This is a genomic window from Nocardioides sp. NPDC057577 (assembly GCF_042801335.1).
Taxonomy (GTDB): domain Bacteria; phylum Actinomycetota; class Actinomycetes; order Propionibacteriales; family Nocardioidaceae; genus Nocardioides.
In genome coordinates, this window is sequence record NZ_JBHVGB010000021.1 from 1 (window position 1) to 51,248 (window position 51,248).

At 70.7% G+C, this 51,248-nt stretch carries 46 protein-coding genes and 3 tRNA genes; 21 read left to right on the forward strand and 28 right to left on the reverse strand.

The window, feature by feature from the left end; translation table 11 throughout:
* Positions 1-17: 17 nt before the first annotated feature.
* The 3 genes from nusG to ACFU7D_RS06800 all read right to left on the reverse strand — a co-directional run bounded on the left by nusG (position 18) and on the right by ACFU7D_RS06800 (position 1,247).
* Positions 18-824: a transcription termination/antitermination protein NusG gene (gene nusG / locus ACFU7D_RS06790; protein WP_378728793.1), complete on the reverse strand. Its 807-nt coding sequence runs from the start codon at positions 822-824 to the stop codon at positions 18-20.
* A 62-nt stretch (positions 825-886) separates the two neighbouring features.
* Positions 887-1,129: a preprotein translocase subunit SecE gene (gene secE / locus ACFU7D_RS06795; protein ID WP_378728795.1), complete on the reverse strand. Its 243-nt coding sequence runs from the start codon at positions 1,127-1,129 to the stop codon at positions 887-889.
* 45 nt (positions 1,130-1,174) lie between these two features.
* Positions 1,175-1,247 (reverse strand) — tRNA-Trp (locus tag ACFU7D_RS06800).
* A gap of 128 nt (positions 1,248-1,375) precedes the next feature.
* On the opposite strand from ACFU7D_RS06800, the gene ACFU7D_RS06805 reads away from it, so the two are divergent.
* Genes ACFU7D_RS06805 through rlmC form a run of 5 tightly spaced genes read left to right on the forward strand, consistent with a single transcriptional unit; the run spans position 1,376 to position 5,898 of the window.
* Positions 1,376-2,659: an aminotransferase class I/II-fold pyridoxal phosphate-dependent enzyme gene (locus ACFU7D_RS06805; RefSeq protein ID WP_378864868.1), complete on the forward strand. Its 1,284-nt coding sequence runs from the start codon at positions 1,376-1,378 to the stop codon at positions 2,657-2,659.
* Positions 2,656-3,720, forward strand: a complete 1,065-nt coding sequence (locus ACFU7D_RS06810; RefSeq protein WP_378864871.1) for an adenosine deaminase — start codon at positions 2,656-2,658, stop codon at positions 3,718-3,720. The genes ACFU7D_RS06805 and ACFU7D_RS06810 overlap by 4 nt, the downstream gene beginning before the upstream one ends.
* A gap of 15 nt (positions 3,721-3,735) precedes the next feature.
* Positions 3,736-4,386, forward strand: coding sequence for a DUF4190 domain-containing protein (locus ACFU7D_RS06815; protein ID WP_378864874.1), 651 nt, complete (start codon positions 3,736-3,738; stop codon positions 4,384-4,386).
* 3 nt (positions 4,387-4,389) lie between these two features.
* On the forward strand, positions 4,390-4,782 hold the full coding sequence (locus tag ACFU7D_RS06820) for a DUF4190 domain-containing protein (RefSeq protein ID WP_378864877.1): 393 nt from the start codon (positions 4,390-4,392) through the stop codon (positions 4,780-4,782).
* A 3-nt stretch (positions 4,783-4,785) separates the two neighbouring features.
* Positions 4,786-5,898 carry a 23S rRNA (uracil(747)-C(5))-methyltransferase RlmC gene (rlmC, locus tag ACFU7D_RS06825; RefSeq protein ID WP_378864880.1) on the forward strand — a complete coding sequence of 371 codons (1,113 nt, stop codon included), beginning with the start codon at positions 4,786-4,788 and terminating at the stop codon, positions 5,896-5,898.
* A gap of 35 nt (positions 5,899-5,933) precedes the next feature.
* On the opposite strand, the gene ACFU7D_RS06830 is transcribed toward rlmC, so the two are convergent.
* From ACFU7D_RS06830 to ACFU7D_RS06880, 11 genes are all read right to left on the reverse strand, one after another.
* A complete protein-coding gene (locus ACFU7D_RS06830; protein ID WP_378864883.1) occupies positions 5,934-6,950 on the reverse strand; it encodes a UDP-N-acetylmuramate dehydrogenase in 1,017 nt (338 codons plus the stop codon).
* Positions 6,943-7,341 carry a MaoC/PaaZ C-terminal domain-containing protein gene (locus ACFU7D_RS06835; protein ID WP_378864886.1) on the reverse strand — a complete coding sequence of 133 codons (399 nt, stop codon included), beginning with the start codon at positions 7,339-7,341 and terminating at the stop codon, positions 6,943-6,945. Before ACFU7D_RS06835 ends, ACFU7D_RS06830 begins: the two co-directional genes overlap by 8 nt.
* Positions 7,341-7,748, reverse strand: a complete 408-nt coding sequence (locus tag ACFU7D_RS06840) for a MaoC family dehydratase N-terminal domain-containing protein (protein WP_378864889.1) — start codon at positions 7,746-7,748, stop codon at positions 7,341-7,343. Before ACFU7D_RS06840 ends, ACFU7D_RS06835 begins: the two co-directional genes overlap by 1 nt.
* Before the next feature lie 213 nt (positions 7,749-7,961).
* Complete coding sequence (gene rpmG, locus ACFU7D_RS06845) at positions 7,962-8,132, reverse strand: 50S ribosomal protein L33 (protein WP_045551858.1); 171 nt, start codon at positions 8,130-8,132, stop codon at positions 7,962-7,964.
* Positions 8,133-8,178: 46 nt separating this feature from the next.
* A tRNA-Met gene (locus ACFU7D_RS06850) sits at positions 8,179-8,252 on the reverse strand.
* A 50-nt stretch (positions 8,253-8,302) separates the two neighbouring features.
* Positions 8,303-8,375 (reverse strand) — tRNA-Thr (locus tag ACFU7D_RS06855).
* A gap of 16 nt (positions 8,376-8,391) precedes the next feature.
* Positions 8,392-9,801, reverse strand: coding sequence for an amidase (locus ACFU7D_RS06860; RefSeq protein ID WP_378864892.1), 1,410 nt, complete (start codon positions 9,799-9,801; stop codon positions 8,392-8,394).
* A 27-nt stretch (positions 9,802-9,828) separates the two neighbouring features.
* Positions 9,829-10,506, reverse strand: a complete 678-nt coding sequence (locus ACFU7D_RS06865) for an LrgB family protein (protein ID WP_378864895.1) — start codon at positions 10,504-10,506, stop codon at positions 9,829-9,831.
* Positions 10,503-10,892, reverse strand: a complete 390-nt coding sequence (locus tag ACFU7D_RS06870; RefSeq protein ID WP_378864898.1) for a CidA/LrgA family protein — start codon at positions 10,890-10,892, stop codon at positions 10,503-10,505. Before ACFU7D_RS06870 ends, ACFU7D_RS06865 begins: the two co-directional genes overlap by 4 nt.
* Positions 10,889-11,821 carry an ROK family protein gene (locus tag ACFU7D_RS06875; protein ID WP_378864901.1) on the reverse strand — a complete coding sequence of 311 codons (933 nt, stop codon included), beginning with the start codon at positions 11,819-11,821 and terminating at the stop codon, positions 10,889-10,891. Before ACFU7D_RS06875 ends, ACFU7D_RS06870 begins: the two co-directional genes overlap by 4 nt.
* A gap of 32 nt (positions 11,822-11,853) precedes the next feature.
* Positions 11,854-12,885 (reverse strand): pirin family protein, encoded by a 1,032-nt coding sequence (locus ACFU7D_RS06880; RefSeq protein WP_378864904.1) that lies wholly within the window; start codon positions 12,883-12,885, stop codon positions 11,854-11,856.
* A 68-nt stretch (positions 12,886-12,953) separates the two neighbouring features.
* Here ACFU7D_RS06880 and ACFU7D_RS06885 point away from each other — a divergent pair, with 68 nt between their 5' ends.
* Together ACFU7D_RS06885 and ACFU7D_RS06890 are read left to right on the forward strand one after the other, a co-directional pair.
* A complete protein-coding gene (locus ACFU7D_RS06885; RefSeq protein ID WP_378864907.1) occupies positions 12,954-14,129 on the forward strand; it encodes a glycosyltransferase in 1,176 nt (391 codons plus the stop codon).
* 96 nt (positions 14,130-14,225) lie between these two features.
* The gene (locus ACFU7D_RS06890; RefSeq protein WP_378728813.1) at positions 14,226-14,447 is read left to right on the forward strand and encodes a hypothetical protein; all 222 of its coding nucleotides are present in this window, start codon (positions 14,226-14,228) and stop codon (positions 14,445-14,447) included.
* Positions 14,448-14,465: 18 nt separating this feature from the next.
* Here the strand turns inward: ACFU7D_RS06890 and ACFU7D_RS06895 are convergent, their stop codons facing one another.
* Complete coding sequence (locus ACFU7D_RS06895) at positions 14,466-15,371, reverse strand: DMT family transporter (protein ID WP_378864911.1); 906 nt, start codon at positions 15,369-15,371, stop codon at positions 14,466-14,468.
* 330 nt (positions 15,372-15,701) lie between these two features.
* Here ACFU7D_RS06895 and ACFU7D_RS06900 point away from each other — a divergent pair, with 330 nt between their 5' ends.
* Both ACFU7D_RS06900 and ACFU7D_RS06905 read left to right on the forward strand, forming a co-directional pair.
* On the forward strand, positions 15,702-16,250 hold the full coding sequence (locus ACFU7D_RS06900) for a type III effector (protein ID WP_378728818.1): 549 nt from the start codon (positions 15,702-15,704) through the stop codon (positions 16,248-16,250).
* Between the two features lie 329 nt (positions 16,251-16,579).
* On the forward strand, positions 16,580-17,146 hold the full coding sequence (locus tag ACFU7D_RS06905) for a type III effector (RefSeq protein ID WP_378728819.1): 567 nt from the start codon (positions 16,580-16,582) through the stop codon (positions 17,144-17,146).
* Between the two features lie 129 nt (positions 17,147-17,275).
* Here ACFU7D_RS06905 and ACFU7D_RS06910 read toward each other — a convergent pair whose 3' ends face one another.
* Positions 17,276-18,442 carry a Fic family protein gene (locus ACFU7D_RS06910; protein ID WP_378864914.1) on the reverse strand — a complete coding sequence of 389 codons (1,167 nt, stop codon included), beginning with the start codon at positions 18,440-18,442 and terminating at the stop codon, positions 17,276-17,278.
* Positions 18,443-18,552: 110 nt separating this feature from the next.
* Here ACFU7D_RS06910 and ACFU7D_RS06915 point away from each other — a divergent pair, with 110 nt between their 5' ends.
* The 3 genes from ACFU7D_RS06915 to ACFU7D_RS06925 all read left to right on the forward strand — a co-directional run bounded on the left by ACFU7D_RS06915 (position 18,553) and on the right by ACFU7D_RS06925 (position 23,864).
* Positions 18,553-21,540 (forward strand): hypothetical protein, encoded by a 2,988-nt coding sequence (locus ACFU7D_RS06915; RefSeq protein ID WP_378864917.1) that lies wholly within the window; start codon positions 18,553-18,555, stop codon positions 21,538-21,540.
* Positions 21,541-21,549: 9 nt separating this feature from the next.
* Complete coding sequence (locus ACFU7D_RS06920; RefSeq protein ID WP_378864920.1) at positions 21,550-22,503, forward strand: metallophosphoesterase; 954 nt, start codon at positions 21,550-21,552, stop codon at positions 22,501-22,503.
* Positions 22,504-22,598: 95 nt separating this feature from the next.
* A complete protein-coding gene (locus tag ACFU7D_RS06925; protein WP_378864923.1) occupies positions 22,599-23,864 on the forward strand; it encodes a serine hydrolase domain-containing protein in 1,266 nt (421 codons plus the stop codon).
* 22 nt (positions 23,865-23,886) lie between these two features.
* On the opposite strand, the gene ACFU7D_RS06930 is transcribed toward ACFU7D_RS06925, so the two are convergent.
* Both ACFU7D_RS06930 and ACFU7D_RS06935 read right to left on the reverse strand, forming a co-directional pair.
* Positions 23,887-24,522 (reverse strand): response regulator, encoded by a 636-nt coding sequence (locus ACFU7D_RS06930; RefSeq protein ID WP_378864926.1) that lies wholly within the window; start codon positions 24,520-24,522, stop codon positions 23,887-23,889.
* Positions 24,515-25,744: a sensor histidine kinase gene (locus ACFU7D_RS06935; RefSeq protein WP_378864929.1), complete on the reverse strand. Its 1,230-nt coding sequence runs from the start codon at positions 25,742-25,744 to the stop codon at positions 24,515-24,517. The genes ACFU7D_RS06930 and ACFU7D_RS06935 overlap by 8 nt, the downstream gene beginning before the upstream one ends.
* Before the next feature lie 165 nt (positions 25,745-25,909).
* Here ACFU7D_RS06935 and ACFU7D_RS06940 point away from each other — a divergent pair, with 165 nt between their 5' ends.
* The 3 genes from ACFU7D_RS06940 (at position 25,910) to ACFU7D_RS06950 (ending at position 28,759) form a co-directional block, all read left to right on the forward strand.
* Complete coding sequence (locus ACFU7D_RS06940; protein WP_378864932.1) at positions 25,910-26,905, forward strand: SMP-30/gluconolactonase/LRE family protein; 996 nt, start codon at positions 25,910-25,912, stop codon at positions 26,903-26,905.
* Positions 26,902-28,170: an ankyrin repeat domain-containing protein gene (locus tag ACFU7D_RS06945; RefSeq protein WP_378864935.1), complete on the forward strand. Its 1,269-nt coding sequence runs from the start codon at positions 26,902-26,904 to the stop codon at positions 28,168-28,170. Before ACFU7D_RS06940 ends, ACFU7D_RS06945 begins: the two co-directional genes overlap by 4 nt.
* Before the next feature lie 70 nt (positions 28,171-28,240).
* Positions 28,241-28,759, forward strand: coding sequence for a hypothetical protein (locus ACFU7D_RS06950; RefSeq protein ID WP_378864938.1), 519 nt, complete (start codon positions 28,241-28,243; stop codon positions 28,757-28,759).
* Here the strand turns inward: ACFU7D_RS06950 and ACFU7D_RS06955 are convergent, their stop codons facing one another.
* The 10 genes from ACFU7D_RS06955 to ACFU7D_RS07000 all read right to left on the reverse strand — a co-directional run bounded on the left by ACFU7D_RS06955 (position 28,760) and on the right by ACFU7D_RS07000 (position 40,956).
* Positions 28,760-30,040: a class I SAM-dependent methyltransferase gene (locus ACFU7D_RS06955; RefSeq protein ID WP_378864941.1), complete on the reverse strand. Its 1,281-nt coding sequence runs from the start codon at positions 30,038-30,040 to the stop codon at positions 28,760-28,762.
* A complete protein-coding gene (locus tag ACFU7D_RS06960; protein ID WP_378864944.1) occupies positions 30,040-32,040 on the reverse strand; it encodes an FAD-dependent oxidoreductase in 2,001 nt (666 codons plus the stop codon). Before ACFU7D_RS06960 ends, ACFU7D_RS06955 begins: the two co-directional genes overlap by 1 nt.
* 117 nt (positions 32,041-32,157) lie before the next feature.
* Positions 32,158-32,892 carry an SDR family oxidoreductase gene (locus ACFU7D_RS06965; RefSeq protein WP_378864947.1) on the reverse strand — a complete coding sequence of 245 codons (735 nt, stop codon included), beginning with the start codon at positions 32,890-32,892 and terminating at the stop codon, positions 32,158-32,160.
* Entirely contained in the window at positions 32,892-33,740 is an 849-nt protein-coding gene (locus tag ACFU7D_RS06970; RefSeq protein ID WP_378864950.1) for a bifunctional allantoicase/(S)-ureidoglycine aminohydrolase, read from the reverse strand. The genes ACFU7D_RS06965 and ACFU7D_RS06970 overlap by 1 nt, the downstream gene beginning before the upstream one ends.
* On the reverse strand, positions 33,737-35,086 hold the full coding sequence (gene allB, locus ACFU7D_RS06975) for an allantoinase AllB (RefSeq protein ID WP_378864953.1): 1,350 nt from the start codon (positions 35,084-35,086) through the stop codon (positions 33,737-33,739). Before allB ends, ACFU7D_RS06970 begins: the two co-directional genes overlap by 4 nt.
* Positions 35,083-35,955 (reverse strand): fumarylacetoacetate hydrolase family protein, encoded by an 873-nt coding sequence (locus ACFU7D_RS06980; RefSeq protein WP_378864956.1) that lies wholly within the window; start codon positions 35,953-35,955, stop codon positions 35,083-35,085. Before ACFU7D_RS06980 ends, allB begins: the two co-directional genes overlap by 4 nt.
* 353 nt (positions 35,956-36,308) lie before the next feature.
* Positions 36,309-37,439, reverse strand: coding sequence for a glycerate kinase (locus ACFU7D_RS06985; protein WP_378864958.1), 1,131 nt, complete (start codon positions 37,437-37,439; stop codon positions 36,309-36,311).
* A gap of 3 nt (positions 37,440-37,442) precedes the next feature.
* Entirely contained in the window at positions 37,443-39,218 is a 1,776-nt protein-coding gene (gene gcl, locus ACFU7D_RS06990) for a glyoxylate carboligase (protein WP_378864961.1), read from the reverse strand.
* 1 nt (position 39,219) lies between these two features.
* On the reverse strand, positions 39,220-40,113 hold the full coding sequence (locus ACFU7D_RS06995; RefSeq protein WP_378864964.1) for a 2-hydroxy-3-oxopropionate reductase: 894 nt from the start codon (positions 40,111-40,113) through the stop codon (positions 39,220-39,222).
* A gap of 21 nt (positions 40,114-40,134) precedes the next feature.
* Positions 40,135-40,956, reverse strand: a complete 822-nt coding sequence (locus ACFU7D_RS07000; protein ID WP_378864967.1) for a hydroxypyruvate isomerase family protein — start codon at positions 40,954-40,956, stop codon at positions 40,135-40,137.
* 196 nt (positions 40,957-41,152) lie between these two features.
* On the opposite strand from ACFU7D_RS07000, the gene ACFU7D_RS07005 reads away from it, so the two are divergent.
* From ACFU7D_RS07005 to ACFU7D_RS07030, 6 genes are all read left to right on the forward strand, one after another.
* Complete coding sequence (locus tag ACFU7D_RS07005) at positions 41,153-42,685, forward strand: PucR family transcriptional regulator (protein ID WP_378864970.1); 1,533 nt, start codon at positions 41,153-41,155, stop codon at positions 42,683-42,685.
* Positions 42,686-42,970: 285 nt separating this feature from the next.
* Entirely contained in the window at positions 42,971-44,926 is a 1,956-nt protein-coding gene (gene uraD, locus ACFU7D_RS07010; protein ID WP_378728840.1) for a 2-oxo-4-hydroxy-4-carboxy-5-ureidoimidazoline decarboxylase, read from the forward strand.
* Positions 44,923-46,404: a xanthine dehydrogenase small subunit gene (locus tag ACFU7D_RS07015; RefSeq protein WP_378864973.1), complete on the forward strand. Its 1,482-nt coding sequence runs from the start codon at positions 44,923-44,925 to the stop codon at positions 46,402-46,404. Before uraD ends, ACFU7D_RS07015 begins: the two co-directional genes overlap by 4 nt.
* Positions 46,401-48,779, forward strand: coding sequence for a xanthine dehydrogenase molybdopterin binding subunit (xdhB, locus tag ACFU7D_RS07020; protein WP_378864976.1), 2,379 nt, complete (start codon positions 46,401-46,403; stop codon positions 48,777-48,779). Before ACFU7D_RS07015 ends, xdhB begins: the two co-directional genes overlap by 4 nt.
* Positions 48,767-49,594: a xanthine dehydrogenase accessory protein XdhC gene (gene xdhC / locus ACFU7D_RS07025; protein WP_378864979.1), complete on the forward strand. Its 828-nt coding sequence runs from the start codon at positions 48,767-48,769 to the stop codon at positions 49,592-49,594. Before xdhB ends, xdhC begins: the two co-directional genes overlap by 13 nt.
* Before the next feature lie 8 nt (positions 49,595-49,602).
* Positions 49,603-50,904 (forward strand): guanine deaminase, encoded by a 1,302-nt coding sequence (locus ACFU7D_RS07030; RefSeq protein WP_378864983.1) that lies wholly within the window; start codon positions 49,603-49,605, stop codon positions 50,902-50,904.
* Positions 50,905-51,248: the final 344 nt, after the last annotated feature.

Here is a 51,248-nt window from a genome sequence, read left to right on the forward strand (position 1 = left end):
CGTCGCAGGTCATAGGCTCAGACCTTCTCGATCTGGTTGAACGAGAGCTCGACGGGGGTCTCGCGGCCGAAGATCTCGACGAGCGCCTTGACGCGCTGGGACTCGGCGTTGAGCTCGGTGATGGTCGCGTGGAGGGTGGCGAAGGGGCCGTCGACGACGGTGACCGAGTCGCCCTCGGCGAAGTCGACGACCTCGACGGGCTTCTTGGCGGTGCCGGTGGCGCCGGAGGCGGCGGACGCGGCCTCACCGGCGGCGGCAGCCTCGGCCTCGGCCTGGGCGACGACGGCGGGGGCGAGCATGTTCTCGACCTCGGTCATCGACAGCGGCACCGGCTGGTGGCTGTGGCCGACGAAACCGGTGACCGACGGGGTGTGGCGTACGGCCGCCCAGGACTCGTCGGTGAGGTCCATCCGGACCAGCACGTAACCCGGGAGAACGGTGCGCTTGACCATCTTGCGCTGGCCGTTCTTGATCTCCGGGACCTCCTCGGTGGGGACCACGATCTCGTGGATGTAGTCCTCCATGTTGAGGGAGACGATGCGGTTCTCCAGGTTGGACTTCACCCGGTTCTCCATGCCGGAGTAGGTGTGGATCACGAACCAGTCGCCCGGCTTCGCCCACAGCTCGCGGCGGAAGGCCTCGAGCGGGTCGTCGTCCGCGGCCTCGGGCGCCTCGCCCTCGACGATCTCGTCGAAGGAGTCCTCAGCCTCGACAGCGTCGTCGGACTCGTCGGCCGCGTCGAGCTCGGCCTCTGCAGGCACGTCGGAGGCGGCCTCGGCCGTCTCGAGGACCTCGGTCTCCTCGGTGTAGTCCTGCTCAGACACGTCCTGCTCCAAACCGTTGAATGTGTATTTCGGGTGTGCTCTGCGGGCCGGGGCCCACGCGATCACGCGTCGCGGCCGCCGAACACCCAGAACATCAACTTGCCGAACCCGAGGTCAAGGCCCGCGGTGATCGCCATCATGACCAGGACGAAGACCAGAACCACGACGAAGTACGTCGAGAGCTGCTGCTGCGTCGGCCAGACGACCTTGCGGAGCTCGGCCACGACCTGACGGTAGAACGTCGGGAGACTGGTGCGCTTCTCCTTCTTGTCGTTCGGAGTCGGGACTGCCTTGCTGTCCGTCACGCCGCCACCTTCTCTCGAAACGTTTCCATCGCTGGTCCGGCTTTGCAGGGCACGAGGGACTTGAACCCCCAACCTTCGGTTTTGGAGACCGATGCTCTGCCAGTTGAGCTAGTGCCCTACGGAGGTCTGCATCAGACGCGCGGTTGAGGGCGCGGCTAACCATGTGGGAAGACCACCAACGGTGAGTCTACGCACTGGTGTTCACGCGTTCCAAACTGGGCCCCTATGACCCATAGGATTGACGGCATGACCTCAGATCCCCGTCCCCTCGCCGAGCTCTCGCGCGAGGAACTCGAAGCGTTCGCAACGGAGCAGCGCACGGCGTACGACAATTTGGTGGCCAAGGGCCTGAAGCTGGACCTGACCCGGGGCAAGCCCTCCGCGGACCAGCTCGACCTCTCCGACGGCCTGCTCCATCTCCCCAAGTCGACGACGGCCCCGGACGGCACCGACACCCGCAACTACGGCGGCCTGGCGGGCGGCATCGAGATCCGTGAGATCTACGCCGAGCTCCTCGGCCTGGAGACCGCCCAGCTCATCGCCGGCGGCAACTCGAGCCTCACGATGATGCGCGACACGCTGATGTACCTGTGGCTTCACGGTGGCGTCGACAGCGAGCGGCCGTGGGGCCGGGAGGAGACGGTCAGGTTCGTCTGCCCGGTGCCGGGCTACGACCGCCACTTCACGCTCCTGGAGTGGTTCGGCATCGAGATGCTGACCGTGCCGATGCACGCCGACGGGCCCGATGCCGACGCCGTCGCCGCCCTGGTCAAGGACGACCCGACGATCAAGGGCATGTGGCTGGTCCCGACCTACGCCAACCCGACCGGTGACACCACCTCGCAGGAGATCGCCGAGCGGCTCACCTCGATGCCGACCGCGGCCCCCGACTTCAAGATCTTCTGGGACAACGCCTACGCGCTGCACCACCTGACCCCGGCCGAGACCAAGACCGCCGACATCGTCTCGCTGGCCAACGCGGCCGGCAACCCGCACCGTCCGCTGGTCTTCGCCTCGACCTCCAAGGTCACCTATGCGGGCGCGGGGGTCGGCTTCTTCGGCGGTTCGAAGGAGAACGTCGCCTGGTGGCTCGACCACCTGAGCAACGGCGCCATCGGCCCGGACAAGGTCAACCACCTCCGGCACGCAGAGTTCTTCGGCTCGGCCGCCGGCGTACGTGAGCACATGGCCAAGCACCGCGAGCTCCTCGCGCCGCGGTTCGCGGCCGTCGAGGACGCGCTCACCGACGAGCTCGGCTCGCTCGGCGTGGCGACCTGGACCAAGCCCGCCGGTGGCTACTTCGTCAGCCTCGACGTGCTCCCCGGCACCGCGACCAAGGTGATCGAGCTGGCCAAGGGTGCCGGCGTCGCCCTGACCCCGGCCGGTTCGGCCTTCCCCGGGAAGCACGACCCGGAGGACACCAACATCCGGCTGGCGCCGTCCTTCCCACCGTTGGAGCAGGTCAGCGGGGCCATGGAGGTCGTCACGGTGTGCGTGAAGCTGGCTGCTGCGGAGAAGCTGCTCGCGTGACTTCTGTGCCAATCGCTGCCGACCGACGCGACCTACGTACGCTGCCGAAGGCGCATCTGCACCTGCACTTCACGGGTGCGATGCGCCACCAGACGCTGCTCGAGCTGGCTGCCCGCGACGGGATCCGGCTGCCCGAGCAGCTGGTCGCGGACTGGCCGCCGACCCTGAGCGCGGCCGACGAGAAGGGCTGGTTCAGGTTCCAGCGCCTCTATGACGTGGCGCGCTCGGTGCTGCGCACCGAGGCGGACATCCGACGGCTGGTCATGGAGGTCGCCGAGGACGACGTACGCGACGGGGGCAGGTGGCTCGAGATCCAGGTCGACCCGTCTGGCTATGGGGCGAAGTTCGGCGGGATCACCGCCTTCACGGACCTGGTCCTGGACGCCGTCGGCGACGCCGAGCGGGCGACCGGGCTCGGGATCGCGGTGATCATCGCCTCCAACCGCACCCGGCATCCGATGGACGCGCGCACGCTGGCGCGCCTGGCCGGGCAGTACGTCGACCAGGGTGTGGTCGGCTTCGGGCTCTCCAACGACGAACGGCGCGGGCGGACCGAGGAGTTCGACCACGCCTTCCAGATCGCCGAGCGCGCCGGTCTGCGGCTGATGCCGCACGGCGGTGAGCTGCGCGGTCCCGAGCACATCCGCACCGTGCTGCGGTCGTTGCACGCGACCCGGCTGGGTCACGGCGTACGCGCTGCCGAGGATCCGGCGCTGCTCGACGAGATCGTGCGGGCGGGCGTCGCGTTGGAGGTCTGCCCGACCTCGAACGTGTCGCTCGGCGTCTACTCCGACCTGACCTCGGTGCCGCTGCCGCAGCTGCTCGACGCGGGTGCGACCGTGGCGCTGGGGGCCGATGACCCGCTGCTGTTCGGCTCCCGGCTGGCGGCGCAGTACGCCACCATGCGGGCTGCTCACGAGCTGTCCGACGAGACCCTCGCCGACCTGGCGCGGATGTCGATCACCGCCTCGACCGCGCCCGAATCGACCAAGAAAGGTCTGCTCGCCGAGATCGACGACTGGCTGAGCACGCCCTCGCACCCCACGGATCCGGCAAGTTAAGACAGAATGTCGGCCATGACGAACCCGTCCGACGATCAGCCCGATCCCAACAAGCCGGCCGACGCCGCCACGCCGCCTGCGCCGACCCCGTCCGAGCCGGCCGATTCCGACGCGACCCAGGTGGCGACTCCGCCTGCGTCGACGCCGCCTGCGCCGACCCAGCCGATGTACGGCCAGACGTACGGTGAGCAGCCGCCGAACCCCTACGGTGGCGCGAGCTTCGACCAGAAGCCGCCGGTTCCGCCGGCTCCGTCCTACGGGACGCCTCCGCCGCCCGCATACGGCGGTCAGCCGGGCTATGGCCAGGCTCCCTACGGCGCCCCGGCCGCGTACGCAGGTCCGGGCGCCCGGCCGGACTCGAGCGCGACGACGGCGATGGTCTTGGGCATCATCGGCATCGCCGGCATCGTGACCTGCTACCTCCCGCTGATCCTCTCCCCGTTCGCCCTCTTCATGGGTCTGGCCTCGAAGAAGCGGATCGACGCGTCCAACGGAGCCCTCACCGGCCGGGGCTCGGCGCAGGCGGGCTTCATCCTGGGCATCATCGGCACCATCTTCCTGATCCTAGGCATCCTTGCGATCGCCATTTTCGTGATCATCGGCATCGCAGGCGGGTTCGACTCGGGCTATGACAGCGGGTACGAGCCGTACGACAGCGAGTTCTGAGCGATGACGAACACGCCCCCACCGGGCTACCAGCCGGCGCCGTACGGCTTCCCGCAGCCTCCGCACCCCGAGGCCAACTCGGCGATGATCTTCGGGATCGTCGGACTGTGCCTGTCGGTCATGTGCGGCGGGATCGGCGTCTTCATCGCGCCGTTCGGATGGATCAAGGGCAAGCGGGTGATGGCCGAGATCGACGCCAACCCGGCGGCCTACGGCGGACGCGGCAACGCTCAGGCCGGCTTCATCACCGGCATCATCGGGACGATCTTCGGGGCGCTCTACCTGCTCTTCTGGGTCGCCTACGTCATCTTCATCATCGTGATGCTCGTCGTCGTCTCCGAGGACACCAGCACCACGACGTTCGACAGCGTCAACGCGATGCTCGGCCGCATCTGACGGATGGACTGCGGCTACTTCACCTCCGGCGCCTGCCGCTCCTGCCGCTGGCTGGAGATGGCGTACGCCGACCAGCTCGCCCAGAAGCAGCGACGGGTCGCCGAAGCTCTCGGGGACGTACGTTGGGAGGAACCGGTCTCCAGCCCGGAGGCCGGTTTCCGCAACAAGGCGAAGATGGTCGTCGCCGGCTCGGTGGAGGCGCCGACGCTGGGGATCCTGTCGCACGACGGGCTCGGGGTGGACCTGCTCGCGTGCGGGCTGCACACCCCGGGGCTGCAGGCCGCGCTGCCGGTCCTGTCCCGGTTCGTCACGACCGCGCGGCTGACCCCCTACTCGGTGCCGGAGCGGCGCGGTGAGCTCAAGCACGTGATCGTCACCGAGGCGCCTGGCGGGGAGCTGATGGTGCGCTGGGTGCTGCGGTCGACCGAGGCGCTGTCGCGGCTGCGCAAGCACCTTCCTGCCCTGCTGGACGCGCTTCCGATCGGTGTCGCCTCGGTGAACGTCCAGCCGGAGCACAAGGCCGTCATCGAAGGCCCGGAGGAGATCTTCCTGACCGCCCGTGAGGCGCTCACGATGGAGGTCAACGGGATCGGCCTGCGGCTGCGCCCGCACTCGTTCTTCCAGACCAACACCTCCGTGGCAGCGGCTCTCTACCGCCATGCCCGCGACCTGGTCTCCTCGGTGTCACCGAGCTCGGTATGGGATCTCTACTGCGGCGTCGGCGGCTTCGGGCTGCACGTCGCCGCGCCCGGGCGCGAGGTGCTCGGAGTCGAGTCCAGCGAGCAGGCCATCGAGGCCGCCGCCTCGACCGCCGCCGAGCTCGGGCTGCCGGGCACCAGCTGGGTGGCCGGGGATGCGACCGCGTACGCCCTCTCGGCCGCTGCCGCGCCCGAGCTGGTCATCGTCAACCCACCGCGGCGCGGCATCGGCTCCTCGCTCGCCGGGTGGCTGGAGCAGTCGGGGGTCGAGCACGTCGTCTACTCCTCGTGCAACGTCGACACCCTCGCCCGCGACCTGGGCGACATGCCCTCGTTGAAGCCGGTGTCAGCAAGGCTGCTCGACATGTTCCCCAACACCGACCACCACGAGGTGCTCGTCTCCCTGACACGCCGATGAGCCGCCGAGTCGGCTCGAGTCCGGGCTGGTCGCTCCTAGAGCTCCACGCCGAGCATGACGGGCTCGTTGACGAGCACGATCCCGTACGCCGCCTCGACCCCGTCGCGTACCTCTCTCGCCAGGGCGAGCAGGTCCTCGGTCGTGCCCTCGCCGCGGTTGGTGAGGGCGAGGGTGTGCTTCGTCGAGAGTGACACGCGTCGGTTGCCGTGGCCCTTCTTGAACCCGGCGTGGTCGATGAGCCAGGCCGCGGAGGTCTTCACGGTGCCGTCGGGCTGCGGATAGGCCGGAGCACCGTCGGGCACGTCCTCGGGTGCGACCACAGGGTTGGTGAAGAACGAGCCCGCCGACCAGGTGTCGTGGTCGGCCTCGTCGATGACCATGCCCTTGCTGCGGCGCAGGGCGAGTACGGCCTCGCGGATCTGCTTGGACGGCACTCGTGTGCCCTGCTCGACGCCGAGGGCGCCGGCGAGCTGGGCGTACGCGATCGGGGAGCCGGTCTCGCCGTCGGTGCCGAGCCGGAAGGTGACCTCGAGGACCACGTGCCGCCCGGGCAGAGCCTTGAAACGCGACCAGCGGTAGCCGAACCCGCACTCCTCGGCGGTGAAGCTCCGCACCTCGCGAAGCTCGCGGTCGAACACCTTGACCGAGGTGATGGTCTGGGAGACGTCCTGGCCGTACGCCCCGACGTTCTGGATCGGAGTCGCGCCCACGCTGCCGGGGATGCCGGAGAGCGCCTCGACACCGCTCCAGCCCTTGTCGACGGCGGTCGTCACGAAGTCGTCCCAGGTCTCGCCGGCAGCCACCGTGACGCGTACGCCACCATCGACCGGCTCCGCCGACACCCCCGTGGTCGCCAGCTTGATGACGGTGCCCGGGAAGCCGGCGTCGGCGACGACCAGGTTGCTGCCGCCGCCGAGGACGAGCAGATCCTTCCCAGCAGCGTCGGCCGCGGTCACGGCCTCGATGATCTCCGCCTCGGTGGTCGCGGTGACGAACTCCGCCGCCGGTCCGCCGAGATGGAAGGTGGTGTGGTTCGACAAGGACTCAGACACGTACGGAGACCTTCGGCATGCCGAGGACCTTCTGGTCGCCGGAGACGACCGTCAGGGCGATCGTCGCCAGCCCGTCCTCGACCGACTTCACGGTGCCGCTGACCGTCACCGAGGTGCCCTCGTCGTCATCGGGCACGACGACCGGGTTGGTGAACTTGGCGCCGAGGTCGACGACCTCGGCTCCGTCGGTCCACTCCGAGACCGCGCGGGCGACCAGCGCCATGGTGAACATGCCGTGGGCGATCACGCCGGGGAGGCCGACAGCGGTGGCGATCCGGTCGGACCAGTGGATCGGGTTGAAGTCGCCGCTCGCGCCGGCGTAGCGCACCAGCGACGCCCGGGTGACGGGATAGGTCTTCGGGGCCAGCTCGGCGCCTGCTTCGAGCGTCATCACGCGACCTCCGCCGCTCGGTGGACCAGGGTGGCGGACGTGGTGCACACGACCGCCCCGGAGTCGTCGGTGATCTCCGAGACCGTGCCGATGATGTCGTTGCCGCCGATCTGTCGCAGCGAGGCGACGCTCAGGGTCGCGACCAGCACGTCCCCCGGCGCGATCGGGCGGGCGTAGGAGAACTTCTGCTCGCCGTGCACGATCCGCGACAGCTCGACCTGGACGTCGTCCAAGAAGGCGTTCATCGCGTCGAAGGCGAGCACGATCGGGAACGTCGCCGGAACCGGCTCCCCGCTCTCCCAGCTCACGCCGGCGGCGGCGGCGAACTCCCGCACCTTCTCGTCGGTGACCCGATAGGGCCTGGTCGGAGGAAACGCGCGCCCTACGAGCGACCCATCAACTGCCATGCGGCCAACTCTAGTGGCCCGCCGAGAAGTCACCCACGTCGGCCGAAGCGTCACGTACGTCGGCCGAGATGGCACGCAGGTGCCAACTCGGCCGACCGGAGCGCCAACTCGGCAAATGACGAACGCCCCGCCTCCCGGCCATCTGGAATTCAGTGGCGGGGGCGGGGCGTTCGGAGCGCAGATCAGCGTCGCGCTCTACCTAGAAGACAGGCTTCAGCGGGTCTCGCGGTGCACGGTGTGCTTGCGGTCACGCGGGCAGTACTTCTTGAGCTCGATGCGGTCGGGGTCGTTCCGACGGTTCTTCTTCGAGATGTAGTTCCGCTCCTTGCACTCGGTGCAAGCGAGGGTGATCTTCGGGCGAACGTCGCTGCTCTTGCTGGCCACAGGAGTTTCCTTACAGTGCTGATCGAGGTGATGCGGTCTTTGGCGGTAGCGGGGGCGGGGATCGAACCCGCGACCTCACGATTATGAGTCGTGCGCTCTAACCGCCTGAGCTACCCCGCCTCAACAGGAATCAGGCCCGCAGTATTTCTACCGCGGGTCCCGAACTCCAGAGCCCCTTTACGGAATCGAACCGTAGACCTTCTCCTTACCATGGAGACGCTCTGCCGACTGAGCTAAAGGGGCGTTGCGAAAGAGAACGTTACGGCAGGGCCGGCGCACTCAACAAATCGGCGAAGCCCATCGCTTCCTCGAGCTCGAAAGCGACCTCCAGGAGCGTACGTTCGGCCCCCGGAGCGGCGCCCAACATCATCCCCTGAGGCAGCCCGGAAGCGGTCCGCTGGACCGGCAGCGACACCGCCGGACCGCCGGTGACGTTCTGCCACGGGGTGAAGGCGACCCAGTCCATCAGCCGCTTCAGGACGAGCTCGTACGGCTGCGTCGGCGCGAGGTAGCCGATCTCCGGAGTGGCGTGGGAGACCGTGGGCGTCAGGACCACGTCGTACGCCGCATGGAACCCCTCCGCGAGCACCGTGGAGCGGCGCAGCCGGTTGATCGCGGCGGGCAACGTGCGCGCGTTCTTGAGGGTCGCCGCGGAGAGGCCGAGGGTGAGGTTGTCCAGGCGGGTGCGGTCCCAGGTACGGCCGCGCAGCGGCCCGGCGTTGGCCAGCGCGACTGCGAGCGAGCCCCAGTAGAGGACGAAGTCCGCGTCGAACCCGGCGGGCACCGGCGGGGCGACCTCCTCGACGGTGTGGCCCAGCTCTTCCAGCACCGCGGCGGTCTTCCGCACGAGGTCGGCGACCTCCGGGGCGGCCGAGCGGCCGAGCGCCTCGGTGTACATCGCGATCCGCAGCCGTTTCGCCGACGGGCCGGTGACGTCGCCGATCGGCGGCAGATGGGTGTGGTGGACCCGCTCGGCCTCCCGCAGGAAAGCGGCGGCGTCACGCACGGACCGGGTCAGGACTCCGTCGACGACGAGGTTGACCGGCAGCAGGCCGTACAGCGGGTTCTTCGGGAGCCGGTCGCGGGTCGGCTTGAAGCCGACCACGCCGCAGGCCGAGGCCGGGATCCGCAGCGACCCGCCACCGTCGTTGCCGTGGGCGAGCGGGACGGCGCCGGCGGCGACCAGCGCACCGGCTCCGGCCGAGGACGCCCCCGAGGCCAAGGCGGTGTCCCACGGGTTGCGTACCGGCCCGAACCGCGGATGCTCGGCGGTCGCGGAGAAGCCGAACTCGGAGAGCTGACTCTTCCCGAGCGAGATCAGACCGAGCTTCCCGAGCAGCTTGACGACCTCCTCGTTGCGGGTCGCCGGGCCAGCGACGTACGAGTCGGTGCCGTTGCGCGTCGGCACCCCGAGCACGTCGGTGTTGTCCTTGACCAGCGTCGGCACTCCGGCGAAGAAGCCAGCCCGCGGCGAGCGGGCCTGGACCCGGGCGCGGTCGAAGGTGCGGTAGGCCATCGCCCCCAGCTCCGGGTCGACCGACTCGATCCGGGCGATGGACGCCTCGACCGCCTCGAGGGTGCTGAAGTCACCGCGCCGCAGGGCACCGGCGACCCCGACCGCGTCGAGAGTGCCGAGTACGTCGTCGGTGAAGGCGTGCACTCGAGCCATGCCGTCAACGTTAAGCCCGCGGCAGCCTCAGAGGAGGAGGTACGCCACCAGCGGAATCAGGAGACATGTCACAACCGCGGTGAGCCCCATCGCCAGTCCGGAGAAGGCGCCCTCGACGCGGCTCTCCTCCAGCATCCGGGAGGTGCCGATGCCGTGGGAGACCGCTCCGACGGCGACACCGCGGGCCCGCGGGTCACGGATGCCGATCAGGGTCAGCACTCGCGGCGCGACCATCGCCGCGACGATTCCGATCACGATCGCGAAGGCCGCCGCGAGCTCCGGATAGCCGCCCAGGCGGTCGGCCAGCTCGATCGCCACCGGCGTCGTCACGGCCTTCGGAGCCATCGTCCGCTCCAGCACGTCGCCGCCACCGAGCCAGCGCACCAGCAGGATGCCGCTGACCATCGACACGAGGGCACCGGCGGTCAGCGCGACCAGGACGGGCACCACCATCCCCTTCAGCCGCGCGACCTGGTGGTAGAGCGGGATCGCCAGCGCGACCGTCGCCGGGCCGAGCAGAAAGCTGATCAAGGTGGTGGCGTCGGCGTAGTCGTCGTAGGTCGTGCCGCTGACCGCCAGGAGGGTGCCGACGATCACGATCGCCACCGCCACCGGCTGGGCCAGTGGCGAACGGGTCCGCGCCCGCAGCCACCGCCCGAGCTCGTACGCCGCCACCGTCACGAACAGCCACAGGATGACGCTCACTCGATCTCCTCCCCCGGCGCGCCTTCGGTGCCTGCGACCTCGGGCACGCGGCGCAGGAACAGGCTGAGCACCCAGCCGACGGTGGCCAGGCCGAGGACCCAGGAGCCGATCAGTGCGACGACGATCGGCACCGCCGCGTCGCGGATGACCGCAAGGTAGGCGATCACACCGACACCGGCCGGGATGAAGAAGAGCTGCAGGTGGGAGAGGAAGTAGTCGCCGACCTGGATGACCGGGTCGTCCTCGCCGTCACGGCGCCGCAGGACCAGGGCGACGAAGAGCAGCAGCATCCCGACGACGGGTCCGGGCAGCGGGATCCCGGTCAGCTCGACGATCGCGGTTCCGGCCAGCTGGCACCCGAGCAGCCAGAGCAGGCCGACGATCACGGGGTCAGAGACTCGATCGCCATCGCCGCGCAGCCCACCAGGCCCGAGGAGTCGCCGTGGAGCTGGGCCATGAAGGTGAGCTCGCGGGTGGCGATCGGGTTGGAGCGGGCGTAGACGCTCTCGCGCACCCCGGCGGTGTAGAGGTCGAACGCACCGGCCATGTCACCGCCGATGACGACGACCTCCGGGTTGAGCAGGTTGACGGCCGCGGCCACGACCTCGCCGAGCTGTCGTCCACCCTCGCGCAACAGCCCGCGCGCGACGGCGTCACCGTCGTTCGCGGCGGCCACCAGGTCGCGTACGTGACCGGCGGGGACGCCGGAGTCGGTCAGCCGCTGGGCCAGCGCCCAGCCGGCCGCGACCGTCTCCAGGCAGCCGGTCGAGCCACAGCGGCAGGGCCGGTCACCGGCCGCGTCGATGCGGGTGTGGCCGATCTCGCCGGCCGCTCCCAGGGCGCCGGTGACGACCTTGCCGTCGACGATGATGCCCATGCCGAGACCGGTCGAGGCCTTGACGACCAGGGCGTTGCGTACGGGATGGTCGGAGTTGAAGAGCTCCGAGCGTGCCAGCGCGTGGGCGTCATGGGCGAGGATCAGCGGCCCGTCGGTCAGCGCGGTGAAGTAGGGGGCCAGCTGGACGCCGTCCCAGCCGCCCATCGCCGGGGTGTCGATGCTCATCCCGAGATCGGGGTTGACCACGCCGGGCAGGCTCATCCCGATCGCCAGCACCGGCAGGTCGATCGAGGTCACCATCTTGGTCATCCGCTCGACGACCTCGGGCATCAGCACCTCGGCGGAGATGCCGACCTCGTGGTCACGGGTGTCTCCGGCCAGCTCGCGCCCGGCGAGGTCGAAGACCGCCGCCTGGCTCCGGCTGCGGCCCACCGCCACGGCCAGCACGACCCCTGGGTCTGAGGATTCGTCACTCACGACTGCAGTCTAAGCACGACGCTCGACGCCGCCTAAGACCGCGAGCGCAGGCGTGCGTTGGGAAGCGGGGGTGCCGGGATCGGCCGCTGGTGGTTGCCCTCGACGACGCCGAAACGGCCCTCGGCCAGGTCCTGGGAGTCCTCGACCAGCTCGCCGCCACCGCGGGTGACCTGGCCCTGCCACTCCTCGCGGTAGCCGACGACCTCCTCGTGGGTGCGCCCGACGAAGTTCCACCACATGATGATCGACTCGCCGAACGGCGTACCGCCGAGGAGGAGCAGCCGGGTCCACGCCTCACCGGCCTGCAGGATCAGCGTGGTCGCGCCGGGAGGGGCGTAGGCGAGCGAGTCCTTCTCCACCTCGGCCGAGGCCGGACCGGACGCGCCCAGACCGGTCATCGACACCTCACCCGTGTCCACGAGTACGCCGTGCTCGAACCGGTCGTCGACCTCGATCTCGAGCCGGGTGCCGGGCTCGAGCAGGATCTCGGCGCCGAGGATCTCGGAGTGGGTCCGTACCGGCGAGGTGACGCCGAGGAGCGACCCCATGAAGACCCGCACGGTCGCGCCGTCGCGCTCGATCGGCGTGGGAGCGTGGTTCTGGAACGCCGGCTCGACGTCACGGAACTCGTCGGGCAGCGCGACCCACAGCTGCGCCCCGTGCAGAACGGTGGTCTCGGGGGTGGAGTTCTCCGAGTGGGAGATCCCGCGTCCGGCGGTCATCAGGTTGACCTCGCCCGGTCGCACCATCGCCACGGTGCCGACCGAGTCGCGGTGCTCGATCTCGCCGGTGAACAGCCAGGAGACCGTCGCCAGCCCGGTGTGCGGGTGGGGCGGCACCTCCATCCCGCCGGAGACGACGACGTCATCGGGACCGTAGTGGTCCAGGAAGCACCACGCGCCGATCAGCGAGCGAGCGCGGGCGGGCAGGGTGCGGCGTACGTTCATCGCTCGCGGACCGCCCAGGGGCACGTCGCGCGGAGTGATGATCTGGATCTCGACGCCTTCGTCGCCGGTCCCACCGACACACTCGATGGGCGTGGGGTGTGCGTCCAGGTTGGTCATGCTCTGAACGCTACTCGCCATGCCTGCGTCACATCGAGGTCGCCGGAGGGCTACCTCGATGCCACACGATGTGGCCCGTGCTCATCGCTCAGCTCGCGAACTTCGTCGGCCCCACCTCCGGCGGCATGAAGACGGCTCTGGAGGCCCTCGCCCGTGGCTATCTCGAGGCGGGCCACGACCGGCTTCTCGTCGTCCCCGGCCCGTACGACTCGGTCACCACGACCGACCTCGGCGAGGTGGTGCAGCTGAGAGCGCCGCGCGTGGGCGGCGGCTACCGGCTGATCATCGAGCCGTGGCGGGTGACCGACGTGCTGACCCGCTTCAACCCGACGAGCCTCGAGGTCAGCGACAAGTTCACGATGCTGCCCGTCTCCCGCTGGGCTCGGCGTCAGGGCATCGGGACGGTCCTCTTCTCCCACGAGCGCCTCGACGAGTACATGCCCACCTACACCGGCATGGACGCCACCTCGAAGGTCTCCACCGCGCTGCTCAACCGGATGCTGGTGCGTTCCTTCGACCAGGTGCTGGTGACCTCCGACTACGCCCGGCACGAGTTCGAGCCGCTGGCCGCGACCGTCGGGTGCCCGATCGCCCAGGTGCCGCTGGGCGTCGACCTCGACAACTTCTCCCCCTCGCTCGGGCACCGCGACGACACCCTGAGACTCATCCACGTCGGACGCCTCTCCCGCGAGAAGTCCCCCGACCTCGCCGTCGCCACCGCCGTCGAGCTGCATCGGCGCGGGTTCGACGTACGCATGGACGTCTACGGCGACGGGCCGCACCGTGCCGAGATCGAGGCCCTCGCCGCCGGCGCGCCGGTCGTCTTCCACGGGCACGTCTCCGACCGCCACCGGATCGCCCGAGCGCTGGCCGAGGCCGATGTGGCCCTCTCGGTCTGCCCCCGCGAGACCTTCGGACTGGCAGTCCTGGAGGCCCTGGCCAGCGGTACGCCGGTCGTGACCGCCGACCGCGGCGGCGCCCGCGAGCTCATCGATCCCCGGTGCGGGGCCTGGGCCGCCGCCCACCCGGCGGCGCTGGCCGACGCGGTCATCGACGTCGCCGAGCGACCGGTGATGGCGACCCGTCACGCGGCTCGCGAGCGGGCCGAGCAGTTCCCGTGGTCGCGCACGATCGAGGAGATGCTGGAGCTTCACTCCCGCCTCGCTCGGGAGACCGGGCCGACCTATCTCCTCGCGCGCTCGCGACAGCGGCAGGCGGCTCGGCGCTCCCGGCGCTATGCGTGAACGGGGCCGGATCGTCAGAGTGTCGGAGCGCACCTCCTGTTGGGAAGCCGTTACCCTGCTGTGACCCTTCCAGGCCAACGACCACGTGAGGCGCACATGAGCGAGCTGACGACGCAACAGCGCACGCACTTCGCCGACTCCTTCGGGCCGGTGTGTCGGGCGTACGGAGAAGATCCGCCGACCTCCTACGACTATCGAGACGTCACCTGTGGTGAATGCCGGCACGCCGCGCCCTACATCAGCGCACTGCCCGAGCACCTCAAGCCCAGGTCGACCAGGCGGCGCTCGTGGCCGCGATCGATGCAGGAGCGAGCCTGAGGCACGCCTTCGAGCGGCTCACCTCTGAGCGGTGAATCGCTCCGGGGAGGCCCCGGGTGGCTCCGGCTGCACCGGGGTCCACCTGTCCGCAGATCGCGACCGGGCGAGGCCGACGATCCCGGTGACCAGCAGCGCCCCGGCGCTCACCGCGACCCACAGCGTGGGGGCGGAGGCACCGAAGGCGACCACCGCGGCGACGTACGAGACGGTGGGGTTGGTGATGGTCATGGCCGCCATCGCCCACGGCAGCGGGCCGGCGGCGAGCGCCGCCTGGGTGAGCACGATCCCGAGGCCGCAGGTGCACAGCAGGCCGTAGAACGCCGGTAGCGTCAGCAACCCGGGGAACCCGTCGGCGGCGGCCCGGTCGGCGGTGATCTTCAGCAGCACCGAGGTCGTCGCGAACGAGCAGCCGGCCGCGACCGCCGTGGTCGCGGCCGCGATCGGCGGCGGGAACCGATGGGCCACCAGCAGGAGTACGCAGATCACGACCGCCACGCACCCGGCGAAGAGCGCGACGCGACCGACGTCGGCATAGGTGCCACCGCGGTGGTCGTCGGTGACCAGCAGGATCACGCCGCCACAGATCGCGGCCCCGCTGACCCAGTCGGAGACCGTCGGCCAGTGGCGGGCGGCGATCGAGGCGAAGACCAGCGCGAAGAGCAGCTGCGTGGGCATCACCGACTGCACCACCGAGACCGACCCCAGATGGAGCGCGACCGCCTGCACCCCGAAGCCGATCGCGTTGATCACCGCGCCGACGACCCACAGCGGGCTGCGCACCAGCGCCAGCATCAGCTGCTCGACACCTGAGATCCCGCCGCTGCGTCCGGGCGCGAGCGCGCTGGCGCGCTGCTGAACCGCGGCGGAGAGCGAGAACAGGACGCATGCGCCGATGGCCAGGCTCACGGCCGCAGCATGATCCATGCTTCGACGCTAGGCCTCGCGAGGAAAGCCCGGCCGCCGCCGACGCGAGCAACACGCGATCAGCGGATGAACCCTGAGGGTCACCCTTCCTTCGCGCCCATGATCCCGCCGCAATCGCCCCCGAGAAGCGACTAAACCCAACCGGGCACCGTATTACCAGGCAGTATGGAACGTTTACCTCTACTTGGTAATCGCGATGCCGTGTCGCACGGACATCCGTTCGCTGGGTGTCCCTAGCGTCATGAAGCGCACGCGGAGGTGTCGTAAGCGAGTGTTTTCGACTCATAGACCGCGTTGCGATCAATTCGAATTGACGACGAAAGGTATGAAATGAGCAAGAAGACAGGGCTGCTCCGCCGCACCGCGGCCGTCGCCGCCTTCTCGGGTGTCGCCTTCGCGCTGACCATGGGAGCAGCCGAGGCCGCTCCGGTCACCGCTGACACCACCACTGCCGTCAGCACCGCGACCGCGGACCTCTCTCCCTCGTCCGAGAAGGCCTGGGCCGACTTCATCCTCGGCGGCTCGTACATCACCGGCGGCGCGGCCCAGATGGTCAGCGGTGCCTGGGTCGGCGCTCCCGGCCTGATCCTCGCCGGCGCCACCGGCTCCCCGATCACCCCGGAGCAGGCTGCGGCCTGGGCGAACTGGGACGAGGGCGGGCAGAAGATCGGCGAGGGTGCCGCGATGATGGTCGCCGGCGCCTATGTCGGCGCGCCCGGCATCATCCTCGACCAGATCGCCGGCGGGGCGACCCCGGGCGACCTGTCGCCGGCCGAGCTCGAGCAGGTCTCGTTCCTCATCCCTGAGGGCAGCCCGGCGCTCGACGGTGTTCCGACCGAGCAGATCCCGAACCCGATGGCTCCTCTCGGCTCCTTCTGAGAGCCGGCATGACCGAAGCCGACCGATCGTAGCTCCCACCACGATTCGATCGGCTCCGTCCACAGATGGCCCAGGCGTGCACTCCTGCACGGCCGGGCCATCTGCGCATTTACGCACCTTCAAACAAGAACGTTGCAGTTTGTCGAAAATTACGTCATTACATTTCATTCGTCACTATTTGACATGAAATCAGCCGTGTCGAGTTGCCGTGACAACCGTTGATCCTCCTAGCATCACTTCCCGGATGCGAACGTATCGATACTGCATCGATCCGGGGGTCGCGTCCGTGCGTGATGTTTCAATTCGAATTGATCGATGAAAGGTACGAAATGAACAAGATGACAGGGCTGCTCCGCCGCACCGCGGCCGTCGCCGCCTTCTCGGGTGTCGCCATCGCACTGACCGCCGGTACCGCCACGGCGGACGAGGGCACCCACCACAACCGCACCGAGGCCGAGTGCATCGCGGAGAACTCCTCCGGCGCCTCGGACCTCTCGCCCTCGAGCCAGAAGGCCTGGGCCAGCTTCATCTGTGGCGCCGGCCAGGCCACCGGCGGCGCCGCCCGCATGGTCTCCGGCGCCTGGGTCGGCGCCCCGGGCCTCATCCTGATGGGTGCCACCGGCGACGAGCTGAGCCCGGCGCAGAAGAAGGCCTGGGTGAACTGGGACGGCGGCGCGCACCAGGTCGGCAACGGTGCCGCCCTGGTCGTCTCCGGCGCCTACGTCGGTGCCCCGGGCATCGTCATGGACAAGATCACGGGCGGGGCGCTCCCGAGCGAGCTGTCCGACAGCGAGCTGGACCAGGTCTCCTTCCTGCTCCCCATGGAGAACCCGGCCCTCGACGGCCTCCCCGTCGGCGCGGTCCCGAACCCGATGGCTCCTCTCGGCTCCTTCTGAGGCAGCTGACCGTGGCCGAGTGATCACCCCCTACCGACCGCTCGGCAACGGCACACAGGTGGCCCTGGGCGTGCATTCGTGCACAGCCAGGGCCACCTGCACGTTTTCCGTCAGGTTCAGTCTTCAGGTTCAGTCGTACGCCAACGGCTCCTCGATCACGTCCATCACCGCTCTGGCGATCCAGTAGTGGCGGCCGCCTCGACCCGACCGGCCGGCCGCCTCGATCCACCCGCGCCGCTCGGCGTCCTGGATCAGGTTGCGGGCACCCTGGTTGGTGAGGCCGGTCGCGTCCTGGACGCGCTTGACGGTCAGGTAGGGGTTGGCGAACAGCAGCGTGACCAGCCCGGACAGGTTGGCGCGTGAGGTGGCGGCCTCGTCGAGATAGCTCTCCCGGAGCGCGACCAGGCGCTCGGATCTGGTCGTGGCGTCCTCGGCCGAGCGTCGCACCGCGGTGAGGAAGAACTGCAGCCACTCCTGCATCTCGCCACGCTCCCGGACGCTCTGCAGCCGCTGGTAGTAGGTCTGGCGGTGGGCCTCGATGTAGCCCGAGAGATAGAGCAGCGGCGTGGTCATCCGCCCCTCCTCCATCAGCATCAGGTTGATCAGCAGCCGCCCGATGCGCCCGTTGCCGTCGAGGAACGGGTGGATCGTCTCGAACTGGTAGTGCATCAGCGCGCACCGCACCAGCGTCGGGCTGAGGTCGGGGACGTTGACGTACGCCTCCCAGTCGGCGATCAGCTCCGGCAGGTCGGGAGGGAGGGGCGGGACGTACGCGGCGGTCGTGGGGTTGTCGGTCGGCGACCCGACCCAGACCGGGGTCCGCCGGAACTCACCAGGGTGGCGCTCGTGCCCCCGGACGCCGGTCAGGAGCGTCTTGTGGAGCTCGAGAACGAGCCGTTGGCTGAGCGGCCAGCTCTCGATGAGCTCGAAGCCCTGGCGGGTCGCGGCGAGGTAGGCCTTCACCTCGGCGACGTCCTCGCTCCTGGTCGCCTGACCGCTGACCTCGTCCTGGAGGACCTCCTCCAGCGAGGTCTGGGTGCCCTCGATCCGGGAGGAGGCGACCGCCTCCTGGGTCAGGTAGGGCCCGATCAGCAGCTCGGGATCCTGGATCAGCGCGCTCACTCCCTGGAGGCGCCCCAGCGCGGCGTCGGCGTCCGAGAGCGCCTTCACCGTGAGTGGCTGTAACGCCAGGTCACGCGGGATGTGGGCGGGCCGGTAGTACCAGTAGGCCCACTTGTTCCCCGGTTCGCGGGTCGCCCGGCCGAACTGCGGAGCGTCGTACCTCTCCGGATCCATGGCCGGTCAACTTACCACTCAGAGATCGTTCGAGTTGGAAGTTGACGGGAACTTCCAAGTGGCTCTTGGAAGCTGCCCGCCAACATCCAACCGTCCCCTACGATCCACGCGTGAGAACGCGTGCTCGACGGGCACCGGCGATCCTGATCGTTTCGCTCGTCCTCCTGCTGGCGGTCGGATTCGTGCTCGCCACCCAGGTCTCCGGCTTCCTCGGGATCAGCGCCGAGCCGGTCGCGGCAGCGCCCGAGACGGCGAGCGTCGCGTCGGCACGGACGGCGACCGCACCCACCGTCGGCCGGGTACGGCTGGCCGAGGACGAGGCGGGTCCCCGGGTCCGGCACGCGGCCGCGGCGTTCCGGAAGGCCGTCGACGACTCCGGAGCCGAGGCCGACGGCACGCTGACCGTGGCGACGGGGACCGACCTCGGCGAGGGCGCCGGGCCCGAGGCCTACCGGGCCACGAGCGACGGCCCCGACATCCACCTCGAGGCCGCCGACGCGGCGGGCGCCGCAGCCGGGCTCTTCCAGCTGGCCGACCGCGTACGCACGGCCCGCCCGCTCCTCACCCCCGACGAGGACGGCGAGGTGCAGCAGCCGGACCTCCCGCTGCGCCTGGTCGACAAGGGTGCGGCCGGTGTTCCCGGGACGGCCGCCGACTGGCGTACGGGCGAGGAGTACTCGCACAACAGCGGCCAGTTCTCCGACGCGATCCTCTCGGACGCCCCGTTCGTCGACACCGAGGCGCTCGCGGAGGACGCCGAGCAGTTCCGGACGTACGTCGATCATCAGCTCGCCCGGGGCTACAACGGCATCGTCATGCCCGGATTCCTCGAGTACGTCACGTTCGACCGCTTCGGGGACGGTGACGAGTTTTATGGCGACGAGATCTATCCGACCGCCGAGGATCCGCACGTCGCCAGAGCGCTCGCGATGCGCGAGCACTTCGGCTCGATGTGGCGATACGCCCACGACGCCGGGATGAGGGTCTACCTCGGTACCGACATGCTCGCCCTGTCCACGCCGCTCCAGCGCTATCTCGACGAGCACGATCTCGATGCCGAGGACCCCGACCTCTGGAACATCTACGCTGCCGGGCTCGAGGAGCTCCTCGCCGAGATGCCCTACGTCGACGGGTTGATGATCCGCATCGGCGAGGGCGGCCGGATCTACCAGCTGCCCGGCTGGGACTACTGGTCGCAGATCGAGGTCACGACGCCCACGGCGGTCAAGGCGATGCTCGACGCGTTCACGACCGTCGCCGAGCGCCAGGATCGAGAGATCATCTTTCGGACCTGGAGCGTCGGCGTCGGCGCTGTCGGCGACCTGCACACCAACCCCGCCTCGTACGAGGAGGTTCTCGGTGACGTGCACAGCGATGCGCTGATCGTCTCGACGAAGCACGTCGCCGGCGACTTCTACTCCTTCCTCCCCTTGAACCCGACCCTCGAGGTCGGTGGCCACCGGCGCATCGTCGAGCTGCAGAGCCGGCGCGAGTTCGAGGGTTTCGGGGCGCTCCCGAACGACCTCGCTGCCGCCTACTCGGCGGCCCTGACCCACCTGGTCACGACCAACCCCGACATCGAGGGGGTGTGGACCTGGAACCAGGACGGCGGCCCGATCCACGCCGGGCCGCGGACGCTCTACCTCCGCGAGGGCTTCTGGCAGCTGTGGGACCTCAACTCGTACGCAGCCTCGCGGCTCGCCTGGGACACCTCGGCCGATCCGGGCGAGATCACCGCCGACTGGGCGCGCGAGACGTTCAGCTCGGACCCGGACACGGTGCGGGCGATCGGGGAGGCGATGGCGCTCTCGCGCGAGGCCGTGCTCGACGGGCTCTACATCGAGCCGTTCGCCGAGAACCAGGTGCGCGCGCTCGGGCTCGAGATCCCGCCCCAGACCTGGCTGTTCGAGTGGGACATCGTCACCGGCGACACGGCCGTCCTCAGCAGCGTCTACGCGATCAGCAAGGACCGCCTGGAGGAGGCCGCCGAGGGCGGCCGGGACGCGATCGAGACGGCCGAGTCGATGCGGCGGATCATCGCCGGGACCGATCCGTCGACCTGGCGAGATCCGTTGCTGCGCGAGGAGCTCCTCGCCGCGATCGACTACGAGATCAACCTGTTCCGGGTCCTCGACGACTACCGCGCGATGACGATGTATCACGCCGAATGGCTCGACACCGGAACATCCCGGGCACGCGAGCGATGGCAGTCGGCGCGGGCGGCGTTCGAGAAGTCCCGCGCCTCTCACGTGTCGACCTACGGCGACGACCAGGCCCACCCCGCCTTCCAGTTCACCGCCGCCGACATCGGGGCGAGGCGGGCCGACCGGGATCCGGCGATGGCCTGGCTCGCCCGTGGGCTGCTCGTGCTCTCCCTGGCCGGGCTGATCCTGGTCAGGCCGTTGCGGATCGCGGTGACTCGGCCGTGGCGGTTGGGCCGGGCGTTGCGGGAGGTGCCGCCGAAACGCTGGGAGCGGGCGGCGGTCCTGGTCCTGCCCCTGGTGGTGCTGGTTCTCGGCCGGGCGACGCTGACCTGGTTCGCGGCGCCTGCGCATCTCGTCGTGACGCTGGGCGCCTGGTTGCTGTTCGCGCTGACGCTACGGCTCCTGATCGGGCGTCGCGACCCCTTCGCGCTCTGGGCGGTCGTCGGCGGGATCGCCCTGGTCCGGTCGGTGATCCTGATGGCCGCGCTCGCCAACCGCGGACCGGGGCGCTACTGGTATCTCTTCTGGACCGAGCCGGGCCCCCGGACCTTCTACATCACCGTCGCGTTCGCCGGCTTCGGCCTGCTGTTCGTCGCCACGGCGCTGGCTCTGCGAAGTGCCTACGGATTCATTCGTCGGGCCGCCGTGGGGCGCGTCCTGATCGCGGCCGGGGTCCCGGTCGTCCTCGGCGGCGCGGGTGTCGCGATGATGGGCACCGAACGTGCCCTGACCGTCTGGAACGACCAGATGGCGCTCATCCCCTGGGGGCTCTCGCGCATCCTCGGCATCACCGTGCACCTCGGCATCCCGACGAGCCTGCCCTGGTTCGCCGTCGGTTGCGGAGCGGCCGCCGCGCTGGTCGGGGTCGCCTTGAGCGTGCGGCTTCGGCGCTAGTCTGGCTCCGTGCAGTTCGGCCAGTATCCCGCTCCACGCCACACGATCGCCCACCTCTCCGACACCCATCTCTACGCCGGTGACGAGCGGCGCATCTACGGCAAGGTGGACCCCGCGCCCGGGTTCGAACGGGCCCTGGCGCGGCTGCGCGGGATGCCCACCCCGCCGCAGGCGATCGTCTTCACCGGAGACCTCGCCGACCTGGGCGAGCGCGGTGCCTACGTGCGTCTTCGCGAGCAGGTGGAGCCGGTCGCGGCCGAGTTCGGTGCGGAGATCGTCTGGGTGATGGGCAACCACGACGAACGCGAGGTCTACTCCGAGGTGCTCTTCGGGGAGGCCTCGGACGCCCCGCAGGACCGCGTCCACGAGGTCGCGGGCCTGCGGATCATCGCCCTGGACACCACCGTGCCCGGCTGGCACCACGGCGACATCGACGACTCGCAGCTCGAGTGGCTGGCCGACGTGCTGAAGGAGCCGGCGCCACACGGCACCCTGCTGACGATGCACCATCCACCGGCGCCGCTCCCCCTCAACGACGCCAGCGTGATCATCGAGCTCGACGGCCAGGACCGGCTCGCCCCGGTGCTGGCGGGCAGCGACGTACGCTCCATCCTGGCCGGTCACCTGCACTACTCGACCAACACCACCTTCGCCGGCATCCCGGTCTCGGTCGCCTCCGCGAGCTGCTTCGCCGCCGCCCCCGCGACCGCCGACCGGTTCTCCTCGGCCGTCTCCGGCCACCAGGCGATCTCGCTGGTTCACCTCTACGACGAAGGCGCCGGTGGCGTCCCCGGTGCCCCGGTCGTGCACACCACGGTGCCCACCAGCGAGTCCCCCGAGGTCGCCGGCTTCCCGTCCTCGGTCGTCGAGAAGCTGGCCGCGATGACCGCCGCCGAGCGCCGCGACCTCTTCTCCCGCAAGGGCAAGGCCGCGCGCGCCCTGCGGCGTCAGCTTCGAGACTGACCCGCGCCGCCTCGATCTCCGCCTCGAGGCTGATGTGGGCGTACGTCCGGGCCCGGAACGATGGTTGCGAAACGTCAACGACGACAGGAGCAGCCATGTCTCGGACCATCGTCCGCACGGGCGCCGCAGCGATCGCCGCGGTGCTTCTTCCTCTGACGGCCGTGCCGGCCGCGTACGCCCAGCCTGATCCCGATCCTGATCGCGGGCCCGCGGCCGTTGCGCCGGACCCGACGGCGCTGACCCGGGAAGCGACCGCGATCGCCGAGCGGGCGGCGGCCAAGCAGCAGGGGTTCAAGGCCCTGTCGTCGACTCCGGCTGCCGCCGAGCTCGACCGAGCCGTCGACGCGGTCATCGCCGACGGCGCCCTCGGCGTCACCGCCCGGGTCGAGGCTCCGGGTCTGACGTGGACGGGGGCAGGCGGCGTACGCGAGGCGGGCACCGAGCGCGACGTCCGGGCCTTCGACAGGTTCCACGTCGCCAGCAACACCAAGACGATGATCGCGACCCTGGTCATGCAGGAGGTCGAGCGCGGCACCTGGAGTCTGGACACCCCGGCCGAGGACGTACTGCCCGGGATCTTTCCTGCCGGCGTCACGATCGAGCACCTGCTCAGCCACCGCTCCGGGGCCCCGCGCGGCCCCGAGGAGCTGCTGCTGACCCGCGTCGAGGACCCCGACTCGTTGGAGCAGCTCATCGACGCCGTCGGTCAGCACTACACCGAGGCCGAGCACCTGGCCGCGATGCGCTCGGTCCCCTGGCTCTTCGAGCCGGGCACCGACTTCTCCTACTCCAACTACGGCTACGTCGCCCTCGGCGTCATGCTCGAGAAGGAGACCGGCCGAGATCTCGATGACCTGCTCCACCGGCGCATCTTCTGGCCGGCCGGCATGCTCCGCACCGACTACCCGAAGACCTCGCACAACCGCGGACCGTTCCTCGAGGGTGCGGCCAAGATCGACCAGACCGGATGGCGGGCCCTGACCGACCTGGACCCGAGCGTCTTCCACGCCTCCGGGGCCGCGACCAGCACCACCCGTGACCTGGCCTCGCTCAACGAGGCGCTGCTGACCGGTGAGCTGGTCTCACCGGCATCGGTCGACGCCATGCTCCCGCCTCGCTCTGGCAGCGCCGACCCCGACTACGGACTGGGCATCTATCGCGTCGCCGATCCCTGCACGGAGGGTGAATACCTCTACGGCCACGACGGCGCCCACTTCGGCACCCAGTCGATCAACTGGAGCTCGCGCGACGGCGAGCGTCAGGTCACCCTCGCCTGGACCGGCCGCGACTACACCGGCGCCACCGAGCCGCCCTACGACCTCGGCCTCCTGCTGGAGCCGATGCTGCTCGCGACCTGCTGAAGCCCGGTTCGCCGTCGCCCGGTCAGGGTCGCAGGATACGGCGCTCGATGGCCGTGGCGACGGCGCCGGCTCGGGTGTCGACGCCGAGCTTGGTGTAGATGTGGGAGAGGTGCGACTTGACCGTCGCCTCGCTGACCAGCAGCTCGCGGGCCATCTCCTTGTTGCCCAGGCCCTTGGCGAGCAGCCGCAGGATCTCGACCTCGCGCGGGCTCACCTTCGGTGTCGGCGAGGCGGCCCGCTGCAGCAGCCGGGTGGCGACCGACGGGGCCAGCACCGTCTCTCCTCGTGCGGTGCCCCGGATCGCGCGGAACAGCTCGTCGGGCGGCGCGTCCTTGAGCAGGTAGCCCGCCGCACCGGCGTCGACGGCGTCGAGCACGTCGGCCTCGGTGTCATAGGTCGTCAGCACCAGCACCTGCGGCGGCGAGGGCAGCTCGCGGACCAGCCGGGTGGTCTCCGCACCGCCCGGTCCGTCGCCGAGGCTGAGGTCCATCAGCACCACGTCCGGCTGCGTCTCGCCGACGACCGCGACGGCCTGGGCCGAGTCGGCCGCCTCGCCGACCACGTCCAGGTCGTCCTGGGCATCGACCAAGGCGCGTACGCCTGCCCGGACGACCGGGTGGTCGTCCACCAGCACCACCCGGATGCGTTGCTCAGCCACGACGTTCCTCCCCCTGAGTGGATGCTGCCTGAGTGGATGCTGCCTGTCCGGCCGCGAACGAGGCCGCGAGCACCGTGCCCTCGCCCGGGGCGCTCTCGATGACCAAGTCTCCACCCAGCAGGCGGGCGCGAGCGCGCATGCCGGCCAGGCCGTGTCCGCGCAGCCCGTCGGACTCCTTCAGTCGGGCCGGCTCGAACCCGGTCCCGTCGTCGCGTACGTCCAGGGCGACCCCGCCCTCGTGGAACGTGAGAGAGACGACCGCCGTGGTCGCGCCGGCGTGCTCGGCGACGTTGGCGAGGGCGCCGCGCAGGGTGCGGACGACGGCCGTCGCCACGCGGCCGCCGACCTCGTGCGGGTCACCGTGGACGTGGACCGGGACGCTGAGCCCGGTGGTGGCGGCGACGTCGTCGGCGACCTGGCGTACGGCGGTGACCAGCGCCGATCCGCCGGTCAGCTCGGTGGGGGCGAGGTCGCGGACGACCCGTCGCGCCTCGTCCAGCGAGGAGCGGGCCATCGCGGCCGCCTGGTCGACGTGGTCACGGGCATCGGCCGGGCGCGGCTTCCACTCCTGGTCGGCCGCCTGGAGCAGCAGGTTGATGCTGGTCAGGCCCTGGGCGACGCTGTCGTGGATCTCCCGGCTCAGTCGCGCACGTTCGGCCACGACGCCGGCTCGGCGCTCAGCGTCGGCGACCTCGTCCTGGGCCGCCTCGAGGTCTGCCAGGAGCGCGCGCCGGGTGACCGCGTCGCGCTCGAGAGCGCGGTAGGCGGTCACCGCGAGCACGGCCACGCAGACCGGCCCGAGGAGGACGGTCGGGTCGGCCAGGCCGGTCATCCGGCTCCAGGCGACCGCGACGACCGCGACCAGGAACACCGTGGCGGCCACCGCCCACCGGAACGGCAGGATCCGCAGCGCGAGGAAGACCAGCGGCACCGCGGCCCACGAGAACGACGGCGCGATCAGCGCCAGCACCGTCCAGCAGGCGACCACAGCGGCCAGCCACACGATCGCGGCCGTGCCTGCGAGGCGGCGGCCCGCGGCGTACGCGATCAGGAGGAGGGCGGCGCCGGGCAGGACCACCTCGGCCTGGTCACCGAGGCCGTGGCCCTGGAGATAGCGAGCGACCGAGGCAACGACGAGCACCACCAGTGAGATGTGGAGCCAGCGGTCCAGCAGCGACTGGCCGGCCAGGATCCCACCGGCGCGAGGAGTATCGGTCGACATGATCGTTCCAGGCTAGGCCGGTCGCGGCGTCCCCGGCATCATCCGATCGGCTATCCGGAGTGTCGCCGGACGGCTATCCAGACGTCGCCGGTCACCCGATGCCCGGGCCCCTCCCCGACGGCGATGGTTGATACATCAGCCCGAACAACCGGAGGAGAACCACCCATGCGTACGTCCCGAATCGCCGCCCTCGCCGGCCTGGCCGGCATCGCCGCCACGGCCACCCTGTCCGTCGCCGGCCTCGGCATGGGCACCGCCGCCAACGCCGCGCAGGGCCACGGCCGGCCGGCGAGCTACCTGCTCGAGGGCGACCCGTCGGCCCAGGGCGGCTCGAAGTTCGAGGGCATCGGCGTCGACCAGAGGTCCGGCAGGTTCTACGTCAGCGAGGTCACCGGCGGCGAGATCCAGCGCGGCTCCGCCGACCGTGCCCAGGCCGAGGAGTGGCTGGCCGGTGACGGCACCGACGGCCGCTACACCGCCCGCGGGATCACCGTCGACGACGAGGGCCGCATCTACATCGCCGGCGGCCCGAACGGCACCGGCAACGACCGTCCCGACCTGTGGGTCTACAGCCCGTCGGGCGAGCTGTTGGCCGCGCTCCGCGTTCCCGACAACGACGCGTTCCTGAACGACGTCGCGATCGGGCCGGACGGGGCTGCGTACTTCACCAACTCCAACGACCCGACGATCATCCGCGTCGCCGAGGGTGTCGACGGCTGGGCGGCGACCGAGTGGGCCGACGGCAGCTCGCTGATCAGCCGTCAAGAAGGCTTCAACCTCGGCGGCATCGTGCTCAGCCAGGACCGCTCCGCCTTCGTGGTCGCCCAGGGCAACACCGGGCAGCTGTGGCGCTTCTCGATCGCGACCGGCGAGGTCAGCGCGATCGACACCGACGGCGCGAACCTGCGCAACGCCGACGGCCTGATCCGGCAGGGCCGCGACCTCGCCGTGATCCGCAACTTCGACAAGCAGATCGTGCACCTCGAGCTGAACCGCTCCGCGACCTCGGCCGACCACGTCTCCTCGCGCGCCACCGACCCTGACCGCGTCCTCACCACCGGGAAGCTGCTGAACGGCCGGATGCTGCTGGTCGACAGCCACTTCGACGAGCAGACCGCGCAGGGGCCGTACGAGATCGTCACCGCACGGATGCCGCGATGACCGTCTCTCCCCTGCGGTGGTCGCTGGCCGCCGCGGCGCTGACCGTGCTTCTGGCAGGCTGCGCCGCGGCGCCGCCGGAGACCGCCGAACCGTCTCCATCGAGCTCTCCGTCGAGCTCGGCGCCCGCCCCGACGACAAGGGCGGAGAACACCCCCGACCCCGAGGAGCGACAGCGGATGAACGAGCAGCTGATCAAGGCCGCATGGGACAACGACGTGGCCCGCGCCCGCGAGCTGATCCAGGCCGGTGCGGACGTCAACCACGAGGACGACACCCAGCAGAGCGCGTACCTCATCGCCGCGAGCGAGGGCTACGTCGACCTGCTCGACCTGACCCTCCGCAACGGCGCCGAGATCAACGCCAAGGACTCCTACGACGGCACCGCGCTGATCCGCGCCGCCGAACGCGGCCACGCCGACGTCGTGGGGCGTCTGGTGCAGGCCGGGATCGACCTCGACCACGTCAACAACCTGGGCTGGACCGCGCTGCACGAGGCGATCGTGCTGGGTGACGACGGCCCGGACGCCGCCGACACCGTGCGGGTGCTCGTCGCGGCCGGCGTGGACATCTCGATCGTGGCCGGCCGGGACGGGAAGACCGCCCTGGAGCACGCCGAGGAGCGCGGTTTCGACGCGATCGTCTCGACGCTGCGTACGGTTTCTTCCGGGGTCGCCGATGGTGATCCTCAGCTTCTGCGGGCCGCTTCGGCCGGCGATGCGGACTCGGCCGCGGCGGCCCTCCGGGGCGGCGCCGATCTGGAGGCCAGAGACGGCAACCGGCGTACGCCGCTGCTGCTCGCCGTCACCGACGACCACCTCACCACGGCCCGTCTGCTCGTGCACCTGGGGGCCGACCCGGACGCCCTCGACGGCCAGCACGACACGCCCTGGCTGGTCACCGGTGTGACCGGGAGCGTCCCGATGGCCGAGCTGCTGCTCGGCGTCGACCCGGACCTGACCGTACGCAACCGCTACGGCGGTCTCTCGATCATCCCCGCCAGCGAGCGCGGTCATGCTGACTATGTCGAGCGGGTCGCTCGCACCAAGATCGACATCGACCACGTCAACGACCTCGGCTGGACCGCACTCCTCGAGGCCGTGATCCTCGGCGAGGGCTCCGACCGCTGGCAACGCGTCGTCCGCAGCCTGCTCGAGAACGGCGCCGACCCGAGCATCGCCGACCGCGACGGCGTGACTCCGCTTGAGCACGCACGCAGCCGCGGGTTCACCGAGATCGCGCAGATCATCGAACAGCGCGGCGGCTGACCCTTGACCTTGACGCTGCGTCATACCCGGACAGTGGTGCTCACCGATACCAGCGAAGAGGAGCACCACCATGAACGCAGTCATCATCGCCGTCGAGCTAGCAGCCGCCGCGGCCTTCCTGAGCATCCCGATCGTGCGGCACCGTTACGGCGCCCGCGCCATGGCCGACGCCGAGGCCGAGCTCGCCCGTCAAGGCGTACGCACCAGCGCCCTGCGCGAGAACGGCATGCGGTTCGACGCCAGCGGGCACGAGTGGTGGGCACCTGGCGGCATCGCCTTGTTGCTCGTGACGGCGGCGGGTCTCACCCTCGCCGGGTTCGAATGGATGCGCCCGGTGAACCTGGTGGTGCTGTCGTTGCTGTTCCTCGGCAACTGCGTCATCGTCTACAGCAACCTGACCGCGGTGCGTTCGGTGCAGGCCGCCTTCCGCCGCAAGAACGACCCCGAGCTGGCCGGCGTCGATGTTCCGGCCCTGCTCCAGGTCGCCGAGGCGGGCTTCCCGGACTGGACCTGGACCCTCCAGAAGGCCCGCAACACCGTCGTGTTCGTCGGCTCTGCGCTCGGCCTGATCCTGCTGGCCGTGGCCTGATCAGTGGCCCACGAACCCGGGGCCCTGACCGGTTCCCCCGCCGGTCGGGGCCTCGTCGCGCGTGAACGTGAGCTGCTGGACATCGATGTAGCCGGCGGCGAACCCGGCGCGGGAGTACTCCAGGTAGAAGTGCCACATCCGCAGGAAGGTCTCGTCGAACCCGAGCTCCCTGACCTCGTCGGCGCGGTCGCCCAGAGCCTGGTCCCAGCGCCGCAGGGTCTCGGCGTAGTGGGGACCGAAGGAGAGCCGGCTACGCACCCGGAGTCCGGTGTGCGCCTCGGTCACCTCGGTGATCGCCTCGGTCGAGGGCAGCAGCCCACCGGGGAAGATGTACTTGGTGATCCAGGTCTCCGTGTTCCGGGTGGCCAGCATCCGGTCGTGCGGCATCGTGATCGCCTGGATGACCGCGGTGCCGCCCGGGGCCAGGACCTCGTCGATCTTCGCGAAGTACGCCGGCCAGAACCGTTCCCCGACCGCCTCGATCATCTCGACCGAGACCACCGCGTCGTACGTCCCGACCACGGCGCGGTAGTCGCGCAGCTCGACATCCACCCGGTCACCGAGCCCAGCCGCGGCGATCCGCTGCCGGGCCAGCGCGGCCTGCTCCACGGAGAGGGTCACCGAGGTGACCTGGGCGCCCCGGGCCGCCGCCCGGAGCGCGAGCTCCCCCCACCCGGTGCCGATCTCGAGCACCCTGGTCCCTTCGCCGACGCCCGCCTCATCGAGGATCCGGTCGATCTTGCGGTGCTGTGCGGTCGCCAGGTCCTCCGTGGAGGGGAGCGAGGAGAACAGCGCCGAGGAGTAGCTCATCGTGGGGTCGAGGAAGAGCGCGAAGAAGTCGTTGGACAGGTCGTAGTGGTGCCCGATGTGCTCGCGCGCGTTCTCCGGGGTGTTCAGGTCCTTCGCCCCACGGCGCCGCTCATAGACCGCGCTCGCCCGCTGTGCCCACCCGGGCAGCAGACCCGTGACGTCGCGGCACAGGACGGTCAGCGTCTCCCCCAGCGCCGGAGCGTCCCAGGCACCGGTCAGGTACGCCTCGCCGAACCCGATCAGCCCGTGCCGGCCGAGCCTGGCGTAGAACTCCTCGGGCCGGTGCAGCACGATGTCGGCCGGGCTGCCGTCCTCGCTCACGCTGATCCCGAGCCGCCTCGTGGCGGCCCCGAACAGGGTCGCCGCGGCCGCCGCGGCGCCACGGGCCACCGGGCCGGTGGGCGTCTCCTCCAGCATCGGCCAGCGGTTGCCCTCCAGGGCCTGGGCGGTGGGGGCTTCGATGGTCTTCATCAGACACCTTCCTGGTGGTGCGGCGGCCGTCTCCGGACCGGTAGGCGACGTAGCCACAGCGCTACGCCGTGAATGCGGATCCAGACCGCGCCGAGAAGCGCGGCGGGAGCGGAACGGAGCGTGTCCCCGAACCGCCCTTCGACCCGGGAGCCGCGGACGGAGGCGTCGAAGACGGTCCCGTCCTCGGTGGTGAGCCGGACGGCGACCCGGAGTCGCCCGTCGGGTGGCGGCACGATCAGCTCGTAGTGGCCGTCGACGCCGTGGAACGGCGAGACGTACATCGCCTTGGCGACCTGTGCCCGATGCCGCTCGTCGGGGTGGACGAGGTAGGCGTGCCGGTCGCCGTAGGTGTTGTGCACCTCGACGACGGTGGCCAGCGGCTCTCCGGAGGCGGCTGTGCACCAGTAGACGCTGATCGGGTTGAAGCTGAACCCGAAGGCCCTCGGCTGGGCCGCCATCAACACCCGCGCGTCCGCCAGGTCGATGTCGTGGAGCTTCAGGAACGCGGCGAGGTTCTCCCGGATCGAGAGCTCGGGGTCGCCGAGATGGTCACGTGCCTCGAAGCGGCCGAGGGGCCCGCGATCGGGTAGCCAATCCAGGTCGACCACCTGCCAGTGGGAGCGGTGCACGAACCGGTTCCGCAGCGGCCCCCGCCGGGTGTGACTGATCGTGGTGCGATAAACGCCGGTCACGTCGTCGGGCCGCTCGGCAGGGTTCGTCCATGACAGCCCCAGCCGCTCGGCCGCCCGGGCCCCTGAGCGGGCGCCGTCCTCGTGGAATCCCCAGCCACGCCAGGCGCCGGCGAAGACCAGCGCGTCGGAGTCGAGCTCGTCGGCACGCTGTTGAGCGGCCACCGACTCCGGGGTGTAGAGCGGGTGCTCGTACTCCATGGTGGCGATGACCTTCGCCGGGTCGATCAGGTCGGCGCCGCCGAGCGTGACCAGGTGACGTACGCCTCCGGGGGCCGGCAGCCGCATCAAGCGGGTCAGGTCGTAGGTGACCGTGACCTGACCGCGGCCGGGACGCTCGAGGTAGTTCCACGAGGACCGGGCGCGCTCGTTGCTCGGCAGGACGCTGGTGTCGGTGTGCAGCTGAGCCTGGTTGGCGGAGTACGGGAACCCACCCAGGATCTCCCGCTGGGCCGCCGTCGGCTCTCCGAGCATCGCCAGTGACTGTCCCGGATGAGACGCCAGCACGGCCGCGTCGAAGAGCTCGGTGCGCCCGTTGCCGTCGGTGATCTCGACACCCGCGCCGGTCTCGACCACGTTCACGACCTTCGTCGAGGTCAGCACCCGCCCGCCACGGCCGCGGATCGCGGCGGCGACCCTCTCGACGTACGTCGCGGACCCGCCCGTGACCGTGCGCCAGCGCGGCGATCCGAAGACCTGCAGCATCCCGTGGTGCCCGAGGAACTCGAAGAGGTAGCGGGCCGGGTAGCTCAGCGCCGTGTCCGGGTCGCAGGACCACACCGCAGCGACCAGCGGCGCCATGAAGTGGCGGCGGAAGTGCGGCGTGAACCCGTGCTCGTCCAGGAACGCCTCGAGGGTGCGATCGTCGGGCTCCTCGCGCGCGAGGAGCCCGCGGGCGGCCCGATGGAACCGTGGGATCTCGGTGAGCATCCGCAGGTGCGCCGGGCGGAACGCACGGCGGTCGGGCAGCACCCCGCGCAGCCCGCGCGCACCGGCGTACTCCACCTCGGCGCTCTGCGAGCGCACCGACATCGACATCTCGGAGACCTGCGTCGGCACGTCGAGCTCGGCGAAGAGACGAAGCAGCGTCGGATACGTACGCCGGTTGTGCACGATGAACCCGGTATCGATCGCCAGCTCGCTCCCGTCGGGCGCGGTGACGCGGTGGGTGTCGGCGTGACCACCCAGCCGGTCATCGGCCTCGAAGAGCGTGACCGTGCCGTGCCGCGACGCGATGTACGCCGCGGTCAGGCCGGCCACACCACTGCCCACCACCGCGATCCGGCGGCGTTCGTGGTCGGGACTGCTCATCGGGCTCCTCGGGGGTCGAAGCGGCGACCGGCGCAGAGGCGCCGTCACCCGGTCTTCGGCCACCGGGGCGAATCGGATTGGGTCCGGCAGTCGTGTTTTTCGCCGGCCCGAGGAGCGTCAGCCGCGACCGGCGTACGGCATCCCGGTCGCGAGGATGGTCATCGTGGGCACGCTGACGCCGAGCGGCAGCTGGGCCATGGCGACCACCGCGTCGGCGACGTGCTGCGGGTCGAAGGTCGGCTCGGGGCGTACGGTGCCGTCGGCCTGACGTGCGCCGACGGCGATGCCGGCGGTCATCTCGGTGGCCGCGTTGCCGATGTCGATCTGGCCGACGGCGATGTCGTGGGCGCGGCCGTCGAGGGCGAGCGCGCGGGTGAGGCCGGTGATCGCATGCTTGGAGGTGGTGTAGGCGGCGCTGCCGGGGCGGGGTACATGGGCGGAGATCGAGCCGTTGTTGATGATCCGCCCTCCGCGCGGTTCCTGCCGCTTCATCTGGGCGAAGGCCTCGCGGGCGCACAGGAAGGAGCCGGTGACGTTGATCGCGAGCGTTGCGGCGAACTCCGCGGGCTCGACCTCGTCGACGTCGCCGCTCGGCCCGAAGGTGCCCGCGTTGTTGACCAGCAGGTCCACACGCCCCCACATCCCCACGGCCGCGGCGAACGCCGCCTCGACCTCGGCGGCGTCGGTGACATCGGTCGGCAGCACGAGGGACCGCGCCATCACCGACGCGGTCTCCTCGAGCAAGGCCTTGGTGCGCCCGAGCAGGGCGACCTGGAAGCCTGCCCCGTCGAGGGCCTGGGCGATCACCCTGCCCAGGCCGGAGCCGGCACCGGTGACGACGGCGACCGGCATCACGTGAACTGCCGCGACAGGACCGCGTGCCGGTTGACGTCCTTGTAGAGCAGGTAGCGGAACCGGTCGGGTCCACCGGCGTAGCAGGCCTGCGGACAGAACGCCCGCAGCCACATGAAGTCGCCCTCCTGCACCTCCACCCAGTCCTTGTTGAGCAAGTAGACGGCCTTGCCCTCGAGGACGTAGAGCCCGTGCTCCATCACGTGCGTCTCCGGGAACGGGATCGCGCCACCCGGCTCGAAGCTGACGATGTTGACGTGCATGTCGTGGCGTACGTCATCGGGGTCGACGAACCGCTGGGTCTTCCAGGCGCCGTTGGTGCCGGGCATCTCGCCGCCCTCGACGTCGGTCTCGTTGGTGACGAACGCCTCCGGCACCTCGATCCCCTCGACCCGCTGGTAGGCCTTGCGGATCCAGTGGAAGCGGGCGACCTGGCCGCTGGTGTTGTGCAGCGTCCAGGTGGAGCCGGGCGGGAGGAAGGCGTAGCCGCCGGGGGCGAGGTCGTGCTTCTCGCCCTCGACCGAGAGCGTCAGCGCGCCCTCGACCACGAACAGGACACCCTCGGCACCCGGGTCGAGCTCGGGCTTGTCGCTGCCGCCGCCGGGCGAGACCTCGACGATGTACTGGGAGAAGGTCTCGGCGAAGCCCGAGAGCGGCCGGGCGATCACCCACAGCCGGGTGCCCTCCCAGAACGGGAGCTTGCTGGTGACGATGTCGCGCATGGTGCCCCGCGGGAGCACGGCGTACGCCTCGGTGAAGACGGCCCGGTCCGTGGTCAGCTCACGCTGCGACGGGTGGCCGCCGGTCGGGGCGTAGTAGCGGCCAGGAGGGTTGTGTGCTGCGCTCATGGTCGGGCTCCTTCTCGGGTGACTCGGGTGAGCAGCCGGCCCTGGGGCGCGGCCTCGATGTCGATCTTCTCGCCACGCAGCCAGGTCTGGCGGACGACGCCGGCGAGGGATCGGCCGTGATACGGCGTGACGGCGTTCTTGTGGTGGAGCTTCGCGGCGTCGACGACGTAGGAGTCCTCGGGCGCGAAGACGGCGAAGTCTGCGTCGTGGCCGACCGCGATCTGCCCCTTGGTCGTCAACCCTGCGTGGCGGGCCGGCGCCTCGGACATCCAGCGGGCGACGTCGGCGAGCGCGAACCCGCGCGCCCGGGCCTCGGTCCAGACCGCCGACAGGCCGAGCTGGAGCGAGGAGATGCCGCCCCAGGCGACCCCGAAGTCGCCGCTGTCGAGCGCCTTCAGGTCGGGGGTCGAGGGCGAGTGGTCGGTGACGACCATGTCGATGACGCCTTCGCGCAGGCCCTGCCAGAGCAGCTCGCGGTTGGTCGCCTCCCGGATCGGCGGGCAGCACTTGTACTGCGTCGCGCCGTCGGGGATCTCCTCCGCGGCGAAGGTCAGGTAGTGCGGGCAGGTCTCCGCGGTGATCGGGACGCCGTCGCGGCGGGCCGAGGCCAGCATCGCGAGCACGTCGGAGCTGGAGACGTGCAGGATGTGGACGCGGCAGCCGGTCCACCGGGCCAGCTCGATCACCTGGGCGATGGCCAGGTTCTCCGCGCCCCGCGGCCGGCTGTGCAGGAATCTTTCGTACGTCCCGCCCGCCGCCTCCGGCGCGTGCTCGATTGAGTGCGCATCCTCGGCGTGGACGATCAGCAGACCGTCGAAGGAGGCGATCTCGCGCATCGCCAGCTCGAGCTGTGCACTGTCGAGCGGCGGGAACTCGTCGACGCCCGAGTGCAGCAGGAAGCACTTGAACCCGGAGACGCCCGCCTCGTGCAGAGGTCGCAGCTCGGCGACGTTGCCGGGGATGGCGCCGCCCCAGAAGCCGATGTCGACGAAGGCCTGGCTCGCCGCCGTCTTGCGCTTCAGGTCGAGCGCCGGCAGGTCGCAGGTGGGCGGGATGCTGTTGAGCGGCATATCGACGATGGTGGTGACCCCGCCGGCGGCCGCGGCACGGGTCGCCGAGGCGAAGCCCTCCCACTCGGTCCGGCCCGGGTCGTTGACGTGCACGTGGGCATCGACGACCCCGGGCATCAGCACCTCGTCGTCGGCGAGCTCGACCACGCGGGCCGCGGTCAGGCCTGGCTCGACCGCGACGATCTTCCCGTCGCGTACTCCCACGCTGCCCGCTGTCTCACCCTCCGGGGTCACCATCCGCGCCGCCCGGATCACGACATCGAGATCTCGACTCACACCGTCACCTCCGCATCATCGACTGCCACCACCCGGGTCCGCTGGCGACCGAGGCCGGTCACCTCGGCCTCGACCACGTGCCCCTCGCGCAGGAAGGGCCGGGGCTCGGGTCGCAACGCTGCGACCCCGCCAGGTGTCCCGGTCAGCACCAGGTCGCCGGGCTCGAGTGTCATCAGCGTACTGAGGTAGGCGAGGAGCTCGCCGACGCTGTTGGCCATCCGAGTCGTCGAACCGTGCTGGCGCCGCTCGCCGTCGACCCACAGCTCCAGGGCGAGGGCCTGCGGGTCGTTCACGGCGTCGGACGTGACGAGCCACGGCCCGATGGGGGTGAACGTGTCGGCACACTTCCCCTTCGCCCAGGTCGGCCCGGCCGCGATGCGCGCCCGCTCGCTGACGTCGTCGGCGGTGAGGTAGCCGCCGACCGCGGCCAGGGCCTGTCGTGGATCCGGGCAGCGGGACAGCCTTCGCCCGATCACCACACCCAGCTCGACCTCGTAGTCGGTCATCGTCGAGCCCGGCGGCAGCTCGATCGCATCGTAGGGACCGACGATCGTGGTCGAGGGCTTGAGGAACACGACCGGCTCGTCCGGGATCGCGACCCCGGCCTCCTCGGCATGGTCCTCGTAGTTGAGCCCGATCCCGACGACCTTGCCCGGCCTCGCCACGGGCGGCCCGATCCGGGTGCCGTCGGGGACTCTCGGAAGTACGCCCGCGGCGACCGCCTCTCGGATCAGTCGGAGCCGCTCGGGGTCGCCGAGCAGGTCACCGTCGATCGCCGACACGACGGCCGACAGGTCGCGCAGAACGTCGTTGTTGTCGAGGACCGCGGGGCGTTCCGCACCCGGCGTACCCACGCTCAGCAGTCTCATGCGTCCTCCTCGGATGCTGACCGAGTTACCTCGGTCTCGTTGCATTCCCCTCGCGGAACTCCACGAAGGAGGTGGGCACTCACCGAGTTACCTCGGTGAACATTCCGCGGGCCGCTGTCGCGGCCTCCTTGGATGCCGACCGAGTTACCTCGGTCTCGTTGCACTCCCCTCGCGGAACTCCACGAAGGAGGTGACCGCTCACCGAGTTACCTCGGTGAGCATTCCGCCGCTCGCTTATGCCGCCTCCTCGGATACCGACCGAGTTACCTCGGTCTCGCTGCAGTCCCCTCGCAGAACTCCACGAAGGAGGTGACCGCTCACCGAGTTACCTCGGTGAGCATTCCGGCGCTCGCTCATACGTCCTCCTTGACGAGATGGTCGGCGGCGATCCGCTCTGCGATCTGCTCGAGCAGGGCCGCTGCATCGCTCAGGCAGCGCTGCCGGTCGGGTTCGATGTCCATCAAGGCGTACGCAGCACCGATCCCGGCCGCCCGCAGCCGGTCGTGGTCGAGGTGGTTGACCCCGCAGACCGCCACGACCGGGACACCGGCGCGTGCAGCCGCGGCGGCGACCCCGGCCGGGGCCTTGCCGTGCAGGGTCTGCTCGTCGAGAGCCCCTTCGCCGGTGACGACGAGGGCCGCGCCCTCCAGCCCCGAGCCGAAGTCGACCAGCTCGAGCACGAGGTCGATCCCGGAGCGCAGCTCGGCGCCCAGGAGGGCGACGGCGGCGAACCCGACACCGCCGGCAGCGCCGGCGCCGGGGTGGTCCCGGAGGTCGGCGCCGGTCTCCTCCGCGACAACCGCGGCCCAGTGGCCGAGGGCAGCGTCGAGGCGTCGCACCTGGTCGGGATCGGCACCCTTCTGCGGCCCGTAGACCGCGGCCGCGCCGCGGGGCCCGGTCAGCGGGTTGTCGACGTCGCAGGCGACGGTGATCTCGACCCCGGCGACCCGGCGCAACAGAGCGGTGAGGTCGAGCCGGGCCACGTCCTCGAGGCCGACGCCGCCATCGGCCACCGGAGCGCCCGAGGCCCCGAGCAGCCGGACGCCGAGCCCGCGGAGCAGACCCGCTCCCCCGTCGGTGCTGGCGCTGCCGCCGATGCCGAGCACCACCCGGCGACAGCCGGCGTCGATCGCGGCCGCCATCGCCTGACCGACCCCGAGGCTGGAGGCGCCCAACGGGTCCGGCGCCCCGGGAAGCCGGGCGAGCCCGGCCGCGTCGGCGAGCTCGACGACGGCGGTGTCGTCGCGACGGGCGTACGCGGTCCTCACCGGTGACCCGGTCGGTCCGGTCACCGTGACCGGGACGAGGTCGAACCCGGCGGACTCGGCCGCCGCCAGGGTGCCGTCGCCGCCGTCGGCGACGGGGATCGTGTCGACGATGACGTCGGGACGCCCCCGGCGCATCCCCGCGCTCACCGCGGCCGCGACCTCGGCAGCGGTGAGCGACCCCTTGAACTTGTCGGAGGCGACCAGCACACGGACCATGACTCAGTCCAGCGGGACGAGCGCGGTCGGGGCGTGCTCACCACGCTCGGCCAGCTCCTCGAACTCGACGACGCCGTCGATCTCGAGGCCCATCGAGACGTTGGTGACCCGCTCGAGGATGACCTCGACCAGCACCGGCACCCGATACTCCGCCTGAAGCGCCTTGGCCTTCTCGAAGGCGGCACCCAGGTCGGCGGGGTCGGTCACCCGGATCGCCTTGCAGCCCAGCCCCTCGGCCACCTTGAGGTGGTCGACGCCGTAGCCGTCGACCTCGGGGCTGTTGACGTTGTCGAAGGCGAGCTGGACGCAGTAGTCCATCTCGAAGCCGCGCTGGGCCTGGCGGATCAGGCCGAGGTAGGAGTTGTTCACGACGACGTGGATGTAGGGGATGTTGAACTGGGCGCCGACGGCCAGCTCCTCGATCAGGAACTGGAAGTCGTAGTCGCCCGAGAGCGCGACGACCTGGCCGTCGGGGACGGCGGTCGCGACCCCCAGCGCGGCCGGAAGGGTCCAGCCGAGCGGACCGGCCTGACCGGCGTTGATCCAGTGCCGGGGCTGGTAGACGTGCAGCAGCTGCGCGGCCTGGATCTGGGAGAGGCCGATCGTGGTGACGTACCGGGTGCCGGCGCCGAAGGCGCGGTTCATCTCCTCGTAGACCCGCTGCGGCTTGATCGGGACGTTGTCGAAGTGCGTCTTGCGGTGAAGCGTCCGCTTGCGCTCGGCGCATTCCTCGGCCCAGGCAGCCCGGTCCGGGAGACGCCCGGCGCCCGCCCACTCGCGAGCGACGTCGAGAAGGCTCTCCAGCGCCGCGCGAGCGTCGGAGACGATCGAGTAGTCCGGTGCGAAGACCCGGCCGATCTGGGTCGGCTCGATGTCGACGTGCACGAACGTACGTCCGGCCGTGTAGGTCTCGACCGAGCCGGTGTGGCGGTTGGCCCACCGGTTGCCGATGCCGAGCACGAAGTCGCTGGCCAGCATGGTCGCGTTGCCGTAGCGGTGCGAGGTCTGCAGCCCCACCATGCCCGCGTTGAGCCGGTGGTCGTCCGGGATCGTGCCCCAGCCCATCAGCGTGGGGACGACGGGGACGCCGGTGACCTCGGCGAGCTCGACCAGCAGATCGGCTGCGTCGGCGTTGACCACGCCACCGCCCGCGACGATCAGCGGGCGCTCCGCGGCCAGCATCATGGTGAGCGCCTTCTCGGCCTGAGCGCGGCTGGCCGCCGGCTTCGCGATCGGCAAGGGTTCGTACGTCTCGATGTCGAAGTCGATCTCGGCCAGCTGGACGTCGAGCGGCAGGTCGACCAGGACCGGACCGGGACGCCCCTCGCGCATCAGCCGGAACGCCTTCTGGAAGGTGCCCGGGACTTGGGCGGGCTCCATGACGGTGACCGCCATCTTGGTGAGCGGGCCCGCGATGGCGGCGATGTCGACGGCCTGGAAGTCCTCCTTGTGGAGCTTCGCGACCGGCGCCTGGCCGGTGATGCACAGGATCGGGATCGAGTCTGCGGAGGCCGAGTAGAGACCGGTGACCATGTCGGTGCCGGCCGGGCCGGAGGTGCCGATGCAGACGCCGATGTTGCCGGCCTTCGCCCGGGTGTAGCCCTCGGCCATGTGCGAGGCGGCCTCGACGTGGCGGGCGAGCACGTGGTGGAGACCACCGTGCGCACGCATCGCGCTGTAGAACGGGTTGATCGCGGCACCGGGGAGGCCGAACAGCTGGGTCGCGCCCTCCTTCTCCAGGATCAGGACGGCGGCGTCGACCGCGCGCATGCGTGCCATCTCAGTTCTCCTTCTCAGTGACGGAGCCGCTCAGCCGCTCGACCCCGCGCAGCAGGGCGGAGTGGTCCAGGCCGCCGTCGCCGTTGGCCCGTGCGCTCGCCATCAGCTGGGCGACCAGCGAACCGAGCGGGACCGCGACGCCGGCCTCGCGGGCGGCGGAGGTGACGATCCCCATGTCCTTGTGGTGCAGGTCGATCCGGAAGCCGGGCCGGAAGGAGCGGGTCAGCATGTTCTCCTTCTTCTGGTTGAGCACGCTCGAACCGGCGAGCCCGCCGCCGAGCACCTCGAGGGCGGCCTTCGTGTCCACGCCGTACGCCTCGAGGAAGACGACCGCTTCCGAGAGTGCCTGGATGTTGGCGGCGACGATGAGCTGGTTGGCCGCCTTGACCGTCTGGCCGGCGCCGCTCGGGCCCACATGGACGATCGTCTTGCCGACGACGTCGAAGAGCGGCTTCGCGGTGGCGAAGTCGTCGGCTTCGCCACCGACCATGATCGAGAGGGCCGCGTTCTTGGCACCGGCCTCGCCACCGGAGACCGGGGCGTCGAGGATGCGGAAGCCACGCCCCGTGGCCTGCTCGGCGAGCGCCGCGCTCACGTCGGGCCGGATGCTGGAGAAGTCGATGATCAGCGCGCCGGCGGGGGCTGACTCGAAGACGCCGGCCTCGGCGGTGAGCACCTCCTCGACGTGGGGCGAGTCCGGCACCATGATGCAGACGACGTCGGCGTCGCGGCAGGCGTCGGCGGTGGATTCGGCTGCCCGGCCGCCCGCCGCGGCCAGGGCCCGGGTGCGCTCGGGGCTGTGGTCGAAGCCGGCGACGGTGTGACCGGCGCCGGCCAGGTGGGCGGCCATCGGGCTGCCCATGATGCCGAGGCCGATGAAGGCGATGGTGGTCATGATGATCTCTCCTGGGGGTCGTCAGCGGGTGGCGGTCGCGGCGCCGCGGCGGTCTCGCGGCAGCCAGTCGAAGCTCTCGGTCGTAGTCGTGGCGGGCTTGTACTCCAGCCCGACCCAGCCGGCGTATCCGGCCGCCTCGAGGGCGGCGAGCTGCCGCTCGAGCGGGAGATCGCCGGTGCCGGGCTCGTTGCGGCCCGGGGCGTCGGCGATCTGGACGTGGGCGATCCGAGCGGCGTACGCAGCGATCACCGCGTCGACGTCGTCGCCGTTCACGGCGAGGTGGTAGAGGTCGGCGAGCAGTCCGATGTTGGCCTCGCCGGCGCGGTCGATCGCCGCGATCGCGTCGGCGGCGGTGAGCAGCGGGTAGCGGTCGGCACCGCTGACCGGCTCGACCAGCACGGTGCCTCCGATGCGGGCTGCGGCGCGGGCGGCCAGCGCGAGGTTCTCGGCGCCGAGCTCGTCCTGCGCCTCGGCGGCGACGCCGTCGACACGGTTGCCGTAGAGCGCGTTGAAGGCGGTGCAGCCGAGCCGCTCGCCGATGCCGATGGTGGCGTCGATGTTGTCGCGGAACTCCGCCGACCGGGCCGGCCAGGAGACCAGGCCGCGGTCACCGCCGGGCATGTCACCGGCGAAGAAGTTGAGGCCGACCAGCTGCACGCCGGCGTCCTGCACGGCGGCGACGAAGGCGTCCGCGTCCTTGTCGGACGGCACCGCCTCGGCAAACGGCCACCAGAACTCCACCGCGTCGAAGCCGGCGGCCTTCACCGCCGCGGGGCGCTCGAGCAGCGGGAGCTCGGTGAACAGGATCGAGCAGTTCACCTCGTAGCGGAGCTGGTGGGACATGCTCACCATTCCTTCCGTAATGCGGAATTTGATTTCTGACATTCGAAATATAAGGATGTGAGCGGAGTCACGTCAACCCCGTGCAGGACTCGGCCGCAAACTGATGAAGAAACGACAACGGGCCTCCCGTGCACGTGCGCGGGCGTTGTACGTTCCTCCAAGACGCGGCTGACGGACTGCGGACCGTGGAGGCACCGTGCTACTGGCAGAGCTGTTGGAGACGCCCACCCTGGGCCTGCGACTCCTGCACGCCCCGGAGGGCTCGCTGGAGCGTCCGGTCGGGCGGACGATCACGATCGACCTGCTCGAGCCGGGCCGCTATCTGAACGGCGGGGAGCTCGTCCTCACCGGCCTCGTCTGGCGGCGAGGCCCCGAGGACAGCGAGACGTTCGTCTCCTCGATCGCCGACGGCGGCGCGACCTGTCTGCTGGCCGGAGCGGCCCTGCTCGGCGCGGTGCCCGACGACCTCGTGGAGGCCTGCCGACGCCACCACGTCGCCCTGGTCGAGGTGCCCGGAGACGTGGCGTTCGCCGACGTGACCGAGTACGTCGCGGCCGCCGGCGCCGCCGGCGCGAGCGCCCGGATGTCGGCCAGCCTGGCCCGCCAGCGCCAGCTCCTCTCCGCCATCGCCTCGGGCCGCAGCCTCGACGAGCTGGCCGCCCGGGTGGCCTCCGAGATCGGCCATGCGTGCCGGGTGCTGACCGCGAGCGGGCGCCATGTCGTACCCGGCCCCGGAGAGCTCGATCCGGACACGGTCGACGCGCTGACCCGCCGCTTCCTGACGGCCGACCTGCTGCCCGCCGTGGCCGAGGCGGGCGACCGCAGCTACTCCCTCTTCCCCATCGGATCGGGCCTGGCCGACCGCCTCACCGGATGGACCGTGGCGGTCGAGGGCGACCACACCACCTGGCCGCGGGAGGACCTCGACATGGTTCACGAGTTCGGTGCCATCACCGCGCTGGACCGCTCCCGGCGCGACGAGGGATTCCGGGTCCGGCGCCCCCTCGCGGCGGCGACCCTCTCCCACCTGGAGGCCGGTGCCTCACCTGCCGAGATCGCGACCGGGCTGCGCCAGTCCGGGCTCGATCCCGAGCGGCCGCTCGTGCTCGCCGTGGCCGAGCTCGGGCCGGGTGGTCCGCCGGACGCGGTCGCTGCGGTGCTCGAGGATGTGGCTCTCGGCCTGGGGCCGTCCGTGGTCGCGAGCGCCCGCGACGGCTGCGCCGTCGCGTTCCTCCCGTCCCGTCCGGACCTCACCGACCAGCTGCGCCGCTCGCTCACCCGGTTGGCGCCGGCGCTGGTCCGCGGCTCGCTGTCCGTGGGGCTGAGCGGCGAGAGCGGCATCGACGCGCTGGCCGGTGCGCTCGAGGAGGCCCGGTTCGCGCACCGGGTCGCCCGCTCCGGCGGCGGCGCGGTGGCGCTGTCCAGCTCGGAGGAGGTCACCTCGCACGTACTGCTGCTCGCCACGGTCCCCGACGACATCCGCCGCACCTACGCACAGCGCGTCCTCGGCCCCGTCCTCGAGCACGACCAGCGCACCGGCAGCGATCTGGTGCCGACGCTCGACCGGTTCCTGACGTACGCCGGGTCGTGGACGCGTACGGCCGAGTCGCTCCATCTCCACGTCAACAGCGTGCGCTACCGGATATCCCGGGTCGAGGAGCTGACCGGGCGTGACCTGACCACGATGGAGGATCGGGTCGACGTCTTCCTCGCGCTCCGATCGCTCTGATCCGCCGCCGGTGTAACACGTCGTTCGTAGGACTACTCGCCCTATCGGAACGACCGGATAGTCCTACGAACAGCGTGTTACATGCGATCCCGGAGCCGAGTTTCACCTCGCAGAAACCGATCCGAAACCGGCGGAACGCCATCCTGGAGGATCACACAAAGCCCGGATCCACGCCGACCCCATCTTCGGATGATCGGCGGGTGCCGCTCGGGACCCCAAGAGACCAGGCTGTGGTGAGAGTCACAGCTCACCTGCCCACCAGGGCGCCCCGAGAAAGGTGTGAGGATGAACGCGAGAGCAGTCCTGAGGTCGATCCGGCCCCAGAAGAAGGACGGTGGCCGCCCCACCCACCCCGTCGACGAGGTGCTCCCGGCGGGCAAGCTCGCCGTCTACGGCCTCCAGCACGTGCTCGCGTTCTACGCCGGAGCGGTGATCGTCCCGATCCTGCTCGCCAACTCGATTGGGTTGAGTCAGCAGGAGCTGATCCACCTGATCAACGCCGACCTGTTCACCTGCGGCATCGCCTCGATCATCCAGTCCGTCGGCTTCTGGAAGGTCGGCGTACGCCTGCCGCTGCTGCAGGGTGTCACCTTCACCGCCGTCTCGCCGATGATCGCGATCGGGCTCGCTGCCGGAGGCGGCACCGACGGGCTGCTCGTCATCTACGGCGCGGTGATCGTGGCCGGTCTGGCGACGTTCTTCATCGCCCCCTACTTCAGCCGGCTGATCCGGTTCTTCCCACCGGTCGTGACCGGCTCGGTGATCACCATCATCGGCATCGCGCTGCTCCCGGTCGCGGCCGGGGACGCCGTCGGCGGCGCGGGCCCGACCGCGGACCCGACGAGCGGCCGCAACCTGGCGTACGCCCTGGGCACCCTGGCCCTGATCGTCATCATCCAGCGCGTGTTCAAGGGCTTCATGGCCACCGTCGCCGTGCTCGTCGGCCTGGTCGTCGGCACCCTGGTCGCCTGGGCCCTCGGGGACGCCCACTTCGACGCGGTCGCCAGTTCCGACTGGGTGGGCGTGACCACGCCGTTCCACTTCGGCTGGCCGCAGTTCTCCGCCGCCGCGATCGTGTCCATGATCGTGGTCATGCTGATCACCGCCGTCGAGACCACCGGTGACGTCTTCGCCACCGGCGAGATCGTCGAGAAGCGGATCGGCCGCAACGACATCGCCCGCGCACTGCGCGCCGACGGCCTGGCCACCACCATCGGCGGCGTCTTCAACTCCTTCCCCTACACCTGCTTCGCCGAGAACGTCGGCCTCGTCCGGCTGACCCGGGTCAAGAGCCGCTGGGTGGTCGCCACCGCGGGTCTGATCATGGTGTTCATCGGACTCCTCCCGAAGGTCGGCGCGATCGTCGCCGGCATCCCGCACCCCGTCCTCGGCGGCGCCGCGCTGGCGATGTTCGCGACGGTCGCGGTCGTCGGCTTCCAGACGCTCAGCAAGGTCGACTTCCACGACCACCGCAACGTGGTGATCGTGGCGACCAGCGTCGGCCTGGCGATGTACGTCACCGCGCAGCCCGAGGTCTCCCAGGCCGTCCCGGGGTGGGCCGAGATCATCTTCGGCAGCGGCATCACCCTCGGCAGCCTCACCGCCATCGTGCTCAACATCCTGTTCCACCACGTCGGCCCGGACTACGGCCCGGCCGTCGCCGGCCAGCCCGGCGAGGGCGTCCGGCTCGACCAGGTCAACCAGATGGGACGTACGGAATTCGTGGAGACGTTCGACGGTCTCTTCCAGGGACCGCGGTGGATGGTCGAGCGGGCCTGGGAGCAACGGCCGTTCGCGGACACGCACGCCCTGCGCCGCGCCTTCCAGGACGCCCTCTTCAGCGGCTCCGTCGACGAGCAGCGCGAGCTGATCGAGGCCTACCCCGAGCTGGGTTCGCGCCTGGTCTCGGAGGGGATGGTCGGCGAGGAGTCGCTGCGCGACCAGTCCTCGCGCGGCCTGACCCACCTGGCCGAGCCGGACCAGGAGGCACTCACCTCGCTCACCGATGCCTACCACGAGCGCTTCGGCTTCCCGCTGGTCATCTCCGTACGCGACTCCGACTCGCTCGACCGGATCCTCGCCGAGGGTCGGTCGAGGCTCGGGAACTGCGAACGCCAGGAGCACGCCGCCGCGCTGATCGAGATCGCCAAGATCGCCGGCCACCGCTTCGACGACTTCCTGCGCGATGCCAACCCGATCCACAGCGCCCGCACCCGCAACCCGATCCGGAGCCAGCCATGACCACACCCAGCGCCCCCGGTGTCCCCGGTGTCACGGTCAACGGGGACCAGGTGCCCCTGACCGGGGTCGCCACCCACACCACCACCCTCGACTGGCTGCGAGGCCGCGGCCTGACCGGCGCCAAGGAGGGCTGCGCGGAGGGCGAGTGCGGCGCCTGCTCGGTGATGGTCGCCCGGCCCGGCACCATCTCGCCGACCGAGTGGACCTCGGTCAACGCCTGCCTCGTGCCGATCGCCGCGCTCGACGGCCAGGAGATCGTCACCAGCGAGGGGCTCGGATCCAGCAGCGACCTCCACCCGGTCCAGCAGGAGCTCGCCGTACGCGGCGGGTCGCAGTGCGGCTACTGCACCCCGGGCTTCGTCTGCAGCCTCGCCGCGGAGTACTACCGTCCGAGCCGCGAGCCGGCGGCAGAGGCCGACGGCACCGCCGCCTGCGACCACGAGCACGGCCCGAACGGCGTCGACCTGCACGCGCTGAGCGGCAACCTGTGCCGCTGCACCGGCTACCGCCCGATCCGGGACGCCGCCTACGCCCTCGGCGCACCCGAGGCCGACGACGCGTTCGCCGCGCGACAGCAGCAGCCGCCGCCCGAGGTCCGACCGACCCGGATCGCCGTCGACGGCGCCGAGTTCGTACGGCCTCGGTCGCTCACCGACGCGCTCGATCTTCTGGTCGAACGGCCGGAGGCGCAGATAGTCGCCGGCTCGACCGACTGGGGCGTGGAAGTCAACATCCGCGGCCGCCGGGCGCCGCTGGTCGTGGCGGTCGACCGCCTGCCCGAGCTGCGCGAGCTCTCCTTCCGGACCGGCCACGTGGAGATCGGTGCCGCCCTCACGCTGACCGAGATCGAGCGCAAGCTCAACGGCCGGGTCCCGCTCCTGGCCGAGCTCTTCCCGCAGTTCGCCTCGCGCCTGATCCGCAACGGCGCGACGATCGGCGGCAACATCGGCACCGCCTCCCCGATCGGCGACGCCCCGCCGGCGCTGCTCGCGCTCGACGCCGACGTCGTCCTGGCCTCGCCGCGCGGTGAGCGCGTCGTCCCGCTGGCCGACTACTTCACCGGCTACCGCGAGACGGTCCTGGCCGCGGACGAGCTGATCCGGAGCGTACGTCTCCCGCTGCCGCTGGCCCCGCTCGTCGGCTTCCACAAGATCGCCAAGCGCCGCTTCGACGACATCTCCAGCGTGGCCGTGGGCTATGCGCTCGAGATCGTCGACGGCACCGTCGTCCGCGCCCGGATCGGTCTGGGCGGCGTCGCCGCGACGCCCTTGCGCGCGGTCGCCACCGAGGACGCGCTGGTCGGCCGGCCCTGGACCGAGGAGTCCGTACGCCGCGCCGCGGCCGTCCTCGCGACCGAGGGCACCCCGATGGACGACCACCGTGCGAGCGCGTCCTACCGCTCGGCGATGCTCGGCCAGTCGCTGCTGCGGCTCTTCCACACCCACCGCCCTGCCGAACTGGAGGAGGTGCCCGTATGAGCGCCCTGTCCGAACGTCCCGAGAACCCCATCGTCGGGATCCCGCTCCCGCACGAGAGCGCCGCGCTGCACGTCACCGGCGAGGCGCTCTACACCGACGACCTGGTCGGCCGGATCGCCGGCACGCTGCACGCCTGGCCGGTCCAGGCCCCGCACACGCACGCCCTGGTCACCTCGCTCCGCCCGGACAAGGCGTACGAGGTCCCGGGCGTCGTCCGAGTGCTCACCGCCGACGACGTACCCGGTGTCAACGACGCGGGCGTCAAGCACGACGAGCCGCTCTTCCCCACCGAGGTGATGTTCCACGGCCACGCGGTGTGCTGGGTCCTGGGCGAGACACTCGAGGCCGCCCGGCTGGGCGCGGCCGCGGTCGAGGTCGACTACGAGCCGCTGCCGTCGCTGGTCACCGTGCCGGAGGCGATCGCCGCCGAGAGCTTCCAGGGCACCCCGCGCAACCTCGAGCGCGGCGACGCCGTCGCCGCCATCGAGAAGGCCGCCCATGTCTTCGAGGGCGAGTTCGAGTTCGCGGGCCAGGAGCACTTCTACCTCGAGACCCACGTCTCCCTCGCCCTGGTCGACGAGGGCGGCCAGGTGCTGGTGCACAGCAGCACCCAGCACCCCTCCGAGACCCAGGAGATCGTCGCCCACGTGCTCGGCGTCCCGAGCCACGAGGTCACCGTCCAGTGCCTGCGGATGGGCGGCGCGTTCGGCGGCAAGGAGATGCAGCCGCACGGCTACGCGGCCATCGCCGCGCTCGGCGCGCGGTTGACCGGGCGGCCCGTGCGACTGCGGCTCAACCGCACCCAGGACATCACCATGTCCGGCAAGCGCCACGGCTTCCACAGCACCTGGCGGGCCGGGTTCGACGACGAGGGGCACATCGTGGGCCTCGAGGCCACGCTCACCGCCGACGGCGGCTGGAGCCTCGACCTCTCCGAGCCGGTGCTGGCCCGCGCGCTGTGCCACATCGACAACGCCTACTGGGTGCCGAACATCCGGGTCGACGGCCGGGTCGCGCGCACCAACAAGACCTCGCAGACCGCCTTCCGCGGCTTCGGCGGACCGCAGGGCATGCTCGTCATGGAGGACCTGCTCGGCCGGTGCGCGCCGCTGCTCGGCATCGATCCGCTCGAGCTGCGGCGACGCAACTTCTACCAGCAGAACCAGACCACGCCGTACGGCCAAGCGGTCAAGCAGGCCGACCGGCTGGCGGCCTGCTGGGACCAGGTCGCCTCGTCCGGCGAGGTCACGCGGAGACGCGCGGAGATCGCCGACTTCAACAGTCGCCACCCCCACACCAAGCGGGGTCTGGCGATGACGCCGGTGAAGTTCGGCATCTCGTTCAACCTCACCGCCTTCAACCAGGCCGGCGCCCTCGTCCACGTCTACAAGGACGGCTCGGTGCTGATCAACCACGGCGGCACCGAGATGGGCCAGGGCCTGCACACCAAGATGCTCCAGGTGGCGGCCACCGCGCTCGGCCTCCCGTTGTCGCGCGTACGCCTCGCCCCGACCCGCACCGACAAGGTGCCCAACACCTCGGCGACCGCGGCCAGCTCCGGCGCGGACCTCAACGGGGCCGCGATCAAGAACGCCTGCGAGCAGATCCGCGAACGGCTCGCCCAGGTCGCCGGCGGCCGTCTCGGGATCAGCCCCAGCGACGTACGTTTCGATGACGGCGTCGTCCACGGCCTCTCCCCCGCTTCGGGGGAGATCGGCTGGAACGAGCTGGTCAACGCCGCCTACCACCAGCGAGTGCAGCTGTGGGCGGCCGGTTTCTACCGCACCGAGGGTCTGCACTGGGACCCCAACGTCATGCGGGGTGAGCCGTTCAAGTACTTCGCTAACGGGGTCGCGGCCGCCGAGGTCGAGGTCGACGGCTTCACCGGTGCCTACACGCTGCGGCGCGTCGACATCGTCCACGACGTCGGCGACAGCCTGAGCCCGCTGATCGACATCGGCCAGATCGAGGGCGGCTTCGTGCAGGGCGCCGGCTGGCTGACCCTGGAGGACCTGCGCTGGGACACCTCCGACGGACCGAACCGGGGCCGGCTGGCGACGCAGGCGGCGAGCACCTACAAGCTGCCGAGCTTTTCCGAGATGCCCGAGGACTTCCGCGTGAAGCTGCTCGAGAAGGCCCACGAGGAGGGTGCCGTCTACGGCTCCAAGGCCGTCGGCGAGCCGCCGCTGATGCTGGCCTTCTCGGTCCGCGAGGCGCTGCGCGAGGCGGCCGCCGCCTTCGGGCCGGCCGGCACCAGCGTCGACCTGGCCTCCCCGGCAACGCCCGAGGCGGTCTTCTGGGCGCTCGACCGGGCACGTACGCCCGAGGTGCCCGAGACCATGCCCCGCGAGGAAGTGATGACATGGAGTGGCTGAAGGCCGTCCAGCGGCTGCGTGAGCAGCGCGTTCCCGGCGTACTCGTGACCCTGACATCCGTACGCGGCCACTCGCCGCGCGAGGCCGGGGCGAAGATGGTCGTCTCGGCCGACCGCACCTGGGCCACCGTCGGTGGTGGCAACCTGGAGGCGGTCGCGATCGAGCGCGCCCGGGCGATGCTCGACGACGGTCTAGGCACACCGGAGTCGATGAAGGTGTCACTCTCCGACAAGGCGCCTTACCAGCACGGCGTGCAGTGCTGTGGCGGCGAGGTCGAGCTGCTGCTCGAGCCGTTGCCCGTGGTGCCGTCCGTGGCCGTCTTCGGGATGGGCCACGTCGGAGTCGAGCTGGCCCGCATCCTGGCCCGCCACGATCTCGAGCTGCACCTGGTCGACTCCCGCGCCGCCCAGCTCTCCCCTGAACACCTGCGCGGGCTGGACGACGCCGTTGCCGGCGTCCACGTCCACCAGGTGCCGGTGCTGCCCGAGCTCGTCATCGGCGAGCTGCCCGAGGGCACCCACGTCCTGATCATGACCCACGACCACGCCGAGGACGCCGCCCTGTGCGACGCGGCTCTGCGTGCCGGGCATCTCGGGTCGATCGGCCTGATCGGATCAAGCGCCAAGTGGAGCCGGTTCCGGGCCAAGCTCGCCGACGAGGGGCACGCCCCCGAGGCGATCGCCCGCATCACCACGCCCATCGGGCTTCCAGATCTCGGCGGCAAGGAGCCGGCCACGATCGCGGTCAGCGTCGCGGCCCGGCTGCTGCAACTCTTCGCGGGCGACCCCGCGAAGACCGAACAACAATCAAGGTGACATCCCGAATGACGCTCTACCGAGGGACCTTCCTCGACACTCCCGACGACCCCTTCACCGGCGGTCGGCTCCGCACCGAGCAGGACGGCGCGCTGCTCGTACGCGACGGAGTGATCCGCGCCCGCGGGTCGTTCGCCGACCTGCGCGGACAGCACCCCCAGGAGGAGGTCGTCGACCTCACCGGCGGCTTCGTGCTGCCCGGATTCGTCGACACCCACGTCCACTTCCCGCAGGTACGCGTCATCGGCGGCCTCGGCATGCCGCTGCTCGACTGGCTCGACCGGACCGCCCTCCCCGAGGAGGCACGCCTGGCCGACCCGGCCTACGCCGAGGGCGTGGCCACCGACTTCGTACGCGGCCTGGTCGGCGCGGGAACCACCACGGCGCTGGTCTTCGGCAGCCACTTCGCACCCGCCGTGGACACGGTCTTCGCCGAGGCCGCCCGCGTCGGGCTGCGGATCACCAGCGGCCTGGTGGTCAGCGACCGGCTCATCCGCGAGGACCTGTTCACCGACCCGGACCGGGCCCGGGAGGAGTCGCTCGCGCTCGCCGCCCGCTGGCACGGCGTCGGCCGAGCCCGCTACGCCGTGACCCCGCGGTTCTCGTTGTCGTGCACCGACGACCTGCTCGCGGCCTGCGCCGACGTGCTGAAGGCCGTACCCGGGGCGATGCTGACCTCCCACGTCAACGAGAACATCCGTGAGATCGAGACCGTCGAGGCGCTGTTCGGCTGCGACTACGTGACCTCCTACGACCGCCACGGCCTGGTCGGCCCCGGCACCGTCCTGGCGCACAACGTGCACCCCACCGACCCCGAGCTCGCACTGCTGGCCGCGCGCGGAGCCGCCGTCGCACACTGCCCCTCCAGCAACGCGGCCCTCGGCAGCGGCCTCTTCCCGCTCGCCCGCCACCGCGCCCACGGCGTACGCGTCGCGATGGGCTCCGACGTCGGCGCCGGGACCGGGTTCTCCCTGCTCAAGGAGGGCCTGGGGGCGTACGTTGCCCAGCAGCTCCTCGGCGAGGCCGGTCACCCCCTGACCCCCACCCACCTCCTCCACCTCGCCACGGTTGCCGGAGCCGAAGCCCTGGGCTTGGGAGCCGCCATCGGCGACTTCTCCCCCGGCCGCCGCTTCGACGCCCAGTGGATCAAGCCCGCCCCCAGCACCCCCCTAGACGTAGGCCTCGCCCACGCCTCGGACGCCGCCGACGCCCTAGCCAAGATGTTCGCCCTAGGCACCCCCGCTGACGTACGCAGCGTCTGGATCGAAGGCGACCTCATCACCGCCCCCGACCCCCACCTCGTCGGCTGACCTCACCCCAGCGCCGAGTCGGCGCATCCTGACGCAAAACCACGCCGAGTCGGCTCGTCATAACGAGCCGACTCGACGGGAATTCAGGTAAGGACGGGACGACTCGGCAGCACCCCGACGAGGCGTCACCCCCGCCGGCCGAGACGTCACGTACGTCGGCCGAGACGGCACGGAGGTCGGCCGAGTGGTCAAGCCGATGCCACCTCGGCCGACGCAAGTGACGCCTCGGCAGTCGTCGACAAGCTCGACTCGGCGCATCCTGACCCAAAACCAGGCCGAGTCGGCTCGTCATAACGAGCCGACTCGACGGGAATTCAGGTAAGGACGGGACGACTCGGCAGCAC

What these genes read in the sequence shown, in the direction of transcription:
- ACFU7D_RS06820 (WP_378864877.1), top strand. Translation starts at nt 4,390, where the DNA reads ATGACGAACACGCCCCCACCGGGCTACCAGCCGGCGCCGTACGGCTTC.
- ACFU7D_RS06805 (WP_378864868.1), top strand. Translation starts at nt 1,376, where the DNA reads ATGACCTCAGATCCCCGTCCCCTCGCCGAGCTCTCGCGCGAGGAACTC.
- ACFU7D_RS06970 (WP_378864950.1), bottom strand. Translation starts at nt 33,740, where the DNA reads ATGAGCGCAGCACACAACCCTCCTGGCCGCTACTACGCCCCGACCGGC.
- ACFU7D_RS06960 (WP_378864944.1), bottom strand. Translation starts at nt 32,040, where the DNA reads ATGAGCAGTCCCGACCACGAACGCCGCCGGATCGCGGTGGTGGGCAGT.
- ACFU7D_RS06815 (WP_378864874.1), top strand. Translation starts at nt 3,736, where the DNA reads ATGACGAACCCGTCCGACGATCAGCCCGATCCCAACAAGCCGGCCGAC.
- ACFU7D_RS06950 (WP_378864938.1), top strand. Translation starts at nt 28,241, where the DNA reads ATGAACGCAGTCATCATCGCCGTCGAGCTAGCAGCCGCCGCGGCCTTC.
- uraD (WP_378728840.1), top strand. Translation starts at nt 42,971, where the DNA reads ATGAACGCGAGAGCAGTCCTGAGGTCGATCCGGCCCCAGAAGAAGGAC.
- ACFU7D_RS06955 (WP_378864941.1), bottom strand. Translation starts at nt 30,040, where the DNA reads ATGAAGACCATCGAAGCCCCCACCGCCCAGGCCCTGGAGGGCAACCGC.
- gcl (WP_378864961.1), bottom strand. Translation starts at nt 39,218, where the DNA reads ATGGCACGCATGCGCGCGGTCGACGCCGCCGTCCTGATCCTGGAGAAG.
- xdhC (WP_378864979.1), top strand. Translation starts at nt 48,767, where the DNA reads ATGGAGTGGCTGAAGGCCGTCCAGCGGCTGCGTGAGCAGCGCGTTCCC.
- ACFU7D_RS07015 (WP_378864973.1), top strand. Translation starts at nt 44,923, where the DNA reads ATGACCACACCCAGCGCCCCCGGTGTCCCCGGTGTCACGGTCAACGGG.
- ACFU7D_RS06885 (WP_378864907.1), top strand. Translation starts at nt 12,954, where the DNA reads ATGTGGCCCGTGCTCATCGCTCAGCTCGCGAACTTCGTCGGCCCCACC.
- ACFU7D_RS06945 (WP_378864935.1), top strand. Translation starts at nt 26,902, where the DNA reads ATGACCGTCTCTCCCCTGCGGTGGTCGCTGGCCGCCGCGGCGCTGACC.
- ACFU7D_RS06995 (WP_378864964.1), bottom strand. Translation starts at nt 40,113, where the DNA reads ATGACCACCATCGCCTTCATCGGCCTCGGCATCATGGGCAGCCCGATG.
- ACFU7D_RS06980 (WP_378864956.1), bottom strand. Translation starts at nt 35,955, where the DNA reads ATGAGACTGCTGAGCGTGGGTACGCCGGGTGCGGAACGCCCCGCGGTC.
- ACFU7D_RS06900 (WP_378728818.1), top strand. Translation starts at nt 15,702, where the DNA reads ATGAGCAAGAAGACAGGGCTGCTCCGCCGCACCGCGGCCGTCGCCGCC.
- ACFU7D_RS06910 (WP_378864914.1), bottom strand. Translation starts at nt 18,442, where the DNA reads ATGGATCCGGAGAGGTACGACGCTCCGCAGTTCGGCCGGGCGACCCGC.
- rlmC (WP_378864880.1), top strand. Translation starts at nt 4,786, where the DNA reads ATGGACTGCGGCTACTTCACCTCCGGCGCCTGCCGCTCCTGCCGCTGG.
- ACFU7D_RS06880 (WP_378864904.1), bottom strand. Translation starts at nt 12,885, where the DNA reads ATGACCAACCTGGACGCACACCCCACGCCCATCGAGTGTGTCGGTGGG.
- ACFU7D_RS06860 (WP_378864892.1), bottom strand. Translation starts at nt 9,801, where the DNA reads ATGGCTCGAGTGCACGCCTTCACCGACGACGTACTCGGCACTCTCGAC.
- ACFU7D_RS06985 (WP_378864958.1), bottom strand. Translation starts at nt 37,439, where the DNA reads ATGGTCCGTGTGCTGGTCGCCTCCGACAAGTTCAAGGGGTCGCTCACC.
- ACFU7D_RS06840 (WP_378864889.1), bottom strand. Translation starts at nt 7,748, where the DNA reads ATGGCAGTTGATGGGTCGCTCGTAGGGCGCGCGTTTCCTCCGACCAGG.
- ACFU7D_RS06835 (WP_378864886.1), bottom strand. Translation starts at nt 7,341, where the DNA reads ATGACGCTCGAAGCAGGCGCCGAGCTGGCCCCGAAGACCTATCCCGTC.
- ACFU7D_RS06935 (WP_378864929.1), bottom strand. Translation starts at nt 25,744, where the DNA reads ATGTCGACCGATACTCCTCGCGCCGGTGGGATCCTGGCCGGCCAGTCG.
- ACFU7D_RS06890 (WP_378728813.1), top strand. Translation starts at nt 14,226, where the DNA reads ATGAGCGAGCTGACGACGCAACAGCGCACGCACTTCGCCGACTCCTTC.
- ACFU7D_RS06925 (WP_378864923.1), top strand. Translation starts at nt 22,599, where the DNA reads ATGTCTCGGACCATCGTCCGCACGGGCGCCGCAGCGATCGCCGCGGTG.
- ACFU7D_RS06965 (WP_378864947.1), bottom strand. Translation starts at nt 32,892, where the DNA reads ATGCCGGTCGCCGTCGTCACCGGTGCCGGCTCCGGCCTGGGCAGGGTG.
- xdhB (WP_378864976.1), top strand. Translation starts at nt 46,401, where the DNA reads ATGAGCGCCCTGTCCGAACGTCCCGAGAACCCCATCGTCGGGATCCCG.
- ACFU7D_RS06895 (WP_378864911.1), bottom strand. Translation starts at nt 15,371, where the DNA reads ATGGATCATGCTGCGGCCGTGAGCCTGGCCATCGGCGCATGCGTCCTG.
- ACFU7D_RS06940 (WP_378864932.1), top strand. Translation starts at nt 25,910, where the DNA reads ATGCGTACGTCCCGAATCGCCGCCCTCGCCGGCCTGGCCGGCATCGCC.
- ACFU7D_RS07030 (WP_378864983.1), top strand. Translation starts at nt 49,603, where the DNA reads ATGACGCTCTACCGAGGGACCTTCCTCGACACTCCCGACGACCCCTTC.
- ACFU7D_RS06905 (WP_378728819.1), top strand. Translation starts at nt 16,580, where the DNA reads ATGAACAAGATGACAGGGCTGCTCCGCCGCACCGCGGCCGTCGCCGCC.
- ACFU7D_RS07000 (WP_378864967.1), bottom strand. Translation starts at nt 40,956, where the DNA reads ATGTCCCACCAGCTCCGCTACGAGGTGAACTGCTCGATCCTGTTCACC.